This window comes from Flavobacterium album, assembly GCF_003096035.1.
In the GTDB taxonomy this organism is placed as follows: domain Bacteria; phylum Bacteroidota; class Bacteroidia; order Flavobacteriales; family Flavobacteriaceae; genus Flavobacterium; species Flavobacterium album.
Window position 1 is genome coordinate 1,479,555 of record NZ_CP029186.1, and the last position, 57,671, is coordinate 1,537,225.

The window sequence follows — 57,671 nt, forward strand, 5'->3', positions numbered from 1 at the left end:
CATACAGGAGGTCATCAACCAGGGGATGCCTGTGGTGATGTTCGACCGTGTGACCAACGATGTGCTGTGCGACAAGGTGATCATCGACGACCAGATGGCGGCCTATGATGCTGTAGATTTTCTTATAAAAAAGGGCTTTAAAAAGGTGGCGCTGGTCACTACGGTAGACTATGTGAGTGTTGGCAAGCTGCGTACCGACGGCTACCTCCACGCGCTAAGTGACCACGACCTCCCGGTGGAAGAAGACATGATTGTAAAAATCGAAGACATTGCCAACTGTGCTTCCAAAATAGAAAAAATGCTAAAGGAGAATAAGCCCGAAGCTATTTTTGCGGTAAACGAGCTGTTTGCTGTAACAAGCATCAAGCTCGCTACCAAGATGGGCATTCGGGTGCCGGAAGACCTTTCAGTAATAGGATTTACCGATGGCATTATTTCGCAATTCTCTACCCCGAGCATTACCACCGTGAGCCAGAACGGAATAAAAATGGGCGGCAGGGCTGCAAAGCTGCTCATAGAAAGGCTCGAAATGGAGGAAGAAGAGGAAGAGAATGAACAATACCGCACCGAACTGATAGATACGCACCTTGTGGAAAGAGAATCTACGTCAACGTTGTAGTTGTATGTAAAATATTTAATACCAGTGTATTGAAAAATCAATTCCGCCTTGTTTGGTGGAATTTTTTTGACCTTAAATGTTTTTCGGATTAAAAAACATATATCTTTGCTATAATTATCAACGCTTATAGTCCACTTCAACCTATAAGATTTGATAAGCCATAAAACGCTTATCGTATTAGTAATCATTTAATTACGATAATGGAAAAGCGTAAATTAGGTTTCTGGGAAATTTGGAACATGAGTTTCGGCTTCCTGGGAATACAAATGGGTTTTGGCCTGCAAAATGCCAATGCCAGCAGGATACTCCAAAATTTTGGCGCCGATGTACATGAGCTTTCGTGGTTCTGGATCATAGCCCCATTGATGGGACTTATTGTCCAGCCTATAATAGGTCATTACAGCGACAACACCTGGACCCGTTTTGGGCGAAGGAAACCTTTTTTCCTTGTTGGTGCATTGCTTGCTTCTGTCGGCCTCATACTCATGCCGCAGGCTGATATTTTTGTGTCGCTCCTTCCGGCCCTTTGGGTAGGCGCGGGTATGCTCATGATTATGGATGCGTCATTCAACATTGCTATGGAGCCGTTCCGTGCTCTTGTGGCCGATAACCTCCGCAGCGACCAGCGTACCCTTGGCTTTAGCGTACAGACAGCGCTTATCGGGTTCGGGGCCGTGATCGGTTCGGTACTGCCGTATGTGGTGACCAACTGGTTTGGCGTATCCAACGAGAAGGTTGGCGACAGCGTTCCGCTGAACCTTACGCTTTCTTTTATTATCGGGGCAGCCGTCCTGGTAGCAACCATTATCATTACTGTAGTAACCACGAAGGAATATACACCTGAAGAACTGGCAAAATTTGACAAAGCAGAAGGTGTTCCTGACGAAAAGCCGCAGGAAGCAAAGCTTTCCGATATCTTTACGGATTTTGCAAAAATGCCCGCTACAATGCGGCAGCTTAGCTGGGTGCAGTTCTTTTCGTGGTTTGGCCTGTTTGGGATGTGGGTATTCACCACTCCTGCCATTGCGCACCACATTTACCACTTATCCATTGACGATTCTTCAAGCAAATCGTATCAGGATGCAGGCGACTGGGTGGGCATACTTTTCGGGGTCTACAATGCTGTTTCGGCTGTTTTTGCATTCTGCCTGCCTGCTATCGCCGCGAAGATCGGCAGGAAACTCACACATTCTATCTCGCTTGTCATTGGCGGATTAGGCCTCATTTCTATTTACTTTATGCCCAACGAAAACTGGGTAATGGTATCCATGGTGGGCGTAGGCATCGCCTGGGCAAGTATCTTATCGATGCCGTATGCTATTCTCGCGGGCTCTATTGCACCAAGGAAAATGGGCGTTTACATGGGCATTTTCAATTTCTTTATCGTAATACCGCAAATCATCAATGCGCTGATAGGCAGCCCGATTGTAAAATATGTTTATAACGGAAATGCCATCTATGCGATAATTACCAGTGGCGTAAGCTTTCTTATTGCGGCGCTGCTCGTTTCAAAAGTTAAGGATGTCGATGATACCGTGGCATCCGATCCAAAAACATCATTCAAAAAATAATGAACCAAAAAGCATTTATTTTCGACCTCGACGGGGTTATTGTCGATACGGCCAAATACCATTTCCTGGCTTGGCAAAGGATAGCGAACCGTTTAGGGATCGATTTTACACATGAACACAATGAACAATTAAAAGGGGTGAGCCGCGTGCGCTCCCTCGACATCATCCTCGGCCTTGGCAATGTAGAAGCCTCGCAGGAGGATAAGGACAAATGGCTGGCAGAAAAGAACGAGGCCTACCTGCAGTACATCGACCGTATGGAAGCCGATGAGATTTTGGAAGGCGTGGTGCCGGTGCTACAGTATTTAAAAGACAACAACCAAAAAGTCGCATTGGGTTCGGCAAGCAAGAACGCCCGCCCAATACTGGAGAAGGTGGGGATACTCCACTACTTCGATGCAATTGTGGATGGCAACGATGTAACCAACGCTAAACCCGACCCCGAGGTTTTTATCAGGGCGGCACAGCTGCTTGGTATGCCATCCGAAGGAGCGATAGTGTTTGAGGACTCGGTAGCAGGGATACAGGCCGCTAACTTGGCGAAGATGGTAAGCATAGGCATTGGCGACAAATCTGTGCTGCACGAGGCGCAATACAACTTTAACGACTTTACAGAAATAGATACGAAATTTTTAGCAACTTTAGTTACTACATAAAAATGAACCAGGATTATATACTACCTGACAATTGGTCGATCATAGAGGAGGGATTTGATGCGGAAAGGGTTGAATCTTCCGAAAGTTTATTCAGCATAGGCAATGGCGCCATGGGACAGCGCGCCAACTTTGAGGAAAGCTACTCCGGGCATACCTTTCAGGGCAGCTATATCGCTGGCGTTTACTATCCTGACAAAACTAAAGTAGGATGGTGGAAAAACGGTTATCCCGAATATTTTGCCAAAGTGCTCAACGCGCCCAACTGGATAGGCATCGATATTATCATCAATGATGAAATCCTTGACCTTAGCAAATGCGAAGTTAAGAATTTCAGGCGTGAGCTCAATATGCAGGAAGGCTGGTACAACCGCTCATTTGAAGCAATCTTGCAAAACGGCACTGAAGTATCAGTAAATGTAACGCGTTTCCTTTCATTGGTTTCTGATGAGCTGGGTGTTATCAATTACGAAGTAAAGCCACTCAACCGTGCGGCACAGATCACCTTCAAACCGTATGTAGATGCCGGCGTGAAGAACGTGGATGCCAACTGGGAAGAGAAATTCTGGGAACCGCTTGATGTACAGCATTCGGGCAATGAAGCCTTTGTTACGGCACGTACATACAAGACGCATTTCAACGCCTGTACGTTCATGCACAACAGCATCTTCCTTAACGGCAAAGACTTAGAAATACTTCCGGCGAATGCCGAAGCTTCCGAAGATAAAGTGCAGTTCAGCTATACTATTGAAGCCAACCCGAACGATACAGCAGCGATTATAAAATTTGGAGGATACACGGTTTCGATGAACCATGATAAAGACAAGCTGGCCGATGCCGCTAAAAATGTAATAGACGATGCTAAGGCAAAAGGCTATGAGGCATTGCTTGGCGAGCAGAAAGCGGCCTGGGCTTCTATCTGGGAAATGGCCGACATTACCATAGAAGGTGATGTAAAGGCACAGCAGGGCATCCGATTCAATATTTTCCAGCTAAACCAGACCTACCTTGGCAAAGACCCAAGGCTCAATATTGGCCCGAAAGGTTTTACCGGCGAAAAATACGGCGGAAGCACCTACTGGGACACCGAAGCCTACTGCATACCGTTCTACATGGCGACCAAAGACCAGCAGGTGGCGCGAAACCTTTTGACGTACCGTTACAACCAGTTGGACAAGGCCATAGAGAATGCCGCTAAGCTTGGCTTTACCAATGGTGCGGCACTCTACCCAATGGTTACCATGAACGGCGAGGAGTGCCACAACGAGTGGGAGATTACTTTTGAAGAGATACACCGCAATGGCGCTATTGCTTTTGCCATATATAACTATTACCGCTTTACAGGCGATTACAGCTACATTCCTGAAAAAGGGCTGGAAGTGCTGATAGGCATTGCGCGTTTCTGGCACCAGAGAGCAACGTATTCTACTAACAGGGATCAGTATGTGATACTGGGTGTAACGGGTCCGAATGAATATGAAAACAACGTAAACAACAACTTTTATACCAACTATATCGCCAAATGGTGCATTGATTATGCCCTTGAGCAGATAGAAAAAGTACAGGAAAACTACCCGGCAGATCACGCCCGTGTCATGGCAGCCGTGCAGCTGGATGCTGCCGAGATGCTGCAATGGAAGAACGTTGCAGACAACATGTATTTCCCCTATTCGGAAAAACACGGGGTTTATTTACAGCAGGACAACTTCCTGGACAAGGAACTGGTTAAGGTGGCCGACCTTGACCCATCACAGCGCCCCATCAACCAGAAATGGAGTTGGGACAGGATACTGCGTTCGCCCTACATCAAGCAGGCTGATGTATTGCAGGGCTTTTACTTCTTTGAAGACCATTTCTCGAAAGAAGATTTGGAAAAACATTTCGATTTCTATGAGCCGTTTACGGTACATGAGTCGTCACTCTCGCCGTGCGTTCATTCTATTCAGGCCGCCGTGCTTGGCAGGATGGAGCAGGCGTATACTTTCTATCTGAGGACATCGCGCCTTGACCTTGACGATTATAACAAAGAGGTAAAAGAAGGGCTGCACATAACCAGTATGGCCGGTACATGGATGAGCATCGTGGAAGGCTTTGGCGGCATGCGGGTGAAGAACGACACGCTGCATTTTGAGCCCAGGATACCACAGCAATGGAAAGGCTACTCCTTCAAGATCAACTTCCGCAACCAGGTACTGAAAGTATCGGTACACGCGGGAGAAACGAATTTTACATTAGAAGGCGAAAGGGAACTTGCAGTCGTGGTAAACGGCAAGGAAGTAACTGTAGAGCCGAATACATTAGTGACGGTGTAAACACTGTCGCTCTCTAATTGATAAAGAGATTCTTCCTTCGTCAGAATGACAAAGTTCGCGAAAGCTAAAGGAAAATATTGCAAATAAAATAATTATATCTCACTTCACTTTTGAAGGTATTATATGCCGGCAGGAGTGCAGCTGCCCCCTCTCCTTGGGAGAGGGGGTTGGGGGTGAGGACTAAAGAGCTAACTATGAAAAAACTATTACTCTTATTACTTTTTTCAGCTACGGCCTTCGCCCAAATCGACCGTATGGAGCCCCCCTTCTGGTATGCCGGGATGCACAACCCGGAGCTTCAGGTGATGTTCTATGGGAAGAATATAGCGCAGTACACCCCATCGGTTTCGAATAACATCGTGATCAAAAATGTGGTGCGCACGGAAAACCCGAATTACATTTTCGTCACCATCGACACCAAAAATGTTGCGGCTTCCGATCTTGTTTTTTCATTTAAAGATGGTAAAAACAAAGTTGCTTTCACTAAAAATTATTCCCTGAAAAAACGCAGGGAAGGTTCGGCGCAAAGGAAAAGCTACGATTCATCGGATATGATCTACCTTATCATGCCCGACCGTTTTGCGAACGGCAACCCCAATAATGACAACGATAAGTCAATGGCCGAAAAAGCCAACCGCAGCAACGATGGCGGCAGGCATGGCGGCGATATCGAAGGTATCATCAAAAACCTTGATTACCTCCAGGAGCTTGGCGTTACGGCGGTCTGGAATACGCCTGTGTGCGAAGACAATCATTCCCGTGGCTCCTACCACGGCTATGCGCAGACAGATGTATACAAAATAGACCCGCGCTATGGCACCAACGAAGATTATCTGCGCCTTTCGGCAGAACTGAAGAAAAGAGGCATGAAGCTCATCCTTGACTACGTGACCAACCACTGGGGCAGCGAGCATTGGATGTATAAAGACCTGCCGACCTACGAATGGGTACACCAGTTCCCGGGCTATTCGCAATCCAACTACCGCATGACGACGCAATTCGACCCGAATGCTTCAAAGATTGATGCTGTGCAATGTGAGGAAGGCTGGTTCGTAGAATCGATGCCCGACCTGAACCAAAGCAACCCGTTGGTGCTGAATTACCTTACGCAAAATGCTATATGGTGGATAGAATATGCCGACCTGGATGGCTTCCGTGTGGATACCTATTCGTACAACGACAAGGCCGGCATTGCAAAATGGACGAAAGCCATTACCGATGAATATCCGTATTTCAATATAGCAGGCGAAGTGTGGATGCACGACCAGGCGCAGATGGCCTATTGGCAGAAAGACAGTAAAGTAGCGGCAATTCAAAGCTATAACTCCTACCTGCCAACGGTAATGGATTTTACGCTGCATGATGCTATTAGCAGCGTATTTAATGAAGACAAGGCCGGGTGGGATAGTGGCATGCAGAAGGTATACGACAATTTCGCGAACGACTTTTTGTATCCAAATATCAACAATATACTGGTTTTTGCAGAGAACCATGATACGGGCCGCTTCAACGAAATATATAAAGGCGATTTCAATAAATACAAAATGGCGATGGCGCTTGTAGCTACTGTGCGCGGAATACCGCAATTGTATTACGGCAGCGAGATAGGTATGGCAGGCGATAAAGGCAAAGGCGATGGTGACATCCGCAGGGATTTCCCGGGCGGATGGGCAGGCGACAGCAACAATGCTTTTACCAAAGCAGGCCGCACAGCAGACCAGCAGAAATTCTTTGACTATACGTCGAAGCTTTTTACATGGAGAAAAAATAAAGAGGTCATTCATACCGGGAAAACAACACATTATGTCCCGCAGGATAATGTTTATGTGTATTTCAGGTACAATGATAAAGATATTGTGATGGTGGTTTTCAATGATAGCGCCGAGGCAAGGACTTTTAAAACGGCTCGTTTTGGCGAAAGCCTGAAAGGAAGGGTTTCAGGTAAAGACATCATGACGGGCAAAACTGTAAATGTAGCGGAAGAGATGACCGTTGCTCCTAAATCGGCGCTTATTTTGGAACTGAATTAGATTGAATATGTTCAGGCGAAAGCAAAAATTATGGAAATGTCACATTGAGCGCAGTCGAAATGCGGTATTTCCATAATTTTTGCTTCTCGACTGCGCTCGAAGTGACAAACGATACCTGTTATAACATGATGAAAAAATACCTCATACCTGCCTTCGCGGCCCTCACGCTTACCGGATGCTCATCCACGAAAGTGGCGTCGGCAAAAACGCCCTTTGTGTGGGAAGGCGCCAACATGTATTTCCTGATGACCGACCGTTTTGCTAATGGCGACAAAAGCAACGATGTGACATTAGGACGTACAAAAGAAACCGGAAAGCTGCGTGGTTTTGAAGGGGGGGATATAAAAGGTATTACGCAAAAAATAGAAGAAGGCTATTTCGATAAGCTCGGCATCAACGCCATCTGGCTTACGCCGATAGTGGAGCAGATACACGATGCTACCAACGAAGGGCAGGGTAACACCTATGGCTTTCACGGCTATTGGGCAAAAGACTGGACGGTACTTGATCCGAATTTCGGAACCGAAAAAGACCTCGCCGAACTTGTAGAAAAAGCCCACAAACATGGTATCCGCATTGTACTTGATGGTGTAATTAACCATACAGGGCCGGTTACCGCAATGGATGCCGTCTGGCCATCGGACTGGGTACGCACCGAACCGCAGTGCAAATATGATAATTATGAAAACACTACTGCCTGCACTTTGGTGAAAAACCTTCCGGATGTGATTACGGAAAGCGATAAGGAGGTAGAACTCCCGCCTTTTTTAATCGAAAAATGGAAAAAGGAAGGCCGGTATGAGCAAGAGGTAAAAGAGCTTGATGCTTTCTTCAAGCGCACCGGCTACCCTCGGGCACCAAAATATTACATCATCAAATGGCTTACGGATTATGTGCGCGACTATGGCATAGACGGTTACCGTGCCGATACCGTGAAGCATTTGGGCGAGGATGTCTGGGCAGAATTCAGTAAGCAGTGTGATTATGCTTTTGAAGAATGGAAGAGAAACAATCCCGGCAAAGTAGTGGATGATACTCCGTTTTTTACCGTAGGTGAAGTGTATGGCTATGGTATTTCGGGACAGAGGCTCTATGATTTTGGTGATAAGAAAGTAGATTATTTTGCGAACGGATTTACGGCGCTCATCAATTTTGAGATGAAGTACAGCGCTACAAAGCCTTACGAAGAAATGTTCAGCTATTACTCAGGCATCCTTAATGGGAACCTTGAAGGAAAGTCGGTGCTGAATTACCTCGCTTCGCATGACGATGGCGGGCCATTCGATAAAAAACGCGAAAGAGCGATTGAGGCAGGGACAAAGCTGCTGCTGGCTCCCGGCATTTCGCAGGTGTATTATGGGGATGAGTCGGCACGCCCGTTGGAAGTTCCCGGAGCTGAAGGCGATGCCAACCTGCGCTCGTTCATGAACTGGGACGATATTGCCAATAATTCCGAAACCCAAAAAGTACTGGCGCATTACCAAAAGCTGGGGCAGTTCCGCAAAAACCATCCTGCTGTAGGTGCAGGCGCGCATGCTATGATAACCGCTTCGCCTTACGTATTCGAAAGGACGTATGGCAAAGGGATAGATGACAGCGTGGTCATTGGCCTCGATCTCCCAAAAGGCAAAAAGACGATCATTATTGCCGATGTTTTTCGGGAAGGCGCAAAAGTGCGTGATGCCTATTCAGGCAAAACGGCAACAGTGAAAGGCGGTAATGTAGAACTGGACACAGAATTTGATATAGTATTACTTGAAAAGATATAAGCGGAAATATCAAGAAAATTATATGGAACAGGTAGATGATTTCATTCACAAACTTTCACTGGTTTCAAAATCAGGCGATTGTACGAATCTTTACTTTGGAAATGATATTAAAAGTGAAATCAGGCGAAATAATTTAAGAATGTATTTGTCCAAAATGAAAAATGAAAATCCATATCACTTACTCTTAGGAGAGGCTCCGGGATATAAAGGTTGTAGGCTTTCAGGTATAGCTTTTACAAGTGAGGGAATTTTATCGAAAAATGATTTTTTTGCTGGTGAAGAAGTTCAATTTATAAATGATGCGAAGCGCGAAAATGAAATTTCTGCGACAATTGTTTGGAATGAAATTTCCAAATTAAATAAGATGCCTCTGATTTGGAATATTTACCCTTTTCATCCTCATCTCAATGATAATGTAAATACAAACAGGACACCTACTCAGTCAGAACTAAATGAAGGTAAAGAGATTTTGAAAAGTTTACTGTATATTTTCTCAATTAAAAAAATTATTGCTTTAGGGAAAAAACCTCACCAGCAATTGCACGATATAGGTATTCCTTTTTGCTATGTCCGGCATCCGGCAAATGGGGGAAAAGATAAATTTGTTCAAGGAATTAATAAAGAAATTATATGAAAAAAACAGTACTAACCCTTATGGCGCTGGCTATTATCGCCACAAGCTGTAAGGAGGAGAAAAAAGAGGAATTAAAGGAAACCGCTCAAACCGAAACCGCACTGCCGCCTGTAAGCGATGCCATGATGGAGAACAGCGTGATCTATGAGGCGAACATCCGTAACTATTCGAAAGAGGGGACGTTTAATGCTTTTACTAAAGATATTCCGGAACTGAAAAAGCTGGGCGTAAAAGTAATTTGGCTTATGCCGGTATACCCGATTTCGATGAAGCGCAGGAAGGCTACCGGCGATAAGTCGATCGAAGATATCACCGACCCGAATGAAAGGAAAAAATACCTGGGCAGCTATTATGCCATTACCGACTATACCGCCATCAACCCCGACCTGGGTACGCTGGAGGACTTTCAAAAGCTGGTAAAAGCGGCACATGACAACGGCATGTATGTGATACTCGACTGGGTGGCTAACCATACCGGCTGGGATCACAAATGGATCACCGAGCACCCTGAATACTACGAAAAGAACAAAAAAGGCGAGGTAACCGACCCGCTAAACCCCGAGACCGGCGAGCCATGGGGCTGGACTGATGTAGCCCACCTGGATTATAAGAGCAAAAAACTCTACGAGCCCATGACGAATGAAATGCTATACTGGGTAAAGGAGCAGAATATAGATGGCTTCCGTTGTGATGTTGCGGATAATGTACCGACCGATTTCTGGAACTACGCGATACCGAAGCTAAAAGCCGTGAAGCCGGTGTTCATGCTGATGGAAAGCGACAAGGAGTACCTTTTCAAAGGCCAGTTCGATATGGGTTATGGCTGGGTAGCACACCACCTGATGAACGATGTGGCACAGGGCAAAAAGCCGGTAGCCGACCTGAAGAAATTCCTCGCAGAGATGCCCGGCAAATATGAAGCGGACGACATTTTTATGAATTTTACCTCCAACCACGACGAGAATGCCTGGAACGGCACTGAGTATGAAAGGCTGGGCGATGGTGCTGAGGCTTTCGCTGCAATGGCGTATGCGATGCCGGGCATGCCGCTCATTTATACCGGTCAGGAATACGATGTGAACAAACGCATCAAGTTCTTTGAGCAAGACGCTATCGAAAAAAACAAAGGGAAGATGTTTGCCGTATATGAAAATCTGGGCAGGCTGAAAAATGAAGATCCGGCGCTGAACGGCGGCAAAAAACCTGCAGCGTTCAAAATGCTGGAAACATCAGGAAGTGATAAAGCCCTGGCTTTCGAAAGGGAAAAGGACGGCAAAAAAGTAATTTATATTGCCAATCTTTCTAACGGCGCTGCAAGCTTTACCGTACCTGCAGAGGGCAGTTACACCAACTACATGACCGGCGAAAAGGTAACGTTTGCCAAAGGTCAAAAGTTGGACGCAAAGCCGTGGCAGTACTGGATATTGACAAATTAACCGTATAAGCTGCGGAGCCCAATCCGCGGCTTTGTTTTCTATAATTCTATTAACTAAAAACTTTTTACATGATGAAAAAATTACTGTTGCTATCGGCAGTATTCCTTATGGGGACTGCCTCAATGTTTGCCGATTTTGCCAATATCGGCATAGTGGGCGGATCTACTTCGGTGGGGTGGACACCGGCAAACGCATTTGCCATGACAACCACCGATGGTGTAACGTATTCCTATCAGGGTTTGGTGATTACTGTTCCCGGATCTGATCCCGGGGTAAAATTTGTTCAGGATAATGCCTGGACGATAAACTGGGGCGGCGGAAGCTTTCCTTCCGGTACCGGCACGCAGAATGGCGCTAACATCCCGGCGACCAATGGCACATGGGACGTAACCCTTAACATTGCTACCGGTGCTTACAGTTTTGTACCTGCGGGAGTTATCTACGATGACGTATATCTTGTTAGCGGCGCGATTGACTTTTCCCTCATGACAGATAACGGGGTGAATTATCGCAAGGAGTATGTAACTTTTGATAACGCGGCAAACGTTGCCTTTACAGTGAATGACAGCCCAACAGGATGGGGAAGCAGCAGCTTTCCTACAGGCACAGCTGTAACGGGTCAGGAAATTCCGGTTCCGGCCAACAGCTATAATATCGAATTTAATCTTGACACAAAGGAATACAGCTTTGACTTTTTAAAGATAAGCCTTGTAGGTACGGGTGTATTTGCAGATGACCCTAACTGGGGGACAGATCTTGACTTTACGTCTGATAATGGCGTAGACTATACAGTCGATAGTTTTGTTTTCCCGGGCGGTGAAGCAAAATTCAGGGTAAACCACCAGTGGAATACTGCATGGGGCGGCACTGATTTTCCTGCCGGTACAGCTTCTTCAGCCGGCGATGCGCCAAACCTTAACATTACAGCCGGAACGTATTCAGTTACTTTCAACAGGGTAACAGGTGCATATTCATTCAATACACTTGCAGGTACAAAGGATTTCAATGCCAATACTATTTCGGTGTACCCTAACCCATCGCAAAACGCATGGAACTTCAACGCAGGCAGCAACACTATCGCTGCTGTGCAGATCGTGGATGTAAGCGGTAAAATTGTTTACAATGCAACAGTAAATGCTGCTGAAACTACAGTAAACGCATCTGCCTTTGCATCAGGAATGTACTTCGCAAGGCTTACTTCGGGCAATGCGGTACAAACAGTGAGGGTAGTTAAAAACTAATTTTCAATGTTTATTTAGATAAGGCCCCGGAGTTCGCTTCGGGGCTTTTTTTATTTGGGCGTGTCCCTCCCCCGGCAAGAGGCCGGCGCACGGGTCGGGCTATCGGCTTTATCTGCTTCGTGCCCTGCATTTGCCGGCAGGCAGGCTCCGCAGGATATCGCCTCCATCCCTCACGCACCCGTTCAAAATCATAATATCGTTGTTACTATAATTGAATCCATTGTAAACAAATAAAATTTTATTTCACGCAAAGGCGCTGAGACGCAAAGCTGGGCACCCTAAACATTGCTACGCAATGCTTTGCGGCTTTTACGTCCAAAATCGGGCATGAGTCTTTGTGTCTTTGTGCCTTTGCGTGAAAATAAATCGACATATTGCAGAATGACATTTTATACATTTGACTATATTTAATCTGTGCCGATTTGCTTTATCCGTGTCATCTCTGTTGCATAATTTTAGCAGTATCTTTGTCAAAATCTTTTTCTATGTCATTCCTGAAAATAGGCCACCGCGGCGCAAAAGCCCACGCACCCGAAAACACCCTGGCATCGTTCCAGAAAGCGCTCGATCTGGGTGTGGACGGTATTGAGTTCGACGTACATGTTTGTGCCACGGGCGAATTGGTCGTGATCCATGATTTTACGATAGACCGTACCACCAGCGGCAGTGGCGAAGTGCACAAGATGGCGCTGGCAGAACTCAAAGCCCTAAAAGTTGAAGCTGAACATACAATAGCCACACTTGATGAGGTTATGGAATTGGTGGATAAAAAATGCATGGTAAACATTGAGATGAAGGGCAGGCATACCGCAAAGCCTGTGAGCGATTTCCTGAAAAACCTGATTCGTAAAGGCTATTCTTATGACGATTTTATAGTATCGAGTTTCCAAAGGGAGGAATTGGAGGAGATAAGTAAATTAAACCCGGATGTGCAGTTGGGGGTACTCACCCAGGCCAGCATGAAAGAAGCATGGGACTGGGCAGAGCAATTCAATGCCAAAGCCATCCATCCGCATTTTTCACTGCTTACGGAAAGCAACGTCCGTAAAGCACAGGAGGCAGGCTACAAAATATACACATGGACCGTAAATAATCCTGAAGACATTGCCCGCATGAAAAGCTATGGCGTTGATGGTATCATTTCCGATTATCCCGAACGCTTATGAGAAGCTTTGATGTAATTATCGCAGGCGGTGGTGCGGCGGGTTTTTTTACAGCCATAAACATTGCTGAAGCCAATCCGAAACTGAAAGTTGCCATACTGGAACGCGGCAAAGAAGTATTGTCTAAAGTCCGCATATCAGGTGGCGGCCGCTGCAATGTGACGCATGCCTGCTTTGTGCCGAACGACCTTGTGAAGTTTTACCCGCGTGGCGAAAAAGAACTTCGGGGACCATTTAACCGTTTTTGCTCCGGCGATACAATAGAGTGGTTTGAACGCCATGGTGTGGAATTAAAAATAGAAGAAGACGGACGCATGTTCCCTGTAACCGACAGCTCCCAAACCATCATCGACTGTTTTATGGAGGCGGTGAAAAAAATAAATATCCCGGTATTAACTGGCGAAAGCATCCAGTCGCTTTATAAGTCGGAAACCCATTGGAAGGTAGAAACGAATAAGGAAACCTTCCTGGCTGAAAAGCTGGTCATGGCCACTGGCAGCAACCCTAAAATGTGGGAAATGCTTGAAGAACTCGGCCATACGGTCGTGCCGCCGGTACCGTCACTGTTCACCTTCAACATTAAAGACCAGCGCATCAAAGACCTGATGGGGGTTTCGGCAATGGCTTCGGTAAAGGTAAAAGGAACCAAGCTTGAAGCTTCCGGTCCGCTGCTAATAACGCACTGGGGCATGAGCGGGCCGGGGATACTGCGCCTTTCGGCATGGGGAGCGCGCGACCTTTTTAATAAAAACTACCAGTTCACATTGCAGGTCAACTGGCTGAACGATGTGGATACTAATGACTGTCTTGAAACACTTAAAGGGCTAAAGCAGGAACAGGCAAAAAAGACCGTAGGCAAACACTCGCCTTTCGATTTCCCGAAACGCTTGTGGGAGAGCCTCGTTGCAGCATCAGGAATTACCCCTGAAACACGCTGGGCCGACCTTTCCAAAAACCAGTTACAGGCGCTTGCCATGCAACTGACCGATGGGCATTTTAATGTAAATGGCAAAAGTACCTTCAAAGAAGAATTTGTTACGGCAGGAGGCATCGACCTGAAAGAAGTTAATTTCAAAACGATGGAAAGCAAGTTGCTGGAAAACCTTTATTTTGCCGGGGAAATACTGAATATTGATGCCATAACCGGTGGTTTCAACTTCCAGAATGCTTGGACAGATGGATTTATAGCGGCGGAAAGTATTGTTTCGAATAATTAATTTCTAAAGATTATTATGAGTAAAAGAGTGTCGAAAAACTCAGGATTATTTTGGGATAGTCTGCCGGCTGAAGAACAAAATGAGATACTTCTTTCAGATGAAGAAAGCAAATTAGAAGAAAATCTCATCTCACATGAAGAAATGAAGAAAAAATACAGTAAGTGGCTATAGCTTTATATTGTAAGAAAAATATAATACTTTAACGCAACCGTTTTCATATCGCCGCATCTAAAAGTAAAAACCATGCACATTATGAAAAAGACAATTTTACTTTTTGGATTAGGCGTATTCTTTATGGCCTGTTCGGATGACAATGCATCAACGGTTGATAACCCGATCAACACTGAGAACAGGGTGCTTCTGTTGAAAGTCGACCTTCTCACCAACACCTTTGAAGGCGGTAAAGAGCTTATCTTTCCCAATGCCGATGGCTTTACTATCGGGCATGACTATGTGCCGCCCGGGGACTTTGGCAGTATTAAGCTGAAATATACCGAAACCGGCGGGACTATTTTCGATGGTACGATCGTGTGGAGCGGCCTTGGCGCAATGACTTACCCGGAGGCGCTGGATGCACCCGGTACCTTTTCTGTAATGGATAATTCAGGGGAAATGCCTGCACTTTCACAATTTGAAACGGTGAATTATATAAATGAGGGCGAAGGCGTGATCCCACCATCGGAAATTGATTACCAGTCGATATGGAATGCCATTAGCGACCTCCAGCAGGTAGCAGCTTACAGGGCAAGCAACCCAAATGCTAAAATACACCTGTTCCTTTATACTCCAAGCGTAGGCATTGGCAACCCGCAGGAGTGGGATTGGTTCGTGATCCTTAAAAATTAAATGCAATATCAAAAAACGGATAGTGGCCTCCTGGATAAGGGGGCTTTTTCTTTGAGGGTTATTGGAACGCGGATGACGCGGATCGGGCGGATTTACAGGGATTTCCTTAGGCAGGCTCTCAATAAAATGCAGCGTTAACAAATCGACTATGAGTAAAAATCTGCGATAATCAGCCCGATCCGCGTCATCCGCGTTCCATTTATTCATCTATCTTTGTGTAAACCATACACTATGCTGCAAAATATCAGGATCGCCGTAGATGCCGTTGTTTTCGGTTACCAAAATAGCCAGCTTTACGTACTCCTCATCCGGCAAAAGTTTGGGCAGGAAGAGGCTTACTGGGCGCTTCCCGGCGGACTTGTGCATGACGATGAGCCGCTTATAGATGCCGTAAAACGCGAGTTGCAGGAGGAGACCAACGTGGCCGTGAATTATCTGGAACAGCTCTATACTTTTGGTGATGATACCGGCCGCGACTCCCGTAACAGGGTGATATCGGTGGCTTATTTTGCGCTTATTGATTCCTCCAAAACGGTTATTAAGGCAGCTACCGATGCCGAGAACGTGCAGTGGTGTGCCATTGATGAGGTGCCTGCGCTTGCCTTCGACCACAACCTGATAATCACCACTGCCTTTGCCCGCCTTAAAGCAAAACTCACCTACCAGCCTGTTGGTTTCGACCTGCTTCCGGCTGAATTCCTCTTTTCGGAACTTGAAAACCTGTATTGCATAATTTTACAGAAGGAGATCGATCGTAGGAATTTCCGGAAAAAGATAATGAGCTTCGGGATTGTTGAGGATACAGGTCAGCTATCCGACAAAAAAGAAGGCCGCCCGGCAAAGCTTTTCCGCTTCAATAAAGCCAAATACCAGGCTATGGAAAAGGAAGGATTCCACTTCGAAATAAAGTTTGCGTAAAAAATACACTAAATAATTTGTGAGATAATTTTATTCGTTTAACTTTGTGTAAAAATAACGCAAAATATATTTGATATGTTAGTTTTAAATCTTGACCCCGCTTTCATGCCAATAGAAGGAACCGAAATTGCATTCAAAAGCTTTTCGTTTTCCGGTGGCGAACCGCATATAAAGATCGAGCCCGGTTTTGATGTATCGCAAACCGTAACCATTACACACCGCCTGAACAGCTTTAACCGGCTTGGGGAATTGTGCGTAACCGTCGATGCCCTGAAGCGTATGGGCGTACAGAAGATAAATCTTTTTATACCGTATTTTCCGGGAGCGCGCCAGGACAGGATTATGATTCCCGGTGAGCCATTGACGGTAAAAGTGTACGCCAATATTATCAATGCAATGGGCTTTGCGAAAGTAACGGTATTTGACCCGCACTCTGAAGTCGCTCCTGCATTGCTAAACAATTGTGAGATCGTTCCCAATTATGTTTTTATAGACGAAGTATTAAAAAGGATAGGAAGCAATGTAAAGCTGATTTCCCCTGATGGCGGTGCCTTAAAAAAGATATACAAACTGTCCGAATATCTTGGCGGTGCAGATGTCGTGGAATGCAGCAAAAGCAGGGATGTAAAAACCGGGAAGCTTTCAGGCTTTAAAGTATATGAGGATGACCTGGCCGGTGCCGACTGCCTTATCGTAGATGATATATGCGATGGTGGCGGGACATTTGTTGGCCTTGCCGAAGAGCTGAAAAAGAAGCATGCCGGTAAGCTGTACCTTACGGTGAGCCACGGGATATTCAATAAAGGGTTTGATATGTTTGAAGGCTTCGAAAGGCTGTACACCACAAATTCATTCACCGATTTTAACAACAATAAGATCGAACAGATAAAAATACAGCTATGAGATATTCAAAAGAAAAATTGATAGCCGATAAAGGCCCTAAAGAATACCTGTTCTTTTGGGGACACCAGCCTTCGAAAGACGGCAGCATCACCAAATCCTGCTTCAGCCAGTGGTGGGAAAGTGCATTTACAGTTGATGGTACTGAATACAAGTCAGCCGAACACTGGATGATGGCAAAGAAAGCAGCCTTGTTTGGCGATAGCGAAATGGAAGCAAGGATATTGGAATGCATTACACCTGTCGAAGCCAAAAAATTGGGCCGTGAAGTGCGCGGTTATGACGATGCTCTTTGGACAGCAAACCGCTACAACATCGTGATGCAGGGCAATTACCATAAGTTCAGCCAAAATGAGGCATTGAAGAATTTTTTGCTCAGCACTGGCGACCACATTTTGGTGGAAGCCAGTCCGGTCGACCCGATATGGGGAATTGGACTTGAGGAGAACAGCGCCGATGCCTTTCAACCGGAAAACTGGCGTGGGCTGAACCTGTTGGGCTTTGCCATTATGGAAGCAAGAGAACATATAACCAACAACGAAACACTATAAAACCATGAACCCATTATTATTAACAGACGGCTATAAAGTAGACCACCGCAGGCAATACCCTCAAGGTACTACCCTGGTATATTCTAACTGGACACCAAGGAAATCGAGGATTGAAGGCGTAGAGGAAGTAGTGTTCTTCGGGTTGCAGTACTTCATCAAGAAATATATTATTGAGGATTTTGAGCGCTACTTTTTTGCGCGCCCAAAATACGAGGTGCTGAAAGAATACTCCCGCCGCATCAACAATTACCTTGGCGAGAACCAGGTGGGCGCCGATCATATTGCTGCCCTGCACGACCTTGGCTATATCCCGATGGTATTCAAGGCGCTGCCGGAAGGTGCAGGAGTTCCCGTGCGTGTACCGATGTTCACGATGTATAACACCCTGCCGGAATTTTTTTGGCTGACCAATTATTTCGAAACGCTGCTCTCTAATATCGTGTGGCTGCCCTGCAATTCGGCTACTATTGCTAAAGAATACCGCAGGATACTGGACAAATATGCTGCCGAAACATCGTCTGTGCCGGAGTTCGTTAACTGGCAGGGGCACGATTTCTCCATGCGCGGTATGGGCGGCATCGATGCGTCCCTCGCTTCATCGGCGGCGCACCTGCTGAGCTTTACAGGTACCGATACTATTCCCGCCATAGAGTTCCTGGAGCAGTATTATAATGCCGATTCGGATAAAGAACTCGTGGGCGGGTCGGTGCCTGCAACCGAGCATTCCGTTATGTGCATGGGAACAACGGAAGGTGAATTGGAGACTTTTAAGCGCCTGATAACAGAGGTCTATCCCAAGGGCATCGTTTCCATCGTTTCAGACACCTGGGATCTTTGGAAAGTGCTTACCGAATACCTGCCTGCGCTTAAAGATGAGATCACAGGCCGTGATGGCAAAGTGGTTATTCGCCCCGACAGCGGCAACCCGGTAGACATTTTGTGCGGCAACCCTGATGGGAAAACTGAAAAGGAGCGCAAAGGTGTTGTGGAACTGCTATGGGATGTTTTTGGCGGCATGATCAATAGCAAAGGCTACAAAGAGCTCATCCCACAGATAGGGGCTATTTATGGCGACAGTATTACACTGGAACGTGCCACGAAAATATGCGAGCGCCTGAAACAAAAAGGGTTTGCGTCTACCAATGTCGTGCTGGGCATCGGGTCATTCACCTACCAGTACAACACGCGCGACACCTTTGGCTTTGCCATGAAAGCAACCTACGGCGAAGTGAATGGCGAGGGCCGGGAAATATTCAAGGATCCTGTTACGGATGACGGTACTAAGAAGTCGGCCAAAGGACTGATGAAGATCATCCTCGAAGACGGTACCTATAAACTGATCGATCAGGTAATTTGGGAAGAAGAGCAGCAGGGAGAGCTGAAGGAAGTTTTCAGGGATGGAAAATTACTGGTTGACCAATCATTGAAAGACATACGGGAGAGAATCCGAAGCAATAAGAGCCTGGATAAAAGATAATAGACGCTTAGGGGTCTTCGCAAGGCAATAGAAAATAATCAATAAAAAATAATCAATTACTTATTCAGCCACCATATTGACCCGTTAAGCACCAGTGCAAACGATACCCAAAGCAGGTAGGGGATGAACAGGAATCCAGCAGGCTTACTTACCTTGTTGAATTGCACGAACGTTTCATAGATCATTAGCCAAAGTATTATAATCTCAGCAAAAGCGAGCAAGGGATTGTGCAGGCCGAAGAAAAGATAGGACCACAGCGCATTGAGCCCTAATTGTACCGCAAAGAATGTCAGCCCTTTTTTTACGGTTTCTTTTTGGATGTCGATCCTGTCCCATACCAAACCGGCAGCAACGCCCATTAGGATATACAGTACGGTCCACACCGGCGCAAAAACTGAATTCGGTGGGTTGAATACCGGTTTCACCAATGTTGGGTACCATGTTTGGACGCCCTCCCGGGTCACCTGGCCTGAAATAAAGCCGATCCCCACACAGGTGGCGACCATAATGATAATCTTAAAGGTAACGGATAGCGGTTTCTTTTCCATATTGTAAAGTTACAATGAAATTTGTATTCCTGTGTGAAAATTATTATAAATGGTTTGAGTAAATTTGGAATACTGGATAGACAAATAAGTACGCTATGAAAATGAATAAAGAATTATCACCCGAACAGCGCGAAAGCCTGCTGAATGTACTAAAAGCACGCTTTGATAAAAATATGGACCGCCACAAAGGTATTAAATGGTCAGATGTAGCCACAAGGCTGGAAACCAACACGGAAAAATTATGGTCGCTCGATGCCATGGAAGAAACGGGCGGCGAACCCGATGTGGTTGGCTTCGACAAAAGTACCGGTGAATATATTTTCTATGACTGTGCTACTGAAAGCCCTAAAGGCCGCAGGAGCATTTGTTATGACCACCATGCGTTAGAGTCGCGCAAGGAGCACAAGCCGGGGCACAGCGCTGTAGGTATGGCTGCCGAAATGGGTATCGATATTTTGACCGAAGCACAATACCGCGAATTGCAGCAGCTTGGTAAATTCGACCTGAAAACCTCCAGTTGGGTGGCAACCCCAGCCGCTATACGGAAGTTGGGCGGGGCTGTATTTTGCGACAGGCGCTATGATACCGTTTTCCGGTACCATAACGGCGCGGAGTCCTATTATGCCGCAAGGGGATTCAGGGGCTTATTGAGGGTTTAAGTTCATATAAAAGCTTATATTTGGATTGGAAATTGCTAAATCCAAAAAGGAATGATAACTATAGAACGCACTACTTCGGAGAATATTGACTTTCGAGGCCTTGTCCGCGAACTGGACAAAGATCTCGCTATCAGGGATGGCGATGAGCATGATTTCTTCCACCAGTTCAATAAGATCGACATGCTGAAACAGGTTGTCGTGGCTTATAAAGACGGTGTTCCTGCAGGCTGCGGTGCTGTCAAACCGTATGACGATAAAACAATGGAAGTTAAGCGGATGTTCGTACCGCAGGAATACCGTGGGCAGGGCATAGCAGCACTCGTTTTGCAGGATTTGGAGCAATGGAGCAGTGAACTGGGCTTTGATAAATGCATCCTCGAGACAGGTATAAAAATGCCCGAAGCGATACGCCTTTACCAAAAGAGTGGCTACCGTCAGATTCCGAATTACGGCCAATATGCCGGTGTGGAAAGCAGTGTTTGTTTTGAAAAATTATTGTAGGCTTATTTCACAAAGATTCCCAAAGAAAGGAATTATGCCTAAAATAACTTTGCGGGCCTTTGCGACTTCTTTGCGTATCTTTGCGGCACAGCTTTTAATGCCAAAATTCCCAACCCAATGACAGAAAAGGATTTTATCCCTTCCGAATATACTGAAACAGCCTACCGCGGCAGCTTCGAATGGAGCGCACCGAGCAATATCGCACTTGTAAAATACTGGGGCAAAAAAGCGAACCAGATCCCTGCAAATCCTTCCATCAGTTTTACGCTGAACGAATGCAAGACCATTACAAAACTCGCTTACGAACATAAGGAAAATACTGATGGGATATCATTCGACTTCCTTTTTGAAGGGCAGCCTAAGGATAGCTTCCGCCCGAAAATTGAAAAATTCTTTGAGAGGGTGCAAGGCTATCTTCCTTTTCTGAAAGACTATCATTTTACTATTGATACCCGCAATACATTCCCTCATAGTTCGGGCATTGCATCATCAGCATCAGGGATGGCGGCACTGGCCATGAACCTCATGAGTCTGGAGCGCCTGCTGAACCCGGATATGACCGACGCATACTTTTACAGCAAAGCATCGTTCCTGGCACGATTGGGTTCAGGAAGCGCGTGCCGCAGTGTAAAAGGCAGTGTGGTAGTATGGGGCGAACATGCCGAAATTGAAGGCAGTTCCGACTTGTTTGGTGTGCCGTTTGAGAATGTTCATGATGTTTTCCGAAGCTATAAAGACACCATACTCCTTGTAGATAAAGGGGAAAAGCAGGTGAGCAGCACGGTAGGGCACGACCTGATGCACGGCCACCCTTTTGCCGAAAGGCGGTTTGCGCAGGCACACGAAAATCTTTCGATTACAAAAAAAGCGCTTACTGATGGCGATGTAGACACGTTTATAAAGATCGTGGAAAGTGAGGCTCTCACGCTGCATGCCATGATGATGACCAGCATGCCGTATTTTATCCTGATGAAGCCCAACACGCTGGAGATCATCAATAGGATTTGGAAATTGAGAGCAGAGACGCAGATACCGGTTTGCTTTACACTCGATGCCGGGGCCAATGTGCATGTGCTTTATCCCGAAAACGTTGCAGTAAAAGTTTTGGATTTTATTAAGGCTGAATTGCTTGGCTATTGCCAAAACAACCAGTACATTTGTGACGAAATTGGTACGGGTGCGGTAAATTTGCAATACTAATTTAACAAAGCTGCCGTTTTTATCGTATCTTTATTTCATAAATAGATAACTACAAAATGAAAGGACCTTTATTTTACTCGAAAATATTGCTCTTCGGAGAATATGGCATCATTAAAGATTCTAAAGGGCTGTCTATTCCCTATAATTTTTATAACGGGGCACTTAAGCTGGAAGGCAAAGATGCTCCCGAAGCAAAAAAGTCTAACGGCAACCTGAAGCGTTTTGTTGCTTTTCTTGAAACATTGCAGCAGGAACAGCCGGACCTGGTTACCTTCGACCTGGATACGCTGAGAAGCCATGTGGAAGAAGGCATGTATTTCGATTCTACTATCCCGCAGGGTTATGGCGTAGGCAGCAGTGGCGCATTGGTAGCCGCTATCTATGATCGTTATGCCAATAATAAAATAACCGTTCTCGAAAACCTGACCCGCGAAAAGCTGCTGCAGCTTAAAAAGATATTCGGGCAGATGGAATCGTTCTTTCATGGCAAAAGCTCAGGGCTTGATCCGCTTAACAGTTATTTGAGCATCCCGATCCTTATCAATTCGCAGGACAATATAGAAACTACAGGCATACCAAGCCAGAGCGCTACGGGCAAGGGTGCCGTATTCCTTTTGGATTCCGGTATTGTAGGCGAAACGGCACCGATGGTTTCTATTTTTATGGAAAGCCTTAAAGAGCAGGGCTTCCGCGATATGTTCAAGAAAGAATTCGCACAGTATACCGATGCCTGTGTAGACAACTTCCTGCACGGCGACTTCAAATCATTATTTTCCAATACCAAAAAACTATCCAAAGTAGTATTGAGCCACTTTAAGCCGATGATCCCGGAGCAATTCCACTCGATTTGGCAAAAAGGCATCGATACCAACGATTATTACCTGAAGCTTTGCGGTTCCGGTGGTGGTGGCTATATCCTCGGCTTTACCGAAGATATTGATAAAGCCAAGGAATCGCTGCAAGGGCACAAGCTCGAGGTAGTTTACCAGTTTTAAATATGCACAGCATTAGTGACATCCTGAATATTATACTGGAATCTATATTTATGGGTTTTGGTATAGTTATCCCCATTTTCGTATTAGCAATGAGGTCTTCCAACCTCAAGGCAATAGCCTTTAAAGAATTGTTCATCCTTACAGCCGTGCAAACGGTGCGCATAGCCGGGATATTGTATTTCGTGCTGTGGCTCGTGCATTCGTGGGAACAATATAATGACCCCGTAGTTACAGGCGGCATGCCGTTCAAAGACAAATTATTTGGCCCGTATTGGCCGGTATACCTGTTCTCGCCACTGATGAAGTTCGTGCTGTCGCAGCTGTTTTGGATCAAAAAGATATATATCAAAAAAGCAGCGCTTATCACTTTTGCACTGCTGCTTGCTATATTGCCTGCACAGCGTGTAGTAGTATTTATTGCTTCTTTGGCAACTAAAGATTACCTGCCGTCAGCATGGACACTGAGCACGCGCGATACTATCGTTGAAATAGCCCTCAATATCGTTGTCTTTATCTTTATCATTATACCTATATTATTAGGAAGCGGAAAGCTTAAGAAGGTATTGGAGAAATAATTACAACAGAATCGCCTTACCCAAAGCGCAATAACTTTAAGTATTCACAGTTGTTGTAAAACCAAAACTATTATAATGGCATCAAGGAAAACACGTCTCACCCGTATGAAAATACTCAGTATGTTCTCGGTGGTGCGTGGTTATAATATTCCGATTATTGCACTGGCACAATACCTCTCGGCCATATTCATCCTGGCACCCGAAGAACGGGCATTGGATGTCATCCTGGACCTGAACCTTTTCTTTATCGTGCTGGCATCTTCGCTCACCATTGCTTCAGGCTATATCATCAATAATTTTTACGATGCCCAAAAAGACCTTATCAACCGCCCTAAAAAGTCGATGCTCGACAGGCTGGTGAGCCAGGGTACAAAGCTCCGGGTCTATTTCATGCTCAATTTTACAGTGTTTCTGCTGGCTTTGCTGGTTTCCTGGCGTGCCGCCGTATTTTTTTCGGCTTACATTTTCCTGATTTGGTTCTATTCGCATAAGCTGAAGAAATACCCATTGATAGGCAACCTCACGGCGGCATTGCTTGCTATACTCCCTTTCTTCGGGATACTGATGTATTTCAAGAATTTTTACGAGGTTATTTTTGCCCATGCGACTTTCCTTTTCCTGCTGATACTGACCCGTGAACTGATAAAAGACCTGGAAAACATCAAAGGCGACATTGTAGCCGATTACCGCACCATACCGGTAATGTTTGGTGAAAAGATAGCGAAAACTATTATTACCGCTCTTACGTTCCTTACTGTCATCCCTGTGTTCCTTTTGATAGCGGTGTATGATGTAGGCTATATGGATATTTATTTCTACAGCGGGATGATGGTCATTATTTATTTCCTTAGCCGCCTTTGGAAAGCAGAGACCCAGAAAGAGTACCTGCACCTTCATAACATCCTTAAATTCCTTATCGTGACAGGGGTATTCAGTATTGTACTTATCAAACCCCAGGTCATCGTGCATGGGCGGGAACTGCTGTCAATGCTTTAAAGTATTCTGTCACAACCTTTGTTTATACAGAAAGAAAATCTGCGATGATCCGCCCAATCCGCGTCATCCTCGTTCTATTATCCATGTTCCAAATAATTTAAACTATCTTTGCCAAAATATTTCTACAAATGAACAATGGCAGTAACAGGGGCGGCGGCTCCGGAAGGGGAAACAGCGGCGGCGCAAGGAAAAAAAGCGCAGGCCCGTCAAAACCGATGAACAAGGCACGCAAGCCGAAACCGGCAACAAAACCCGAAGCAGCAGATGCTGATAAGGCAGCGCCTAAAAAAGCAGGCTTTATAAAAGGCAAAGGCCCTGTGGACAGGAAGCCTGCTGCGCCGAAACCTGCAGCCAAAAAAACCAACCCTGACGAGATACGCCTGAACAAATACATATCCAACTCGGGCATGTGCTCACGCCGTGATGCCGATATCTATATCCAGTCGGGTAACGTGAAAGTGAACGGCAAAGTCGTGACCGAAATGGGTCATATCGTAAAACTGACCGATGAGGTTGATTTTGACGGCACCCGCATTACACCGGAAAAGAAAGAATACATCCTGCTGAACAAGCCGAAGAACTTTACTACGTCCGGCGACGAAGAGCGCGACCTGCGCAATGTAATGGAGCTTGTGCGTGCCGCTACAAAGGCGAAGATACAGCCTATTGGCCGCATGGATAAGAATACTACCGGCCTGCTTATTTTTACCAATGATACCGATATGGTGCGTAAATTTTCGCAGCCGAACCAAAAGTCGTTCAAGATTTACCACGTTTCGCTTGACAGAAACCTGAAATTTGAAGACCTTGAAAAAATGTCGGAAGGCGTAACGCTCGACGGGCACAGGCTTTTCATAGATGAGATAAGCTATATAGAAGGCGAGCCGAAAACTGAAATCGGGCTGAAACTGCGCACCCAGAATGTAAAGGTAGTACGCGCTATATTCGAAAGCTTTAAGTACGATGTGCTTAGGGTAGACCGGGTATCGTTTGCAGGGCTTACCAAGAAAAACCTGCCGCGCGGCAACTGGAGGTTCCTGACCGACCAGGAAGTCATCAACCTGAAAAACGTATAAGCAGTGCAGCCACGCGATATCGAACACATAGCCATGAAATGGTTTGAGGCTTTCAATACCAAACAGCTCGACCGCCTGCTGGATCTATATACCGAAGATGCTGAACACTTCAGCCCAAAGCTAAAAATACGCCAGCCGGAAACCGGAGGGTTTGTAAGGGGACGAAAAGCCATGCATGCCTGGTGGCAGGATGCTTTCGACAGGCTCCCTACATTATATTATAAAGTCACTTCGCTTACCGCCAATGACCACCGTGTTTTCATGGAATACACCCGCACCGTTCAGGGCGAAGACGATATGCTTGTCGCCGAAGTCCTCGAAATAAGGGATGGCAAGATCGTGGCATCCCGTGTTTATCATGGGTAAGATGTAATAGAGACGCATTGATGGAATACGTCTAAAAATCAAAATATTCTGTTTACTATAGTAGAGCCGTTGCATTGCAACGGCTCTTTGCTTTTAGCCACAACGTTTTTCCATTTCGAACGCAGCTTGCGGAGAGGGAAATCTCAATAAACGTTATAAAGAGATTTCTCCCTTTGGTCGAAATGGAAAAGCACTCCGGCTAACTAAAACTTTGCAACCCTGCTACTTTGCTACTTTGGAACTCTTCTCCAACCCCCTTTTCCGCAACAGCGGCTCTATTGACGGCTCCGCTCCCCGGAATGCCCTGTACATCGCATCGGCATCGCCGGTACCACCCCTTTCAAGAATATTGGTACGAAACGATTTGGCAGTTGCCGCATCAAACAGCGACTTTTGCTTAAAGGCATCAAACGCATCGGTATCCAGAACGCCCGACCAGATATAGCTGTAATAGCCGGCTGAGTACCCGCCATTGAAAATATGGTTATAATAGGTGCTGCGATAGCGTGGTATTATAGAAGGTATCAGCCCGATCTTCTTCATGGCTTCTTCTTCAAAGGGGATTACATTTTGCGTAAGCGGTTCGGTAAGTGTGTGGTAATTAAGGTCGAGATACGATGCCGCGAGGTATTCCACTGTGGCAAATCCCTGGTCAAAAGTAGCCGACTCCTGTAATTTCTGTATCAGCGCATCCGGGATTACTTCGCCGGTCTTATAGTGTTTGGCATACATCTTCAGCACTTCCGGCTCGGCAGCCCAGTTCTCCATGATCTGAGATGGCAGTTCCACGAAGTCGGTCGGTACGCTGGTTCCCGAAAGGCTTTCATACGTTACGTTACTCAACAGCCCGTGCAACGCGTGCCCGAACTCATGAAAGAACGTTGAGGTTTCGTCAAATGTAAGCAGTGCCGGATTGCCTGCTGTCGGTTTCGAAAAGTTGCATACAATAGATATAATGGGAGCAATGCGCTTGCCCTCGGTTATTTTTTCCTTGCTGTAAGAAGTCATCCACGCGCCGCCTTTTTTAGAAGCCCTCGGAAAGAAATCCATATAAAGCAGCCCCACAAACTTCCCATCCTGTTCAGTAACTTCCCAAACCGTCACATCTTCATGGTATTTCGGTACGTCCTTCAGTTCACGAAATTGCAGTCCGTACAGGTTCTTCGCTACCATGAAAATCCCGTTACGCACATTATCCAGGCCGAAATAAGGCTTGAGTTCCTGCTCGTCAAGATCATAGCGCTCCCTGCGTATCTTTTCGGTATAATAGCGCCAGTCATAAGGCTGTACATCATCTGTAATGCCATCGGCTGCCATCAATTTTTTGATATCGGCCTCCTCGGCTTTTGCCTTTTCCAGTGCCGGTTTCCAGAGCTTGTCCAAAAGCGCATACACATTGGCAGCGTTTTTCGCCATGCGTTCTTCCAGCACATAATCCGCGTGCGAAGCATAGCCCAGCAACCGTGCTTTCTCACTGCGCAGGTTAGCCAGGTGGACAACGTTGGTACGGTTATCAAGGCTGTTGCCGTTGTTGCCCCTATTTTGGTAAGCAGTCCAGATCTTCTTGCGAAGCTCACGGTTGCTGGCATATTGCAGGAACGGCATTACGCTCGCGTTCTGTAGCGTGAAAACCCATTTGCCATCCTTCCCTGCTGCTTTGGCATCGTGCGCTGCGGACTCAACAATTTCTTCAGGCAGTCCTGCAAGGTCTTTTTTATCGTCAATCACGAGTTGGTAGGCATTGTTCTCAGCCAGCACATTATCGCCAAATTTCAGGGATAGCACCGATAGCTCGCTGTTTATAGTCCGCAGCCTTTCTTTTTGTTTTGCATTGAGGTTAGCGCCGCTGCGCACGAATGCCTTGTATTTCTTCTCCAGTAATTTGGCCTGCTCCGCACTAAGTTTTAACGCTGTCTGCGTATCCCATATCTTTTTTACACGGGCAAACAGCTTTTCATTCAGGTAAATATTATCGTTATGCTTAGAAAGTTCGGGTGCCATTTCCTGTGCTATAGCTTGAAGTGTATCGTTTGTATTGGCCGAATTCAGGTTCCCGAATATCGTGGTAATACGGTTCAGCACCGTACCCGAATTTTCAAGCGCTACAATAGTATTTTCAAAAGTCGGCGCTTCCTTGCTTGTGGTTATTGCTTCAATTTCGGCATCGTGTTCGCGGATAGCTTCAGTGATAGCCGGCTTGTAGTGCTCATTCTTTATTTGTTCAAAGGGCGGTGCCCCATATGGGGTTTCAAAATCAGCGAGCAGTGGGTTATTTTCTCCTAAAGTAGCAGATGTATTCATTCGGTTACAAGATAATATTATGCCAGTAAGGATAAGGGCTATTGATAGTTTTTTCATTGTCGTTCATGGAAAAAGTAAAGTTATCCTAAAGAACACAATTATCCAAAGCAGAATGGTATTGTTATGATTTTTTTGGGCGTGCCGCTTCCGCAGGCTACAGCGTCGGGCCATCAGCTATATCCCTTCGCAAGCTACGGGGATGCCGCCTCTGTCCCTCACGCAGCTTCACTCGGGCGGCTGTGTTCCCCGACCTGCAAGGTTTCAGAACCTTGTAGGCCTAAAATTTACCTACTATTATACCTGCAAGGTTTTCAAAACCTTGCAGGAGTTGAACCCACAACTATACTAACATCAAGTTAAATACCAACCTTAATTAACAGGAAAAATCTAATTTTATTAGAAGATTAAATTAGTATGCGATGAAAACATCCGCAAAAAAAATTGCGCTCAAAATAGGGAAGTGGCTTGGCATTTTTATCGCTTCGGTATTACTGCTCATGTTCCTTATACCGCTGCTGTTCCCCGGCACGGTCTCGGAACAGGTAAAAAAGCTGGCCAACAAAAGCCTTGCCGGCGAACTCAATTTCTCCGAATCCAGGCTGTCCTTTTTTACGCATTTCCCATCACTCACCGTATCGCTGGACGACCTTTCGCTAAAAGGTTCGGCACCCTACCAAAACGATACGTTATTGAAAGCCGACCAGGTAGCTTTTGGTATTAACCTGAAGCGGCTGATATTCGACAATGAGGTAAAGATAGACGAGCTATATGTGTCGGATGCCTTTATCAATGTCAAGGTAAACGAGAAAGGGGAGGCCAACTATAATGTATATGTCTCCGAAAAAGACCAGCCGAAAGACACGCTTTCCGAAGGTACCGCCATCCGGCTCGACCGCATCGACCTCGACAATTGCCACATCAAATATAGCGACCGTTCGGCCAAAATACTGGTAGATGCCCACGGCTTCAATTATGTAGGCAAAGGCGACCTTAGCGAAGATGTATTCGACCTGCGCACCGATGCCCGTATCGATTCCGTCGACTTTTACTACGACCGTGTTCCCTATCTTGAAAAGAAAAGGGTGCGCGCCGACCTGATAACCCGTATCAATACCAACTCGTTGTCGTTCATCCTTCAAAAGAACGAGTTGAAGATTAACAAGCTGCCGGTAGAGTTTACAGGCATATTTACAATACTAAAAGACGGCTATAACATTAATATTGATGCAGCATCGGAAAACACTACGGTAAAAGACTTGCTGTCGGTACTTCCGCCTCAATACCTCACTTGGCTGGATGATACGAATATAAAAGGCCGCAGCGATTTGCTGTTTACCTTTAAGGGTCGCTATAATGCCGCAACAAAACAGCAGCCCGACCTTGGTTTTAACCTGAAGATTAATGATGGGTCGGTGGAGTATAGCGGTGCCCCGGTGCCCCTGACAGATTTTAACCTCGACCTGAATGCCATGCTGCCTTCACTCGATGTCGAAAAATTGAATATCAACCTCCGCAAGCTTGACTTCAAGGTAGGTGAGAAGGATTATTTTCATGCCTTTCTGCAAACAAAAGGCCTTAGCGAAATGGATGTGAAGGCCAACATTAAAGGCGCACTCGACCTGAAAACCCTCGATGCCGCGATTGGGCTGCAGAATATGGACCTGCGCGGGATATTGCGCACCGATATTGAAGCCGACGGGCAATACAGCGCCACGAAGAAATTGTTCCCTAAAGCCAAAGGCGGTATCAACCTGCAGAACGGCTGGCTGAAAACCGATTATTACCCCAACCCGATCACCGATATTAAGTTCGTAGCTAACCTGCAAAATGGTAATGGTACGTTCGAAGACCTGAAAGTGGCGGTTACCCCGGCATCTTTTGTTTTCGAAGGCAATCCGGTTTATGTTAATACTACGGTATCCGACTTCGCCGACCTGTTTTACGATGCACGTATTAAAGGAGAGCTGAATGTAGGACGTATCTATAAGGTTTTCAAACAGCAGGGGCTGGATGTCACCGGTTACGCGAAGGCCGACCTTGCATTAAAAGGCAGGCAGAGCTATGCCACCACCGGGCAGTATGACAAGCTGAATAATAAAGGGACCCTTGTATTGAAGAACATAAAAACTACTTCCGAGCTTTTCCCGAAAGCATTTTTTATCAACGAAGGGTATTTTACCTTCCAGAACGAAAAGATGTGGTTTGATAAATTTAAAGCGAAGTATGGCAAGTCGGATTTCTCGATAAACGGATACCTGCTCAATACAATTAATTATTTCCTCGAATCGCACGGTACATTGAGCGGCAATTTCAACCTGAAATCGAAACTCATAAAGGTAGATGAATTCATGGCGCTAAAGGAAGGCGAGAACAAAGACCGCAAAGCCGAAGTAGAATATGCCAAAGAAGACCACCCCAAAATGAGTGGGGTAGTGGTACTGCCAACCAACCTGAATGTGTCGCTTGTCGCCAATGCCGATAAGGTAGAATATACCGGGCTTGTGCTTAATAACCTCATAGGTAAGGTAGGCATATCCAAAGGCAGGCTATACCTGGAAAATACCAATTTCAATATCATCGGCTGCACCGTGGGGATTGATGCCAATTATAAAAACGAATCGCCAATGGCTGCCAATTTTGATGTACATTTCCGTGCCAAGGATTTCAGCGTGAAGCGTGCCTACAATGAGATACCACTCTTCCACGACCTGGTTACCGCCGCCGCAAAAGCAGAGGGTATCATTGGAGTCGACTATAAAATAAAAGGCGATCTCGACGGGAACATGAGCCCAATCATGCCTTCACTCGAGGGCGGGGGCACAATTTCAGTAAGAGATGTAAAAGTTGCCGGGCTGAAATTGTTTGGCGGTATCAGTGAGAAAACCGGTTCCAAAGAGATGGATAACCCCAACATGAAAGACATCACGGTAAAGACAACTATAAACAACAACCTGATCCATATAGATGACTTTACCTTTAAGGTAGCGGTGTTCCGTCCTACCATAACCGGCACAACCAGCCTTGACGGCCTCCTGGACCTGCGCATGCGCCTTGGCCTGCCGCCTGCCGGGCTTATTGGCATCCCTATTGTTATCACGGGGACACATGAAGACCCGAAGATAAAAGTTTTCAGTAAGACCGGTAAAAAGATAGATGAAGCTATTTATAACGAAAAAACGAATACCTTAATAAGGAAAGAAAAAGTGAAGAAAGATAAAAAGCCTTAGTTGTCATACGAAAAGACCCCAAAGGTTTTTAAAACCTTTGGGGTCTGGACATATAGAATTATAAGATGTTTTTTAGGCGTTAAGGGCTTCCACCTTAATGTCTTCATCGTTGAGCATGTCTTTCAGCATGTTCTCAATACCGCTTTTCAGTGTAAACGTAGAGGAAGGGCATCCGCTGCACGCGCCCTGCAATATCACTTTCACACGCTTTTCCTTTTCGTCGTAGGAATCGAACGCAATGTTGCCGCCATCGCCTTGTACCGCCGGCTTCACATATTCTTCCAGTATATTGATGATGCGCTGCGAGGTGCTGTCAAGGTTGTCGAAATATTCTTCCTTATGCTTTTCTGCCTGCGGCAATGCCTGTACGAGTGATTCATCGATAACAGTTTTGCCATCTTCAATAAATTCACGGATAAAGCTGCGCACTTCGCCGGTAAACTCATCCCATTCGGCAACGGCATATTTAGTAATGGAGATATAGTTCTCGTCGATAAATACCTCTTTTACAAAAGGGAATTTAAATAGCTCGCGGGCAAGCGGTGAAGCAGCCGTATCGTCAATGCTCTTGAATTCTGCCGTCGTCTTTGTCAGCAGTTTATTCGATACGAATTTCATTACCGCCGGGTTTGGGGTCGTTTCTACATATACTGTAGAAGGCTGTTTTTTCTTAGCTTCTTCTTCAATAACGATCTGCCCGCCGCCATTTACAAAATTGGCTATCTGCTCTGCTACATCCTCCTGCACGTCTTCCCATTCTACAATCGAATATTTCTCAATTCCGATAAAATTGCCGGAGATGTACACTGTTTTTACGAACGGAAGGTAGAAAAGCTGCTTCGCAAGGGGCGAATTGGCTGTATCGTCAATATTCTTATATTCAAAATTCCCGTTTTTGGCAATGAAGTCGCTGAATTCAAACTTCACTATGGCAGGATTTTGGGTGGGTTTTATAGTTATCGTTTCCATGATTTAAATTTTAGGCAAAATTAGTGTAAAAAAACTTCATAAAGCAGGTAGGGTAAATTTCGCTTAAAATGTTATTCCTAACATTTGCCCTTTACGGCGCTTTTTTTTGTAATAAATTCAAAGAAATTTGTGATTATTTTATATTTTAAAGCGAAACTATTATTGAATATTTATATTTGGTTCGTTATAGATTTAATTATTTATTCAGGATAATTTAAAGCCTGTAGCGCTGCACTGACAAATAAACTGCTATATGAGAAAACTACTACTAATTTTATTTTTGGCTTTAGGAACGCTTACTGCAACCGCGCAGTCCAACATAAGCGTGTTCAGCACCAATCCAACCAATGCCTATGTTCAGGGAGATGTGCTTACCTACACGGTTATGGTGACCAATACAGGCCCACAGCCGGCCCTGAATGTCCTTGTCTTTATGGCTATCCCACCGGATATCCCTATGCCTCCCGGGATCATGAAATTCTGGTGGACTACCAGCCTTGAGAGTCCGACGATTGTGCATAGCAATGTGAACCTGAGCCATACGATCCCGACTTTAGCGGTGAACCAAACGGTTACTTATACTATAAATATAAGGATACCGAGCGATTATGAGCAGGAGTTGCAGGATGTGAGGGTTACCTATGCCACACGTTCTGACTTGGAGGTTATAAACACCAACAACCAGGATAATTACGTGCCGGGATCAACGTCGGTATACACAGTTACGGTTACCAACCACGGCCCGGAAGATGCTACACTTGTAAGGGTGTTAGAGTCTATCCCTGCCGGTATAACCAATTTTTCATGGACAGGGAGCAATGGCTCTTCGGGAACTAACGCGCCTTTGAATAACCTGATCAACACCCTGCCTGCCGGCGAGACGGTTACCTATACAGTTACGTTACAGGTTCCTCCCACGTTTACAGGGAATTTAACCACACAGGCAAGCCTTAACGTTTCGGTTACCGACCCTACGCCGGGCTGTACGCAGTGTACCGATACGGATGCGCCGAATTCAGCCAACCTTGTAGTGCAGAATACAAACAATCAAAATAATTACCTTCCGGGCCACGACTCGGTTTACACGCTTACAGTAACCAACACCGGCCCTTATGCGGCATACAATGTCAACGTAGCCAATGCTATCCCTGCAGGTATAACGCAGTTTTCATGGAGCGGCAGCAACGGCTCATCCGGCACGAATACTAATTTGCAGGATACCATAGCCTCCCTTGCTATGGGTGAAACAGTTACTTATACTATAACATTGTCTGTCCCGGCAAATTATACAGCGCCTTCCATCATCAGCGAAGCAGTTGTAAGCAGCTCTTCGGATTCTGATTTTGCGTGTACCGCCTGTATTGATACGGATACAGCACCGAATGGTCCAAATGTTACGATAAACCTTAATGATGGGCAGGAATTTTATACGCCTGGCCCGGGCAACTCTTTAGTATATACTCTGGTAGTTGCGAATGACGGCCCGGGGGACGCAACAAATATAGAGGTCGATTTTGGTTTTGACCCAGCCTCTACAGGTGCCCCGATAAGCTGGACCTCTACACAGGGTGGCTCCGGGTCGGAAACCGGCACAGGCCAGCTTCCGATTGAGACCATACCGCTTTTAGCCGAAGGGCAAAGCATAACCTATACTATCACCGCAGGCCCATGGCCGGATGCTTATACCGATCCTATAACTGCCGGGGTAAGCATCAATGTAGGCACTGTGCCTGCTACGGTACATTGCATCCGCTGTTCGGATACCGATGTTGCCGAATATGCGGATTTTACAGTAACCAATACCAATAACCGGGATTATTACCTTCAGGGCGGCACATCAACATATACCGTTACCGTAACCAATAACGGCCCTGCTGCGGCAGAAAATGTTCATGTATCCAATGCTGTACCGGCAGGGATAACCGCATTTTCGTGGACCGGCACCAATGGTTCTTCAGGTACGAATACCGCGCTGGATGATACCATTGCATCGCTTGCGTCAGGCGAAACAGTAACGTATACTATTACGCTTACGGTGCCTGCTGCTTATACGGGCAACCTTGTGAGCCAAACAGCGGTAACATCAGACACACCGGACCCAACTCCGGGATGTACCGCATGTACCGATACCGACCTTCAGGCGGCATCGGCAGATATAGTAACGACAAAAACACTGGCAGGCGGTACAACCTACACTGCGGGTACCGATGCTGTTTATACCATAACGGTACACAACAACGGCCCTTCGCCGGCGCTCAATGTGTCGGTGCAGGATATGGTGCCTGCAGGCCTTACAGCGGCTAATGCATCATGGACCGGCAGCAACGGAACAAGCGGTACCGGTAACCTTACCGATGTTATAGCGCTGCTTGCGGTAAACCAAACGGTAACCTACAACTTTACGATACCGGTACCGAGCAATTTCAGCACCACAACCAATATTGTGAACACGGTGAGCGTAACCAGCCCAACTCCGGATCCTGTTCCGGGATGTACAGCCTGTACGGTTACGGCAACCCCTGCTCCAAAAGCCAACCTGGTAACACTGAAAACAGACGGGAAGGATAAATATATTGCCGGTGAACAAAATACTTATACAATAACTGTATCCAACCCGGGGCCAAGTGATGCTTATAATGTACATGTTACCGACCCGAAACCTATTAACATAGCAGTCATGTCATGGTCCGGAAATAATGCCGGCGGTACAGGGCTGATGGAAAATTATATTAATGTCCTGCCGGCAGGGGAGAGCGTAACCTACACCGTTACGATAACCATACCGGACAATTATGTAGCTACGACGTACTTACTGACAAATACCGTAACAGTAACGTCTGACACTCCCGACCCTGTGCCCGCATGCTTTGGCTGTACCGACAGCGATACGCCCCGCGGTAATTTTGTAACAGTATCGCAGGACCAGTATTCTGTAGAGGAGCTGGTGAGGGACGTACTCATCGATATTCAGTGTGTTGAAATTTCAAATATTACATCGAGCACCGGCCCCAACAATGCGGGTATCGGCTACTTCGAAAGGAACAACTCTACGTTCCCCGTAAAAAGCGGTATCATCCTGCAAACAGGAAACTGTATGCAGGCAGGGGGGCCAAATACCAATGCACCGCTGAGCACAGGTAACTGGGGCGGCGATGCGCAGCTTCTCAGCTACATACAAAGTATAGGGTTTGACCCCGGAATCAGTAGTTATAACGATGTTTCAAAAATAGAATTTGATTTCGTGCCGCTGTCGACAACAATGAGTTTCGACTTTGTTTTCGCATCAGAAGAATATGGTGATTTTCAATGTAGTTATTCAGATGCTTTTGCATTCTTCCTGACCAATACGAGCACAGGTGTTACGACAAACCTTGCCCTGGTGCCGTCTACAACCACGCCTATTGCGGTTACGACAATCCGGAATGCTGCTTACAATAGCGGATGTAACTCCCAGAACCAGGCCTACTTTGGGGCTTTCTATGGTGAGACCGCTACGGCGCCGGCAGCTGTAAATGCACCTATAAATTTTGACGGGCGGACGGTACTTATGACGGCATCCTCTACTGTGGTATCTGGCCAGAACTATCACATTAAGCTTGTAATTGGCGACAGGAACGATAATGCCTGGGACTCGGCTGTATTCCTTGCGGCAGGTAGTTTTGATATAGGGCAGCCGGAGCTTCCGGACGACCTTACCGTTGCGACAAGCACTGCGCTTTGCGATGGTGAAAGCTTTGTACTTTCGCCTGTAGTAACGGGTAGTGTGCCATACAGCTATAAATGGGAAAAGGACGGGGAGCTTATCCTGGATGGTAGCGGCAACCCGGTAACCACTTCAACATATACGGTTACAGAGCCGGGCGTATATACCCTGCTTGCCAGTACTCCTGCATCGCCCGACTGTAATATCAGGGAAAACATCCTGATAGAGTTTTATGCCTCTGATGATGCGAACGACCCTAACGACCTTAGCGTATGTGGAGACGGCGACAATACGGCTATCTTTAACCTTGAAGATAATACAGATGTGATGCTGTCTGGCTTTGCCGACCCTATTTTTTACGAGGTTTATTATTACCATAGCATGGAGGAGATCGAAAATGACGATCCGAATATCCTGTTTCCTGCCAATTATGAAGGTACCGATGGCGAACAGATATATGCTATGATACAGCGTTATGATAACGATTGCAAATTTTTCAGGACTTTCAACCTGCATATTTTAGACTGTAACGTGCCGCTTAATGCGCCGCAGACAGTTCATATATGTGAGGACGCGCCTTATGATAATCTTGAGATATTCGACCTTACCAGCCAAAATGACCAGATGATGGCACAGTTGGATGACCCTTCAATTTATACGGTAACCTACCATCACAGCCAGGCGGATGCGACAACAGGGGAAAATGATATTTCGGACCCACAGGCCTATCCGGGAACTACCGAGACAATCTACGTAAGGGTGCAGCAAACCGATAACGCATTGGCTTACGGTACAACGTATTTCGACCTTATCGTTACGCCACAGCCTTTCTTTGAAGACCTTGAAGATGTGGAGATCTGCGATAGCTATGTATTGCCTGTTTTCGAAGAAGGTGATTACTATACAGAAGCCGACGGACAGGGCACGATACTTGCCGATGGCACAGTGATAACCACATCGCAAACCATATACAGGTACCAAAATAATGGTACAGACCCGTACACGTGTACTTATGAGAACAGCTTTGATGTAATCATAAATCAGACACCGGTTGTAGATACCCCTGCAAATGTTGAGGTTTGTAGCAGTTATGTGCTTCCGGCACTTACTACAGGCGAGTATCACGATGCGGCGAACAACGTTATCCCGGCAGGTACAGAGATCACATCAACACAGGATATAACCATCAGCGCCCAGACGGGTACCAATGTTATATGCTCGGATTCGCACACATTTACAGTAAAAATAAACAATGCACCGGTACTGGCTGCAGCCACTCCGCTCGAAGTTTGTAATGATGATTTTGACGGTATGGCGGTATTCAACCTGCTCCCGGCAGGTGCTGAAGTAGTGAATGGAGCAAATAACCTTACGATAACCTACCACTTTACGTTGGAAGATGCGCAAAATAATACCGGTATTATCGACACGCCGTCTGCATATAACAGTGCGCCGGGAAGTGCATTTATAAGAGCTGTAGAAACGGGCACTACCACCAATTGTTATGCTGTGGAAGAAGTACAGCTTATCATCCACCCAAGGCCTGCAGTACCTGAGGTGAGCAACTACGTGGTTTGTGATGATAACAATTCACCGGACGGTGTTGAATTCTTTGACCTGACTACAAAAAATACCGAAGCCACGAACGATCCTCAAGCTACTGTATCTTACTATACATCGCAGGCAAATGCAGAGGATGGCGTGGAACCGATTGCTGATGATACCAACTACCAAAGTGGTAATGCGCAAATTTGGGTAAGGGTAGAAAGCGACTTTGGCTGCTACAGTGTGTCATCTTTTGAACTGGTGGTAAACCCGCTTCCGCTGGTAGCTACCAACCTGGAGCCACGTTATGCCTGCGAAGAAGAGCCGGGCCAGGGGTTATTTGACCTTTCCGAAATAGATGAGCTTATCACCATGGGCGCATCGGGCGTAACAGTTGCCTACTATGCAAGCCTTGAAGGGGCACAGCAGGGAGGCGATGAATACCTGTCTTCGCCATTGCTTTCGGGCACAACGACAATTTATGCCAGGATAGTGGACGTTATCACAGGATGTAAGGTAATAGGTACGGTACAGCTGGAAGTGCTTCCTGCACCGATAGCCCCAGCTATTGCGCCAATTGAAGAGTGCGACCCGAACAATGACAATGTAACCGTTTTCAACCTTAACCCTGTGCTGGAGCAGATCGAGGCACAGCTTGGAGGAACCGTTACGGCTATACCATTTGAGACCTATAATGATGCATTTTACGATGCATTGAATAATATTATAGTAAATACGGGAGCTTATACGAATGTTGAGGCCTATACTACAAATGGCGTTCAGACATTATATATAAGGGTAGAATCATCGCAGACCTCATGTTTCGACATAGCAGAGGTGCAGCTGATCGTTCGTCCGGTACCTGCAGTTACCGAGCCGGAGCCTTATGCGCTTTGCGATAATGGTGAGAATGATACTGATGGTAAGGCAATCTTTGACCTGACAACGTTGGAAGAGACGCTATTGAGCGGGCAGGATCCGGCACAGTTTACCGTGACATTCTATAAAGAAACAGTAGGGGATATCCCTACACCTGCAAGCTATAACAGCGCAACTGATACGATTCATGGAAGAGTGACCAACAATGCTACCGGCTGCTTTAAAGAAGTGGATGTAGAGCTTATAGTGAACCCGCTTCCTGTAGCTAATAACCCTGCTCCTTATACGCTTTGCGACCTGAATGCGCCGGGCGATGAGATCGAGGTGTTCGACCTTACTACGAAAATACCTGAGATTATAGATTTGCAGGACGGGATCAATGTAACATTCTTTAAAAACTATGATGATGCGGTGGCAGGAACAGGGGCAAGCCAGATTCTTAACCCGGAAACATACACCAATGCAGCAGCAGTTGAGACAATATTTGTAAGGGTGGAGCTGGAAGAAACCGGCTGCTACAGGATCGTGCTGCTGGATGTAAGGGTAGAGCCTGTACCGGTACTGGTAATGCCGACAGATGATGAACTTACGGTTTGCGACACTACCGGCCTTGGCTTTGGCGAATTCGACCTTGAAGCCCTTGTAGAAGACATGGTAAGCAACGGCCCGAACCTAGTGGTGACATTCCATACTACCTTCCAGGATGCGGTAGACGGCAACAACCCGATAACGGAGGACCTTGCGAATTACCATAATGTAAATGCCGGTATGCAGTATTTATATGTGAGGGTACAAAATACCGTAACAGGATGTGTAAGGCAGGAACCGTATATGATAACCCTGGTTGTGGAACCTGCACCACAGGCGCCGGAAGACCTGGAAGACCTTGTGCAGTGTGATGACCAGGATAACAACGGGCAGGATGGCAAAGCGTATTTCGACCTAACGGTTCAGGATGCGATTATCCATGCAGCCCTTAATACTACGCCGGACACGCTTACAATACATTATTTTGTTAGCGAGGCTAACGCAAATAATGGCGTACCAAGGATAACCAATCCGTCGCATTATTACGGTACCGATGGACAAACGATATGGGTAAGGGTAGAAACACCGGATACCGAATGCTTTAGCGTGACCAGCTTCCAACTGGAACTGAACAAGCCATTGCTGCTTACCACCCCAACAATCCTGGCAGTTTGTAACGAGAGCCTGACTGCTCCTGATGGTACTTATATAGGAAATGACGGCATAGCGCAGTTTGACCTTACAACTAAAGATGATGAAATTCTTGGCCAATTTGGAATAGGCCAGGGGATGACGGTAACGTATTTTGAGATCGACCCTCGTGTTGACCCAACAGCACTGCCTATTGACAACCCTGAAGCGTATACCAACCCCGTGCCACCGGCAGGTAATCCTAAAACATTGTATGTAATGGTTACCACACCGGAAGGCTGTAAGAGCTATACCACGCTTACCATTAAAGTGCTTCCGCTTCCGGTGCCGGACGAAAATCCGGATCCGCTAATACTATGCGATGTAAACGGTTCACCGGACGGACAGGAGATATTTGACCTTACCGAAGCTGCTGCAGACATAAGGAATAACGATGCTACGATGGTGCTGACCTATTATACTACAGAAGAAGATGCTAATAACAGGCAGAACCAGATAACGAACATTACGGCCTATAACAGCGGCAATGCTACGATATGGGTGAGGGCAGAGGCCAATACCGGCAATGCTTCCGACCCTGTATGTTACCAGGTAGTATCATTTGAGTTGATCGTTAACCCGCTTCCTGCGCTTGGCGTGGCAGGCGTGATACCGCCGTATGCGATATGCGAGCAGAATACAGACGGTATAGCGACCTTCGATTTCAATACCCATATGGATGAGATACTTGGAGCGGATGCTAACCCTGATGATTATACGGTTACCTTCTTTAGCAGTATGGCAAACATGGGCAATAACATAGCTATGCCTTACGTTTATACCAATACAAGCTCACCTAACCAGCAAAACATATTTGTACAGGTGGTGCGTAACGATACCGAATGTGAGACCTGGGCGCCGCTTACCCTATTGGTAGAAGAAGCTGCGACAGCCAATCCGGTAACTGAAACGTTCTTTGAATGTGATTATGACGGAACTAACGATGGCGTGTTCACGTTCGACCTTACCCGTGCCGATGACGATGCGCTTGGTACACAAAACCCTGCCAGTTATAGCGTAACATACTATACTACGCAGGAAGATGCCGAAGCAGGTACTAATGCTATAGCCAACCCAACGGCTTACCAAAACGTTGGCTCGCCGGATTACCAGATGATCTGGGTAAGGGTGACCAACGAATCTACTGTAAGTGGCTGCCACGAGGTAACTTCGCTCGAATTGTTTGTAGAGCGCATACCGGAGCCGGAGCTAACTACCGACCACACGACGGTTTGTATTGATTTTGTGACTAACGAACCGGTACGCCTTGCTACCATAGATTCAGGCCTTGATGCTACTCATACTTTTGTATGGTACCACGATGGCGCTATAATGGCAGATGAGGCCGGCCCAACCATTACTGTAGGGCAGCCGGGAAGCTATACTGTGGTTGCTACCAGCCCTACAGGCTGTGTATCTGATCCTATAGACGCGATGGTGATAGAGAAGAGCGGTCCTGCAAGCTCAATAAATGCTGATGGCTATGTTACCGGCAACCCGTTTGGCGATGACCAGGTGATCACGGTGCTGGTTCAGGGTTACGGCGAATACCAGTACAAGCTGGACAACGGCCCATGGCAGAATTCGAATGTGTTCGAGAACGTATCGGCTTACGTGAAGCATAATGTATATGTGAGGGATATAGCGACTGCCGATCCTTGTGACGACTTGGAGCTGGTGCTCGACCTTGAGGATGTGGCCGTGATCGATTATCCGAACTTCTTCACGCCGAATGGGGACGGCTACCATGATACCTGGAACATCTTCGGCCTTGATACCGATGAGAACAGGGATGCGAAGATTTATATCTTCGACCGCTTTGGCAAGCTGATGAAACAGATAAGCGCGGCAGGCGATGGATGGGACGGAACCTTCAATGGGCAAAACGTTCCGGCAACCGATTACTGGTTCACTGTAGAGTTTACGATAGGAGGCGAAAAGCGGGAATTTAAGGCCCACTTTGCGCTCAAGCGATAAGGAAAATTTGTAATTGTAGAGGTGCTGTCAGCAATGACAGCATTTTTACAATATTATTTTGATTAAATTACCAAACTAAGACAAAAATTTATATATTTGACCGCGAAGGAAAAATGCAGAAAAGGGAAAGATATGCAATGACAGGAATTTAGCTGTGTTGCAACAATCACCTGACAGTAACGTTCCGGAAATGGTTTGAAATGTCATCTCAATTAAACGATAAGGTTAACATGAATTTTAAAAAGATTTATCTAATTTTTGGATTGCTACTAGCGCAGGTATCTTTTTCACAGGAAGGTATTGCTGTTTATTCCGATTATCTGTCAGACAACTTGTACCTGCTGCACCCTTCAATGGCAGGAGCTGCAAACTGTGCCAAGATCAGGCTTACTGCCCGCCAGCAATGGTTTGGCCAAAGCGATGCACCACAATTGCAGACGCTTAGTTATAATGGTAGGATAGGCGACAGATCGGGTATTGGTATCATTGCCTTCAACGACAAGAACGGCTACCATTCGCAAACCGGTGCAAAACTTACTTATGCCCACCATATCCAGTTTTCAAGGAGCGATGACGATTTGAACCAGCTGTCATTCGGTATGAGCGCAGGCCTTATCCAGAGCCGCCTTGACGAAAGTGAGTTCGATCCTGAATTCGATCCTATCGTTGACGGTGGTATGAAACAAAAAGATTCGTATTTCAACATTGATATCGGTGCTTCGTATAACTACCTTGATTTCTTTGCACACTTTACCGTTAAGAACGTATTGGCCAGCAAAAGGGATATCTATACCGACATTGAGAGTGACAACCTTAAAAAATACTTGTTGAGCGTTGGTTATGTGTTCGGCCAGGAAGAAAGCCTTCAGTGGGAGCCATCAATCATGTTCCAGGCAGTTGACGAGACAAAAGAGAAAACCATCGACCTTAACCTTAAGGTGTATAAAGAAATGGATTTCGGAAGGCTCTGGGGCGGACTTTCATACAGGAGGAGCCTTGACGGCGCACAGTATGTTAGCGGTAACGGTACCAAAGACCAAAACCTTCAATATTTTACACCGATTTTAGGTATAAACTATAAAAACTTTATGTTTGCTTATACCTATTCTTACCTCACAGGAAACGTTAAGTTTGACAACAGCGGATTCCACCAGATAACACTGGGGATCAACCTGGCTTGTAAAAGGGAAAGATATCATTGTAACTGTCCTGCAGTTAACTAATTATAAAGTAGATATTATTAATTCCGTCCCGATAGTCACTTATCGGGACGATTTTTTTTACAGATATGGTTATAAAAGAAGTGAATGGGAAATATCCCCAGATACCCGAAGACTGCTTTGTAGCAGAGAATGCTACAATAGTAGGGGATGTGTCTCTTGGCTCACAATGCAGCGTTTGGTTCAATGCGGTGATAAGGGGCGACGTGAATTATATTAAAATAGGCAATAAGGTCAATATTCAGGACGGGGCAGTTATCCATTGCACCTACCAAAAGCACCCGACTGAGATTGGCAATAATGTTTCCATAGGGCATAATGCTATTGTGCACGGGTGTACGGTAAAAGATAATGTGCTTATAGGTATGGGGGTAATCGTGATGGATAACTGCGTTATAGAAAGCAACACCATTATTGCTGCAGGCGCGGTTGTTACCCAAAACACCGTAGTAGAATCAGGGACGATATATGCGGGCATACCTGCCAAAAAAGTGAAGGACATCAATGCTTCCGAGTTTGCAGGCGAGATAGGGCGTATTTCGAATAACTACGTGATGTATTCGTCGTGGTTTAAAGAAGAATAGCGCTAAAAGTCTTTTTGCTCAACGTTATATTTAGTGCCAAGGATCTCCTTCAGTACGGCCGGGTCGGCGTTAGTGTAAAATAAGGGTGTGCCCTTGTGCCCGGAAGTATTAAGCATATTATTGGCTTCGAGTATTTTTCTGGTATGCCTTGCCACAGCTTCGCCGGAGTCGATGATCTTTACGTGCGGGGGAAGTAGCTCCTTTATCTGCGGTACAAGGTACGGGTAATGGCTGCAGCCAAGCACCAGGTAGTCGATATTGGCTTCAATCATTGGGGCGAGGTACTCTTTCAGTAATTCTTTTATCTCATCCGATCCCAGCTTCCCATTCTCTATTAAAGCGACAAGGTTGTACCCCACCTGCTCCACGACATTAACGCCTGTAAAGCCCGAAACAGTTTTGTTGAACAGCTCGCTCGACAGCGTGCCTTTTGTTGCCAGTATGCCTATTGCATTGGTTTTGGTATGTATGGCTGCCGGCTTTATGGCAGGCTCAATGCCTATAAATGGCACATCATATTTTTCCCTCAGCTCTCTTATTGCATTTGTGGTTGCGGTGTTGCAGGCCACCACGATCAGTTTGCAGTTTTTCTCCAGCAGGTATTCGGTATTCTTGCAGCTCAGGGCAATGATCTCTTCCTTTGTTTTTTGGCCGTATGGGGCATTTTTGCTGTCGGCAAGGTAAATGGTGTCTTCTCCCGGAAGCAGGCTGTGGATCTCTTTCCAGATGGAAGTGCCGCCAATTCCCGAGTCAAACAATCCGATAGGGTCTGTGCTTTTATCCATAGTACAAAGATAAAAAAAACGGCCCAAAAAGAGCCGTTCCGGTAATATAAGGTTTCTAATGGGTATTAGAATCCAAGTTCTTTCTTAACGTCAGCAGTAAGGTCCGGGCCGTCAGCTACAAGAACGCCGCCGCCGTTTGATGAATCAAGTACATACTGGTAGCCTTTTGCTTTAGCAACTTTCTGGATAGCCGCTTTCGCTTTATCGATTATTGGCTTGTAGGTATCCTCCTGTTTTTGCTGAAGCTCTTTAGAAGCGCTCTGTTGATACTCCTGTATCCTTTTCTGCATGTCCTGAACTTCTTTGCTGCGGGTCTCGTTCACTGCCTCAGTCACAGTTGCAGCCTCTTTTTCATACTGCGCTACTTTCGTCCTGAATTCAGTAACCATCGCATTATAATCGGTATCATACGTTTTTGTAAGTTTCTCAAGCTGTGCATTCGCTGCTTTCATATCCGGCATAGCCGCCATAAGGTCGTTTACATTGATATGCGCTACTTTTGCCTGTGCAGAAACTGCCTGGCTCATTCCAACAAAAAGTATTGCAGCGATTAATAAAGATTTCATTTGTTTCATCGTCTAAGGTATTTAATTAATTTTTGTTTTTTGATGTTTCTTTTTTATTCCGGGTCATTCGTTTCTGATGGAGCTGCCGGCGTAGTTGTTGCCGGTTTCGTTTCCGCAGGCTTGTTCTTTTTATCTTCCCTTGCCTGTTTTGCGGCCTCCCTCTCTGCTTTTATTTGAGCTTTTCTCTCTTCTATTGCTTTTTTCTTATCAGCGATCTTTTGCTCACGCTCTGCTTTTGCAGCGGCGGCAGCACTTTGCTTATCGGTAGCAGCCGTGCCTTCTTCCGGCGTTTCATTGGCAGTAGTCTTCGCTTCCCTTTTGTTGCTTTCCGGTGCCGCATCGTCATCGCCCTCAGCAGGCTTGGAAGATGTTGCCGGAGTATCGGTTTTAGGCGTAGTGGCCTTCCCTGCCGGTTCTTTTTTTGCTACCGGTGCAGGAGGCGTAGTACCGTTCTTCTTTGCTTCCCTTTCCTGTTTCAGCTGCTCGCGCTTTGCTTCATATTCGGCTTTTTTGGCTTCCTGTGCTGCTTTTTTATCATCGATCAGCTTTTGGCGTGCCGCTTTCTTCTCATCCAGCTTGGCCTGCCTTTCAATTACATCAGAGTTGCTGTTGCGCTCTTCTTCATTTTCCTCCTGCTGCAGTTTTTTAAGCTGTCCTTTACTCATGGTTTCCTGTTTCGAGGCGCGCTCCATCCTTCTCAATACAAGGTCGCTTATATCGTGTTTGTTTGCTGCGAACAGCATGGTAAGGTCAGACGACTTGTCAAAAACAAAATCATATTTCCTTATCTCGGCAAGGTCCTGCACAATGGTGAATATCTGGTCCTGTATCGGCTTTACCAGCACCGATTTTTGGGTGATAAGGTCGCCGGTAGGGCCAAATTTCTTTTCCTGGAAATCCAGCAGCTCTTTTTCAAGATAGGCTATTTCTTCTTCCCTTTCCTCTATAAGCTCTTTGGTCAAAAGCGCCCTTTCTGCTTTCAGCCCATCAATAAGCTTGTTTATCTCGCCTCTTTTTACGTCAATTTCCTGTTTCCACTTTTGGGCTTTCTGCTCCAGTTGATTCTTTGCCTCGGCATAATCAGGCGCCTTGTCAAGGATGTAGTTCATATCGATATAAGCGATCTTTACACCCTTTGCACCCTGTGCGCCTGCTATAAGGCAGCTAAGGACAGTAACCAGTGTTAATAAGTATTTCTTCATAGCTATTTTACGTATTAGAAAATATCATGCCAATTTTTTAAAACTGCTGGCCAATGATGAAATGCGTTTCCCATCCGTTCTTTTGTGTCTGTCCGGGAAGCGGGTCGAATCCGTGGCCGAAATCTATTCCGAGTAAGCCAAATGCCGGCATAAAGACCCTTAAACCGAAACCTGCCGAGCGTTTAAGCGCGAATGGATTATAGCCTTTAAAGTCCGCATACGATGCACCTGCTTCAAGGAAGGTAAGCGCGTATATCGAAGCCTGCGATTTCAATGTGATTGGATAGCGCAGCTCCAGTGTAAACTTATTATATATCGTGGCGCCTATCTGTATTCCCGTTTTAGGGTCTATCGGCGATAACGACTGGTTCGGGTATCCCCTAAGCTGGATCACCTCACGGCCATCGAGCGCATAGTTGGCCATACCGTCACCACCCAGGTAAAACCTTTCAAACGGCACTAAGCCTCTGGCCGAGTTATACGAGCCCATATAACCGAACTCTCCCAAAGCACGCAGCACCAATTCATGCGATGGCGCACCTGCCAGCTTCGTATAGGCATCTGCCTTGAATTTAAATTTCCAGTACTCCAGCCAGTTGAACCTTTTCTGGTCATATTTTGATGCATTAACATCGGCTTCCTGATAAGTACCAACCGCTGTAGCGAGGCCTGTCACAGGATCTATCTTGTAATACTCATTTGCGCCTACATCGGTGCCCGGGATCTGTTGTCCTGTTTCGTTTTTCAGCTTATAGGCTTCCTGGTTCTTCAATCCTGCATAATCAATGCCGTTCACCAACGAATACGGGAACGTAGTCCTGAAGCTTGCGCTGAACAACGAACCATAGCTTGGATAGATAGGGTTGCGGCCCCTGTTATCCCTTGTAAGCTCAATTGTGTACGCAAGGTTTTTGGATGATCCGTTTCCAAAGGTAAACAATCCTGTGTTATAATTACTTAGTTCGTACAACTGGAACGTAAGCGAGTGCGACAACCTCATGTAATAATCCGGCTGGCTTAGCCTTTTCGACATACCCAAAGATATCGATTTAATTGTAAAGCTCTTCGACCTGTCTACGTCGCGGGAAGTGTAATTGTATAGGAATTGCTTACTGTGTGATAGCGACCCGAATACCTGTATCGGTTTTTTTCCTCCGAACCAGGGCTCTGTAAACGAAAGGCTGTAGGTTTGGAAATAGGTGCTTCCCTGTGCCCTTAGCGATAGTTTTTGCCCGTCACCCATAGGAAGTGGGTTATATGCATCTTTGTTGAATATATTTCGTATGGAGAAGTTATTGAACGATAACCCCAGCGTACCGATGAAGCCGCCACCGCCATAACCTCCCTGAAGTTCTATCTGGCTCGATCCTTTCTCTGTAACGTTCCATTCTATGTCTACGGTTCCCGTTGCAGGGTCAGGGTTTTGAACGTCAGGCTTAATGGTTTCCGGGTCAAAGAACCCAAGCGCACCAAGTTCGCGGATGGTGCCGATAACGTCTTCCTTATTCCATTTTTGCCCCGGCCTTGTGCGAAGCTCGCGGTAAATTACTTTATCATTGGTCTTATCATTCCCTACCACGCTTACTTTGTTGAAGTAGGCTATAGGTCCCTCTACAATGCGTATTTCGAAGTCGATAGTATCATTTGCGGTCTTAACCTCTACTGCGTTGATGTTCGAGAAAAGATAGCCGTTGTTCTGGTACAGGTTGGTAAGGTCGTCTCCGTCCGGTTTGGTAGGGTCGGCAATCCTTTTTTGCAGCATTACGCCATTATATACCTCACCTTTCTTGATACCTAATATCTGGTTAAGCTGTCCGTTGTTGTAAACAGTATTGCCCAGGTACTTGATCTCCCCAAAATAGTATTTTCTTCCCTCTTCTATATTTATCGCAATAGAAACCGTGTTCTTTTTCGGGTTGTATATTACGGTATCCGAGGTTACACGGGCATCGCGATAGCCTTTTTCTTTGTATTTGTCAACAATGCTGCCAAGGTCTTGCTTGTACTTGTCGGCAATGAATTTTGAAGGCTTAAAAATACGCAGCGGGTTGAGCGGGCTTTTGCGCTTGGTATTTTTCATGGCGCCGCGCAGCTGTCCGTCAGTAAGTTTTGTGTTGCCTTCAAAGTCAATGGCACTCACCCTCACTTTACTGCCACGGTCTATATTCACCACCATTTTTACGGTGTTGGTGCTGTCCGGTATTACATTAATGGCGACTTTGGTATTGTAATACCCGTCTTTCCTGTATTTGTTCTCAATGTAGTTTTTGGTGTTGGTAAGAAGGTTTTCGTTCACGATTTTGCCCTTATTAAGGTCGGTATCCTTTATAAGCCCTTCTATCTTGCCCTTCTTAACCCCTTTGATTTTTACATCGCTCAGTTTTGGCAGCTCATTCAGGTAAAGCTCAAGGTAAATGCTGTCCCCTACAACTTTATTCTGGTAAAAGTTAACATCGCTGAAAAGCCCGAGCCTCCACAGCTTTTTGATGGCGGCGCTTATTTCCTCGCCGGGAACGTGTATTGTCTGGCCTTTTTCAAGCCCGGTAAACGTTACAACAGTCTGTTCATTATAGCTTATCTTTCCCGATACAGTAATGTCGGCAAGTATATATTCCTTTGCCGATTCCAGGTTGCTCTCCTGGGCATTAGCCATATTGCCTGCCAATAATAAAATGCCGAAAAGTAATGTAATGCCCGTTCGGAGCATATTTGCCCTACTTAACTTGTTCGCTTGTTTTTCCAAATCTACGTTCTCTTTTTTGGTAACTGATAATTGCTTCATGAAGGTTTTTTTCCCTGAAATCGGGCCATAGCACCTCTGTAAAATAAAACTCCGCATAGGCAACCTGCCAAAGCAGGAAGTTGCTTATGCGCTGCTCCCCGCTGGTCCTTATTACAAGGTCTACATCCGGGAGGTCATGCGTATAGAGGTGTTGGCTAATAACAGCTTCACTGATATCAGCTATGTTTAATTGGTTATTTAGTGCTTTTTCGCTTATTTTCTTAACTGCCGAAACAATTTCTTCCCTTGAGCCGTAGCTAAGGGCAAGTGTAAGCGTCATGCGGGTATTGTTTTTTGTCTGCTCAGTTACATCAAGCAATTCCCTGCGGGCTCCATCCGGAAGCATATCCGTGTTGCCTATGGTATTGAGCTTTATGTTGTTCTTTTGGAGTGTAGGAAGCTCTTTTTTCAGGGAGCTCACCAACAGGTTCATCAGCATGTCTACTTCCAGTTTGGGCCTGTTCCAGTTCTCTGTCGAAAAAGCATACAGCGTAAGGTAACCTATGCCCAGCTTTGCGCAGCACTCTACTGTTTCGCGTACTGCCTTGGTGCCGTTCTCGTGGCCAAACATCCGGAGCATCCCTTTTTTCTTTGCCCAGCGGCCATTGCCGTCCATGATAATGGCAAGGTGCTTTGGGAGGTTCTCGGTATTTAAGGTAGTAGCTTTATCCATAGTTAATTTGAGCAATAGCAAGGCTTCTCGCCAAAAGTATAGGTTAGTGTGAAGCCGGTAAAAACATACCAGTCGTTGCTTTGCAGGTTTCCAAAGCGGTATTCCTGGTGGTCGCTGTTATTGCTCCCGTCCAGGTTATCGGTAAAGGTATATCGTGCGCCCACTTCAAATCCTAATATTAAGGTCTCTGTTATATTCGCTTTAATGCCCACGGTCATAGGTATGGCCAGGCCTCCCTTTGTATCTCCGTCATGTGTTTTGCCATTCAGGGTATTGATGTAAATATCGTCATACCAAAAATAGCTTAGCCCCCCATATACATAAGGAGTCATCTTGAAGCCGGATTCATGCAGGTTAAAGTCGAAAAAATTAAATTCAAGCCCTAAAGATAATTCTTTTACGCTATTTTCAAACTTATACCCACGTTCCTTCCTGCCGCTCACATCAGAATCCTTATCATCCGAAGTCAGCTTTCCGTAGGTGAACGAAGCCCTCCAGGAATGCCTTGGGCTGCGGTTCCATTTATATACTATCCCGAGTGCAAGGTCCTGGGGCGCAATATACTTTGTAGGGCCTACATCGCCTATATAATTAGCGCCTCCTGCAAAAATACCCAGCTCATTGATCTGGGCTTCACTGCGGAAAGATATAATGATTATTATTATAAAAAATACAGTCCTCTTCATTCTATAAAATTGGGTGCAAATATAGCAATATAGATTTCTAATCAGCCTTACATTAGATAATTTACACTCTTAAAATTGCATTAAATTAGCAACGCACAGACTTGAAAACGGAAGAAGTGCCCGTGTAGTATGCGTGCAGGATAAAATTATGGGTTTTAATTTCGCTTGTCTTCACCCCACAATAATTTTTTCCGCAGGGTGTCGGTGAATTTTTCTTCAGGAAATTCAACAAGGTTGATCTTAAAGCCGGTCTTTTTGATGCGGAGCGGGGTTTCCACATCCATAGAGATAATGCGCGAATCGAGCGATACCAGGTGTTGTTCCTCGCGGCTGCTTACTTTAAGCTCTATCTCTGTGTTGTCAGGTATTACCAGCGGGCGCGCATTCAGGTTGTGGGGCGCTATTGGTGTTATTACAAAACCGCCTACCTCAGGCATTAGCACCGGGCCGCCACAGCTCAGGGAGTAACCGGTAGAGCCGGTAGGGGTAGAGATGATAAGGCCGTCTGCCCAGTAAGAGTTCAGGTATTCACCGTTCAGCTTGGTCTCTATGGTAATCATCGAGGTCGTGTCCTTACGGCTGACGGTCACCTCGTTAAGCGCAAAATTAAGCCCATCCGACAGTGAGTCGGTTTTGCTGTCATAGTCGAGCGAAAGCAGTGTGCGTGAGGATAGCGTGTATTTGTTTTCAAAAATAAGCGGCAGGAGGTGCTCAATATTTTCCTGCTGTACTGTAGCCAGGAAGCCAAGCCGCCCCGCATTGATGCCCACCAGCGGAATGTTTTTGTCGCGCACATAGGTAGCGGCGCGCAGCATCGTGCCGTCGCCCCCTATGCAGATCAGCATATCGAATCCGTTCAGCTCGTCATGATCTGTAAATACAGGATAGGACCTGCCGTCAAGCAGTTCCTTTTCGGTCAGTACATTATAGAAGTTGGATTCAATGGCAACTTCCGGATTATAATTGTCGAAAACCGCCAGCACCTTGTCGATGATCTCTTCGGTATTGTCTTTATAATATTGCCCGTAAACTGCTATTTTCATGATAAAGCTTAAATATTCAGGTACTTGTCCAGGTAGTCCGACCGGTCTTTCAGGGTGTTAAGGTAAGCGTCTTCCTGGTGCTCCGAAATGATTTCGTAATTGTAGCGCCTGAATGTCTGGATAATCTCGCTAAGGCCTCCAAGGCTTATCTTCAGGGTGATCTGTACTTTTTCGGTGTTGGCTTCAGAGATAAAGAATCCCAGCAGCCTGCCGTTGTTGCTTTCCACGATCTGTGCCACCTCGCTCATGCTGTAGTCCAGCGTGCCTTTTTCTACTACAAGTATGCCGCCCTCTTCTTTAAGGAACGGGGTCTGGTGGAACATGGTGATGATATCGGTAATCTCGTAATAACCAAGGTATTTGTTGTCGTTGTCAAGCACCGGCAGGAGGTTGGTCTCGTTCTTCGCAAAAACCTCAAGCACATCCAGCCATATCGTGGTATCGCGCACAAAAAACCGCTCAAAGTTATAGCGAAGGTCTGCCATTGTTTTTTCAATGTCCATAAGTTCCGTATCTTCAGATCCGGCACACCCAACATATACGCCTTCTTCCAAAACGGGGAAAAAAGAGAACGGGTATTCGGCAAACAGGTCCTGTGCAACGGCAACACTGTCAGAAATACGCAGGGGCTTTACTGTGTTGCTAATGAAATCGGTGATATCGGTCATGGGCTAATACTAAATATTATGCAAAATAATCAAAAATAAGGACATTCTGCCTTTTTAACTTTGTATTTTTGTATGAAAAAGCATACTTAACAAAGATATGGCAAAATTAAGCGTAAACATAAATAAAATAGCGACCCTGCGCAATTCAAGGGGTGGCAATGTGCCCGACCTGCTCAAGGTTGCTGCCGACGTACAAAAATTCGGCGCACAGGGCGTAACCATACACCCGAGGCCGGACGAAAGGCACATCCGCTACCAGGATGCCCGCGACCTCGTGCCTGTGGTATATACCGAATATAACATTGAAGGCAACCCGGTAAAGAAATTTATCGATCTCGTTTTGGAAACAAAACCAACTCAGGTTACCCTGGTGCCCGATGCCGACGATGCGATAACCTCTAATGCGGGATGGGACACCCTTAAGCACAAAAGCTTTTTGCAGGAAGTGATAGCCGAGTTCCAACGCAACGGCATCCGTACTTCTATATTTGTAGATCCGGTACTTAAAATGGTGGAAGGCGCAAAGGAAACCGGTGCCGACAGGATCGAACTGTACACCGAAGCATTTGCCCACGAATACGGCCTTGGTAATATGCAGGGCATAAAACCGTATACCGATGCCGCTTCGATGGCCAATGATCTTGGTCTCGGTGTTAATGCCGGACACGACCTAAGCCTTGATAATATAAAGTTCTTTAAAGAGAATGTGCCGGGCTTGCTTGAAGTTTCCATAGGGCATGCGCTCATAGCGGAATCCTTGTATCTGGGATTGGAGAACGTCATCAATATGTATTTGCAAAAACTAAAATAACATGCTGCACTCAAGAATAGAGGGCGAAGGGAAGCCTTTGCTCATCATACACGGGTTTTTAGGCACGTCGGATAACTGGAAAACCCTCAGCGGGCAATATGCGGCTAACGGTTTCCAGGTGCATGCGCTGGATATGCGCAACCACGGCAAAAGTTTCCATTCAAACGATTTTACGTATGCCGATATGGTGCAGGATGTAGTGGACTATTGCAATGGGCATCAATTGGCTAAAGTGGATATCATAGGGCATTCGATGGGAGGGAAGGCAGCCATGTTCTTTGCGGTGCAGTATCCGGAAAGGGTTGACAGGATCGTTATTGCCGATATAGGGCCAAAATACTACCGCCCCCACCACCAGGATATATTGGCAGGGCTTAATGCAGTTGATTTTACTGTAAAGCCAGAACGCAGCGATGTGGAGGCGATATTAAGCAAATATATCGATGATGCCGGTACGCGCCAGTTCCTTATGAAAAACCTGTACTGGAAAGAGCCGGGGCAGCTCGCTTACCGTTTTAATCTTCCTGTGTTCAATGAAAAGATAGACAACATCGGGCAGGCATTGCCCGAAGGCAGCCATTATGATGGGCCAACGCTTTTTCTCAGGGGAGACAAATCAGCCTATATCAGGGATCAGGATTTTGCACTGATAAAAAAGCATTTCCCTAATGCCGATATAAAAACCATCACCAATTCGGGACACTGGCTCCATGCCGAAAATCCTAAGCAATTTATGGAGGAGACGCTTAGTTTTTTAACTACTTAAGCTCATATCCCGCTAATAGATCGAAGTGAGCGATTTCATGATATTATTAAACGCCAAAGGTTTTCAAAACCTTTGGCGTTTTAAGTTAGTCAAGATATAGGATGACAGTGCGTATATAAATCCTCACCATTCACGTTCAGAATAATCTGTAATCCTGCCTGCCGGAGGACAGGTTCACAGCAAAAATCATTTCTTCTTCTTTTCATTCTTCTTCTCCATCTTCTTACTTGCAATTTTTGCTACGGGCTTGGGCAATACCGTCTGTGTGAGCCCTTCCTGCACAAACCGCCACAGGAAATTGAAAACAGATTTATCCTTGCCGCGGTCTACACCAATGTGAACTTCCTTCAGCTTGCCTTTGGTGTCGTCTTTTACCAGCAGGTTGCCAATGGCAGTAACCAGCTTTTTTTTCTTTTTAAGGTCATCTTTATCGTAGATGTCTACTTTCAGGTCGTCATATCTTATCGCAAAATCACCGGTACCCCTGTCCCGGTTGCCGTTGAAGGTAAAGTAAACCTCGTTAAGGTCGCCCGAAGTGGTGACGTTCATTAATGGCTTCGACACAGGATTCACCTCCTCGCTCCGGATGTCCTGCAGGTGGCCTTTTATGGTAAACGAATCGCTTACATCGAGTGTATTGAACGACCAGTTCACTTTCAGCGGTGTCGACTTCATGAACAGGCATTGCGCATCTATAGTGGTTACCGGTAGTTTTTTCTTGCGTACCGGGCTGTAAATATTCGATACCGTGGCATAGAATTTCGAGAACGAGACTTTTGCCGGCGGCCTTTTAAAGTCGATCTGCTCCTCGTAGGTGATCAACGAATTTTTCAGCAGCAGCTTATCCACCTTCAGGTCGAATTTCAGGCTGCGCAGCATTTCGCTGTATAGCTTCTTACGGGAAAGATCGTCTTTAGGCAGTTTGTTCCGGTAAATATTGGCATTCACTTTTTCGAGCGCTATTTCAGGCGAATGCACGTATAGCGTATCCCTGAAGAAACCCCAGTCGGCATTAGGTACATTTATCTTTTCGGCCACAATGGCAAACTGGTCTTTCTCCTTCGGCATCATTTTCGTGAATTGCACACGGTCCTGTTTGGGCACCAGCTTAAAATTATTTATAGCAATAGTGCTGTCGGTAGAGGCCAGTTTGCCGGCCGTGATGTTGTAAAAACCATCTACCCGGTAAAAAAGGCTGTCGCAGCTAAAGTTGTAATCCCGGTACCGCACGGGGATATTCTGGTCGAGCGTAACGCTGTCAATCTTTATGTTAATGAGGTTAAAGTCGATGTTGGAAGCTTTTAATATAAAGCCCTTCAGGGTGTCCAGCATTTTAAAGTTGCCGTGCCGTATCTCGAGGCTGCCCGTAGTTATGGCATTTTTAAAAGGCTTCAGGTCTTCGTTGGTGTCGTATTTCTTTTTTCGGGGATAAAGCGTTACTTCCGGTGTGTCTATAATTACTTTCTTTACCTTGATACGGTTGTCCTTCAGCAGGGCCAGTATATCGAAATGCTCTACTGATATCGACTTTATTTTCCCAAAAGCACCTTCCTGTAATTTTACCTCAAGACTGTCTTTCGGCGCTATGTAGGCGTTTTTCATTGTAAAGCTGCCGCTCAGCACATCGATATCCAGGTCTTCGTAGCTCACATTATAAGGGAAGTCTTTTTCATTGCGTATGATGGAGGGCAGTTTTTTGCTCACCCAGTAGCTAAGGCCGAAGTTAGCCACGATAAGGAGCAGCAAAAGTATGAGAATGCCAACCGCTATTTTTTTTAATGCCTTCATTATTCATTGATTATGATGTAATGTACTACAATTATGGTGCAGGCCGAAGCGATTTATGTTTTAATTAACCTCGCCTGCAAAAGGATGCTTATTTTCTAAAAATGACCAATCTCATATTTGCGTTACAGTTATACGTCTATTTTTGTCCGGATGGATGATATACTACATAACTTGGTTGTTGCAAATTTCCGGTGCGATCTACTGGGTTTTTAGGCTGATTGCCGATTAATGAGCGGATATATAAATTTTTTTATTATTTTAATGTCATATTTTTAAAAACAGTATCTGTTTATTGTTAAATAAATTATTATGAATGCATAATAATTTTACCTAAAATCTTGCGCAATACATAAATTATCCTAAATTTGATATAAGATTAATAATGACGAGAAACTAACACTTAATTTAACTATGAGAAAATTATTATCCTTAGCTATGATGGCCTGTGCGGCTACGTCTGCGTTTGCGGGTGGGTACCGCGTTAGCCTTCAGGGACAGAAGCAGCTGGGCATGGGGCATACAGGCGTAGCTGTGGTGAACAGTGCGGAAGTATTGTTCTTTAACCCGGCCGGTGCGGTATTCCTTAAAGACCGTTTCAATGTTTCAGTAGGCGCCAATGCACTTTTTGCCAGGACAAAATTCCAAAACGAAGAGTACAACTGGAAAGCTTCTACCTCAAATACAGGTACGCCTTTCAGCCTGTATGCTTCCTATAAGGTACTGGACTGTGTCGCGCTCGGTGTCGCAGTATATACCCCTTACGGCAGTGCCGTATCGTGGGATAAAGACTGGGTAGGATCGCATCTTGTAAACAATATCGACCTCGAGGCTATCTACATCCAGCCTATAGCTTCCATCAAAGTGAATGACAAATTCAGCGTTGGTGGTGGCCCTATATATGTAACGGGTGGTGTTGAGCTGAACAGGAACCTTACCCGCAGCCTTACCGACGAGCAGGGCAACAGGTCGGACATTACCATAAAAGCACAAAATGTTACCGCATGGGGATGGAGCGCCGGCTTTATGTTCAACCCAACCGAAAAAATAAGGCTTGGTGTTAACTACCGTTCAGAAATTACGATGAAGGCGCGCGGCGGCGACGCTACTTTCCACGACCTTCCTGCTTTTGCACAGGGAATTTATACCAATACTACATTTAATGCCAACCTTCCGCTTCCTGCAGAGCTTACTGCCGGTTTCTCGGTACAGCTTACCGACAAGTGGCTTGTGGCATTCGATTACAACAGGGCATTCTGGAATGTTTACAAATCCCTTAATGTAGATTTTGCAAGCGGCATACCATCATCGGTAAACCCGCGTAACTACCATGATGCGAGCACCTTCAGGGTAGGTACACAATTTAAGCCGAACGATAAGATCGCCCTTCGTGCCGGATGGTACTATGACGAAAGTCCGGTTCAGAAAGGCTATTTTGCCCCTGAAACCCCAAGGAACGATTCTATGGGCTTTACAGGAGGCTTCACTTACCAGTTCGCTCCTAAGTTTGGAGTGGATGTATCCTTCCTTTACCTACGCTTTGCAGAGACCAAAGCATCATACGACCACTACACCGAAGATGGCAACCCGAACGTGTCTTTTGGCGGTACTTACAAAAACGTGGTGTTCTCTCCGGGTGTTGGTTTAACTTATAGCTTCTAATTAAAATACTATGAAAAATAAAGTAATATACTTAGCAATACTGGCCGCCGGATTTGCATCGTGCGAGCCGGAATTTGATAATGAGGTAACGAATGCCAGCTACAGTGCCGGGGATGCCGATTTCAGCAGCTATGTGGCGATAGGCAACTCGCTTACGGCCGGATATATGGACAACACCGTTTCTAGGGTGAGCCAGTCGTATTCCTACCCTAGCATACTTGCCAGACAGTTTGCCCTTGTGGGTGGCGGTGAGTTCACGCAGCCGTCTTATGCAGAGGACGTAAATAACCTTGGCGGTATCGCAGGGCTTTCCCAGTTTCCTACCAGACTTATAATCGATGCGTCGGCAGGCGGCCCTGAGCCAAT

The 57,671-nt window shown here is 45.9% G+C and carries 45 protein-coding genes (2 of these 45 cut by a window edge); 33 read left to right on the forward strand and 12 right to left on the reverse strand.

Annotated features, from left to right (window positions below; genetic code table 11):
* From HYN59_RS06475 to HYN59_RS06550, 17 genes are all read left to right on the forward strand, one after another.
* On the forward strand, positions 1–619 hold the 3' portion of the coding sequence (locus tag HYN59_RS06475) for a LacI family DNA-binding transcriptional regulator (RefSeq protein WP_108777497.1). The gene continues 413 nt to the left of window position 1, outside the view; only the last 619 of its 1,032 coding nucleotides appear in the window; its start codon lies beyond the left edge, outside the window; it ends in the stop codon at positions 617–619.
* Positions 620–819: 200 nt separating this feature from the next.
* On the forward strand, positions 820–2,190 hold the full coding sequence (locus HYN59_RS06480; RefSeq protein WP_108777498.1) for an MFS transporter: 1,371 nt from the start codon (positions 820–822) through the stop codon (positions 2,188–2,190).
* Complete coding sequence (pgmB, locus tag HYN59_RS06485) at positions 2,190–2,846, forward strand: beta-phosphoglucomutase (RefSeq protein ID WP_108777499.1); 657 nt, start codon at positions 2,190–2,192, stop codon at positions 2,844–2,846. Before HYN59_RS06480 ends, pgmB begins: the two co-directional genes overlap by 1 nt.
* 2 nt (positions 2,847–2,848) lie before the next feature.
* Positions 2,849–5,155: a glycoside hydrolase family 65 protein gene (locus HYN59_RS06490; RefSeq protein ID WP_108777500.1), complete on the forward strand. Its 2,307-nt coding sequence runs from the start codon at positions 2,849–2,851 to the stop codon at positions 5,153–5,155.
* A gap of 194 nt (positions 5,156–5,349) precedes the next feature.
* On the forward strand, positions 5,350–7,185 hold the full coding sequence (locus HYN59_RS06495; RefSeq protein ID WP_108779657.1) for a glycoside hydrolase family 13 protein: 1,836 nt from the start codon (positions 5,350–5,352) through the stop codon (positions 7,183–7,185).
* A gap of 128 nt (positions 7,186–7,313) precedes the next feature.
* Positions 7,314–8,954, forward strand: a complete 1,641-nt coding sequence (locus tag HYN59_RS06500; RefSeq protein ID WP_108779658.1) for an alpha-amylase family glycosyl hydrolase — start codon at positions 7,314–7,316, stop codon at positions 8,952–8,954.
* A 22-nt stretch (positions 8,955–8,976) separates the two neighbouring features.
* Positions 8,977–9,588: a uracil-DNA glycosylase gene (locus HYN59_RS06505; RefSeq protein ID WP_146185879.1), complete on the forward strand. Its 612-nt coding sequence runs from the start codon at positions 8,977–8,979 to the stop codon at positions 9,586–9,588.
* A complete protein-coding gene (locus tag HYN59_RS06510; protein WP_108777502.1) occupies positions 9,585–11,024 on the forward strand; it encodes an alpha-amylase family glycosyl hydrolase in 1,440 nt (479 codons plus the stop codon). Before HYN59_RS06505 ends, HYN59_RS06510 begins: the two co-directional genes overlap by 4 nt.
* Positions 11,025–11,092: 68 nt before the next feature.
* Complete coding sequence (locus HYN59_RS06515) at positions 11,093–12,265, forward strand: T9SS type A sorting domain-containing protein (protein WP_108777503.1); 1,173 nt, start codon at positions 11,093–11,095, stop codon at positions 12,263–12,265.
* A gap of 485 nt (positions 12,266–12,750) precedes the next feature.
* Positions 12,751–13,431, forward strand: coding sequence for a glycerophosphodiester phosphodiesterase (locus HYN59_RS06520; protein ID WP_108777504.1), 681 nt, complete (start codon positions 12,751–12,753; stop codon positions 13,429–13,431).
* Positions 13,428–14,645 (forward strand): BaiN/RdsA family NAD(P)/FAD-dependent oxidoreductase, encoded by a 1,218-nt coding sequence (locus tag HYN59_RS06525; protein ID WP_108777505.1) that lies wholly within the window; start codon positions 13,428–13,430, stop codon positions 14,643–14,645. Before HYN59_RS06520 ends, HYN59_RS06525 begins: the two co-directional genes overlap by 4 nt.
* A gap of 15 nt (positions 14,646–14,660) precedes the next feature.
* Entirely contained in the window at positions 14,661–14,816 is a 156-nt protein-coding gene (locus HYN59_RS18025) for a hypothetical protein (protein ID WP_181369521.1), read from the forward strand.
* An 81-nt stretch (positions 14,817–14,897) separates the two neighbouring features.
* Positions 14,898–15,491, forward strand: a complete 594-nt coding sequence (locus HYN59_RS06530) for a hypothetical protein (RefSeq protein ID WP_146185880.1) — start codon at positions 14,898–14,900, stop codon at positions 15,489–15,491.
* Positions 15,492–15,722: 231 nt separating this feature from the next.
* Entirely contained in the window at positions 15,723–16,409 is a 687-nt protein-coding gene (locus HYN59_RS06535) for an NUDIX hydrolase (protein ID WP_108777507.1), read from the forward strand.
* Positions 16,410–16,484: 75 nt separating this feature from the next.
* Positions 16,485–17,312 carry a ribose-phosphate diphosphokinase gene (gene prs / locus HYN59_RS06540; RefSeq protein ID WP_108777508.1) on the forward strand — a complete coding sequence of 276 codons (828 nt, stop codon included), beginning with the start codon at positions 16,485–16,487 and terminating at the stop codon, positions 17,310–17,312.
* A complete protein-coding gene (locus HYN59_RS06545) occupies positions 17,309–17,860 on the forward strand; it encodes a riboflavin biosynthesis intermediates N-glycosidase (protein ID WP_108777509.1) in 552 nt (183 codons plus the stop codon). The genes prs and HYN59_RS06545 overlap by 4 nt, the downstream gene beginning before the upstream one ends.
* A 4-nt stretch (positions 17,861–17,864) precedes the next feature.
* On the forward strand, positions 17,865–19,337 hold the full coding sequence (locus HYN59_RS06550) for a nicotinate phosphoribosyltransferase (RefSeq protein WP_108777510.1): 1,473 nt from the start codon (positions 17,865–17,867) through the stop codon (positions 19,335–19,337).
* Positions 19,338–19,393: 56 nt separating this feature from the next.
* Here the strand turns inward: HYN59_RS06550 and HYN59_RS06555 are convergent, their stop codons facing one another.
* On the reverse strand, positions 19,394–19,885 hold the full coding sequence (locus tag HYN59_RS06555) for a TspO/MBR family protein (RefSeq protein WP_108777511.1): 492 nt from the start codon (positions 19,883–19,885) through the stop codon (positions 19,394–19,396).
* 95 nt (positions 19,886–19,980) lie between these two features.
* On the opposite strand from HYN59_RS06555, the gene HYN59_RS06560 reads away from it, so the two are divergent.
* From HYN59_RS06560 to HYN59_RS06595, 8 genes are all read left to right on the forward strand, one after another.
* Complete coding sequence (locus tag HYN59_RS06560) at positions 19,981–20,544, forward strand: DUF4256 domain-containing protein (protein WP_219928797.1); 564 nt, start codon at positions 19,981–19,983, stop codon at positions 20,542–20,544.
* Positions 20,545–20,595: 51 nt separating this feature from the next.
* On the forward strand, positions 20,596–21,045 hold the full coding sequence (locus HYN59_RS06565; RefSeq protein WP_108777512.1) for a GNAT family N-acetyltransferase: 450 nt from the start codon (positions 20,596–20,598) through the stop codon (positions 21,043–21,045).
* 117 nt (positions 21,046–21,162) lie between these two features.
* The gene (locus HYN59_RS06570) at positions 21,163–22,245 is read left to right on the forward strand and encodes a diphosphomevalonate decarboxylase (RefSeq protein ID WP_108777513.1); all 1,083 of its coding nucleotides are present in this window, start codon (positions 21,163–21,165) and stop codon (positions 22,243–22,245) included.
* Between the two features lie 56 nt (positions 22,246–22,301).
* The gene (locus HYN59_RS06575; protein WP_108777514.1) at positions 22,302–23,240 is read left to right on the forward strand and encodes a mevalonate kinase family protein; all 939 of its coding nucleotides are present in this window, start codon (positions 22,302–22,304) and stop codon (positions 23,238–23,240) included.
* A gap of 2 nt (positions 23,241–23,242) precedes the next feature.
* Positions 23,243–23,815: a hypothetical protein gene (locus tag HYN59_RS06580; RefSeq protein WP_108777515.1), complete on the forward strand. Its 573-nt coding sequence runs from the start codon at positions 23,243–23,245 to the stop codon at positions 23,813–23,815.
* A gap of 75 nt (positions 23,816–23,890) precedes the next feature.
* Positions 23,891–24,811, forward strand: a complete 921-nt coding sequence (locus HYN59_RS06585; RefSeq protein ID WP_108777516.1) for a geranylgeranylglycerol-phosphate geranylgeranyltransferase — start codon at positions 23,891–23,893, stop codon at positions 24,809–24,811.
* 128 nt (positions 24,812–24,939) lie between these two features.
* The gene (locus HYN59_RS06590) at positions 24,940–25,887 is read left to right on the forward strand and encodes a pseudouridine synthase (RefSeq protein ID WP_108777517.1); all 948 of its coding nucleotides are present in this window, start codon (positions 24,940–24,942) and stop codon (positions 25,885–25,887) included.
* 3 nt (positions 25,888–25,890) lie between these two features.
* Positions 25,891–26,253 carry a nuclear transport factor 2 family protein gene (locus tag HYN59_RS06595; RefSeq protein WP_108777518.1) on the forward strand — a complete coding sequence of 121 codons (363 nt, stop codon included), beginning with the start codon at positions 25,891–25,893 and terminating at the stop codon, positions 26,251–26,253.
* A gap of 222 nt (positions 26,254–26,475) precedes the next feature.
* On the opposite strand, the gene HYN59_RS06600 is transcribed toward HYN59_RS06595, so the two are convergent.
* Complete coding sequence (locus HYN59_RS06600) at positions 26,476–28,554, reverse strand: M3 family metallopeptidase (protein ID WP_245895675.1); 2,079 nt, start codon at positions 28,552–28,554, stop codon at positions 26,476–26,478.
* A 419-nt stretch (positions 28,555–28,973) separates the two neighbouring features.
* Here HYN59_RS06600 and HYN59_RS06605 point away from each other — a divergent pair, with 419 nt between their 5' ends.
* Positions 28,974–31,781 carry an AsmA family protein gene (locus HYN59_RS06605; RefSeq protein WP_108777520.1) on the forward strand — a complete coding sequence of 936 codons (2,808 nt, stop codon included), beginning with the start codon at positions 28,974–28,976 and terminating at the stop codon, positions 31,779–31,781.
* Between the two features lie 72 nt (positions 31,782–31,853).
* Here the strand turns inward: HYN59_RS06605 and HYN59_RS06610 are convergent, their stop codons facing one another.
* Positions 31,854–32,750 carry a NifU family protein gene (locus HYN59_RS06610; protein ID WP_108777521.1) on the reverse strand — a complete coding sequence of 299 codons (897 nt, stop codon included), beginning with the start codon at positions 32,748–32,750 and terminating at the stop codon, positions 31,854–31,856.
* A gap of 253 nt (positions 32,751–33,003) precedes the next feature.
* Between HYN59_RS06610 and HYN59_RS06615 the strand changes: the two genes are divergently transcribed.
* The 3 genes from HYN59_RS06615 to HYN59_RS06625 all read left to right on the forward strand — a co-directional run bounded on the left by HYN59_RS06615 (position 33,004) and on the right by HYN59_RS06625 (position 43,876).
* Positions 33,004–42,072: a choice-of-anchor L domain-containing protein gene (locus tag HYN59_RS06615; protein ID WP_108777522.1), complete on the forward strand. Its 9,069-nt coding sequence runs from the start codon at positions 33,004–33,006 to the stop codon at positions 42,070–42,072.
* A gap of 230 nt (positions 42,073–42,302) precedes the next feature.
* Positions 42,303–43,295 carry a PorP/SprF family type IX secretion system membrane protein gene (locus tag HYN59_RS06620; RefSeq protein WP_108777523.1) on the forward strand — a complete coding sequence of 331 codons (993 nt, stop codon included), beginning with the start codon at positions 42,303–42,305 and terminating at the stop codon, positions 43,293–43,295.
* A gap of 65 nt (positions 43,296–43,360) precedes the next feature.
* Positions 43,361–43,876, forward strand: a complete 516-nt coding sequence (locus HYN59_RS06625; protein ID WP_108777524.1) for a gamma carbonic anhydrase family protein — start codon at positions 43,361–43,363, stop codon at positions 43,874–43,876.
* A 2-nt stretch (positions 43,877–43,878) separates the two neighbouring features.
* Here the strand turns inward: HYN59_RS06625 and murI are convergent, their stop codons facing one another.
* The 8 genes from murI to HYN59_RS06665 all read right to left on the reverse strand — a co-directional run bounded on the left by murI (position 43,879) and on the right by HYN59_RS06665 (position 52,281).
* On the reverse strand, positions 43,879–44,661 hold the full coding sequence (murI, locus tag HYN59_RS06630) for a glutamate racemase (protein ID WP_108777525.1): 783 nt from the start codon (positions 44,659–44,661) through the stop codon (positions 43,879–43,881).
* A 65-nt stretch (positions 44,662–44,726) separates the two neighbouring features.
* The gene (locus tag HYN59_RS06635) at positions 44,727–45,236 is read right to left on the reverse strand and encodes an OmpH/Skp family outer membrane protein (protein WP_108777526.1); all 510 of its coding nucleotides are present in this window, start codon (positions 45,234–45,236) and stop codon (positions 44,727–44,729) included.
* Positions 45,237–45,280: 44 nt separating this feature from the next.
* Entirely contained in the window at positions 45,281–46,429 is a 1,149-nt protein-coding gene (locus HYN59_RS06640) for an OmpH/Skp family outer membrane protein (protein WP_108777527.1), read from the reverse strand.
* A 37-nt stretch (positions 46,430–46,466) separates the two neighbouring features.
* Positions 46,467–49,211, reverse strand: a complete 2,745-nt coding sequence (locus tag HYN59_RS06645; protein WP_181369522.1) for a BamA/OMP85 family outer membrane protein — start codon at positions 49,209–49,211, stop codon at positions 46,467–46,469.
* Positions 49,144–49,884: an undecaprenyl pyrophosphate synthase gene (locus tag HYN59_RS06650; protein ID WP_108777529.1), complete on the reverse strand. Its 741-nt coding sequence runs from the start codon at positions 49,882–49,884 to the stop codon at positions 49,144–49,146. Before HYN59_RS06650 ends, HYN59_RS06645 begins: the two co-directional genes overlap by 68 nt.
* 2 nt (positions 49,885–49,886) lie before the next feature.
* The gene (porG, locus tag HYN59_RS06655; RefSeq protein ID WP_108777530.1) at positions 49,887–50,570 is read right to left on the reverse strand and encodes a type IX secretion system protein PorG; all 684 of its coding nucleotides are present in this window, start codon (positions 50,568–50,570) and stop codon (positions 49,887–49,889) included.
* Positions 50,571–50,725: 155 nt separating this feature from the next.
* Positions 50,726–51,613 carry an NAD kinase gene (locus tag HYN59_RS06660; protein WP_108777531.1) on the reverse strand — a complete coding sequence of 296 codons (888 nt, stop codon included), beginning with the start codon at positions 51,611–51,613 and terminating at the stop codon, positions 50,726–50,728.
* Positions 51,614–51,621: 8 nt separating this feature from the next.
* Positions 51,622–52,281 (reverse strand): CBS domain-containing protein, encoded by a 660-nt coding sequence (locus HYN59_RS06665; RefSeq protein ID WP_108777532.1) that lies wholly within the window; start codon positions 52,279–52,281, stop codon positions 51,622–51,624.
* 97 nt (positions 52,282–52,378) lie between these two features.
* Between HYN59_RS06665 and HYN59_RS06670 the strand changes: the two genes are divergently transcribed.
* Together HYN59_RS06670 and HYN59_RS06675 are read left to right on the forward strand one after the other, a co-directional pair.
* Entirely contained in the window at positions 52,379–53,092 is a 714-nt protein-coding gene (locus HYN59_RS06670; protein WP_108777533.1) for a pyridoxine 5'-phosphate synthase, read from the forward strand.
* A gap of 1 nt (position 53,093) precedes the next feature.
* Positions 53,094–53,858 (forward strand): alpha/beta fold hydrolase, encoded by a 765-nt coding sequence (locus HYN59_RS06675; protein ID WP_108777534.1) that lies wholly within the window; start codon positions 53,094–53,096, stop codon positions 53,856–53,858.
* Positions 53,859–54,044: 186 nt separating this feature from the next.
* On the opposite strand, the gene HYN59_RS06680 is transcribed toward HYN59_RS06675, so the two are convergent.
* A complete protein-coding gene (locus HYN59_RS06680) occupies positions 54,045–55,646 on the reverse strand; it encodes a hypothetical protein (RefSeq protein WP_108777535.1) in 1,602 nt (533 codons plus the stop codon).
* Positions 55,647–56,057: 411 nt separating this feature from the next.
* Between HYN59_RS06680 and HYN59_RS06685 the strand changes: the two genes are divergently transcribed.
* Together HYN59_RS06685 and HYN59_RS06690 are read left to right on the forward strand one after the other, a co-directional pair.
* A complete protein-coding gene (locus tag HYN59_RS06685; protein WP_181369523.1) occupies positions 56,058–57,305 on the forward strand; it encodes an OmpP1/FadL family transporter in 1,248 nt (415 codons plus the stop codon).
* A gap of 10 nt (positions 57,306–57,315) precedes the next feature.
* Positions 57,316–57,671, forward strand: partial view of an SGNH/GDSL hydrolase family protein gene (locus tag HYN59_RS06690; RefSeq protein ID WP_108777537.1) — the 5' portion only. Its footprint extends 1,219 nt past the window's final position; the window shows 356 of its 1,575 coding nt (coding positions 1–356); it begins with the start codon at positions 57,316–57,318; its stop codon lies beyond the right edge, outside the window.

Bases quoted from the DNA above. Each gene is read 5' to 3' on its own strand.
- HYN59_RS06500 (WP_108779658.1), top strand. From the start codon at position 7,314: ATGAAAAAATACCTCATACCTGCCTTCGCGGCCCTCACGCTTACCGGA.
- HYN59_RS06510 (WP_108777502.1), top strand. From the start codon at position 9,585: ATGAAAAAAACAGTACTAACCCTTATGGCGCTGGCTATTATCGCCACA.
- HYN59_RS06530 (WP_146185880.1), top strand. From the start codon at position 14,898: ATGAAAAAGACAATTTTACTTTTTGGATTAGGCGTATTCTTTATGGCC.
- HYN59_RS06620 (WP_108777523.1), top strand. From the start codon at position 42,303: ATGAATTTTAAAAAGATTTATCTAATTTTTGGATTGCTACTAGCGCAG.
- murI (WP_108777525.1), bottom strand. From the start codon at position 44,661: ATGGATAAAAGCACAGACCCTATCGGATTGTTTGACTCGGGAATTGGC.
- porG (WP_108777530.1), bottom strand. From the start codon at position 50,570: ATGAAGAGGACTGTATTTTTTATAATAATAATCATTATATCTTTCCGC.
- pgmB (WP_108777499.1), top strand. From the start codon at position 2,190: ATGAACCAAAAAGCATTTATTTTCGACCTCGACGGGGTTATTGTCGAT.
- HYN59_RS06575 (WP_108777514.1), top strand. From the start codon at position 22,302: ATGAAAGGACCTTTATTTTACTCGAAAATATTGCTCTTCGGAGAATAT.
- HYN59_RS06520 (WP_108777504.1), top strand. From the start codon at position 12,751: ATGTCATTCCTGAAAATAGGCCACCGCGGCGCAAAAGCCCACGCACCC.
- HYN59_RS06645 (WP_181369522.1), bottom strand. From the start codon at position 49,211: ATGAAGCAATTATCAGTTACCAAAAAAGAGAACGTAGATTTGGAAAAA.
- HYN59_RS06665 (WP_108777532.1), bottom strand. From the start codon at position 52,281: ATGACCGATATCACCGATTTCATTAGCAACACAGTAAAGCCCCTGCGT.
- HYN59_RS06490 (WP_108777500.1), top strand. From the start codon at position 2,849: ATGAACCAGGATTATATACTACCTGACAATTGGTCGATCATAGAGGAG.
- HYN59_RS06670 (WP_108777533.1), top strand. From the start codon at position 52,379: ATGGCAAAATTAAGCGTAAACATAAATAAAATAGCGACCCTGCGCAAT.
- HYN59_RS06550 (WP_108777510.1), top strand. From the start codon at position 17,865: ATGAACCCATTATTATTAACAGACGGCTATAAAGTAGACCACCGCAGG.
- HYN59_RS06640 (WP_108777527.1), bottom strand. From the start codon at position 46,429: ATGAAGAAATACTTATTAACACTGGTTACTGTCCTTAGCTGCCTTATA.
- HYN59_RS06495 (WP_108779657.1), top strand. From the start codon at position 5,350: ATGAAAAAACTATTACTCTTATTACTTTTTTCAGCTACGGCCTTCGCC.
- HYN59_RS06580 (WP_108777515.1), top strand. From the start codon at position 23,243: ATGCACAGCATTAGTGACATCCTGAATATTATACTGGAATCTATATTT.
- HYN59_RS06625 (WP_108777524.1), top strand. From the start codon at position 43,361: ATGGTTATAAAAGAAGTGAATGGGAAATATCCCCAGATACCCGAAGAC.
- HYN59_RS06650 (WP_108777529.1), bottom strand. From the start codon at position 49,884: ATGGATAAAGCTACTACCTTAAATACCGAGAACCTCCCAAAGCACCTT.
- HYN59_RS06565 (WP_108777512.1), top strand. From the start codon at position 20,596: ATGATAACTATAGAACGCACTACTTCGGAGAATATTGACTTTCGAGGC.
- HYN59_RS06570 (WP_108777513.1), top strand. From the start codon at position 21,163: ATGACAGAAAAGGATTTTATCCCTTCCGAATATACTGAAACAGCCTAC.
- HYN59_RS06505 (WP_146185879.1), top strand. From the start codon at position 8,977: ATGGAACAGGTAGATGATTTCATTCACAAACTTTCACTGGTTTCAAAA.
- HYN59_RS06555 (WP_108777511.1), bottom strand. From the start codon at position 19,885: ATGGAAAAGAAACCGCTATCCGTTACCTTTAAGATTATCATTATGGTC.
- prs (WP_108777508.1), top strand. From the start codon at position 16,485: ATGTTAGTTTTAAATCTTGACCCCGCTTTCATGCCAATAGAAGGAACC.
- HYN59_RS06605 (WP_108777520.1), top strand. From the start codon at position 28,974: ATGAAAACATCCGCAAAAAAAATTGCGCTCAAAATAGGGAAGTGGCTT.
- HYN59_RS06535 (WP_108777507.1), top strand. From the start codon at position 15,723: ATGCTGCAAAATATCAGGATCGCCGTAGATGCCGTTGTTTTCGGTTAC.
- HYN59_RS06660 (WP_108777531.1), bottom strand. From the start codon at position 51,613: ATGAAAATAGCAGTTTACGGGCAATATTATAAAGACAATACCGAAGAG.
- HYN59_RS06680 (WP_108777535.1), bottom strand. From the start codon at position 55,646: ATGAAGGCATTAAAAAAAATAGCGGTTGGCATTCTCATACTTTTGCTG.
- HYN59_RS06585 (WP_108777516.1), top strand. From the start codon at position 23,891: ATGGCATCAAGGAAAACACGTCTCACCCGTATGAAAATACTCAGTATG.
- HYN59_RS06515 (WP_108777503.1), top strand. From the start codon at position 11,093: ATGATGAAAAAATTACTGTTGCTATCGGCAGTATTCCTTATGGGGACT.
- HYN59_RS06560 (WP_219928797.1), top strand. From the start codon at position 19,981: ATGAAAATGAATAAAGAATTATCACCCGAACAGCGCGAAAGCCTGCTG.
- HYN59_RS06590 (WP_108777517.1), top strand. From the start codon at position 24,940: ATGAACAATGGCAGTAACAGGGGCGGCGGCTCCGGAAGGGGAAACAGC.
- HYN59_RS06525 (WP_108777505.1), top strand. From the start codon at position 13,428: ATGAGAAGCTTTGATGTAATTATCGCAGGCGGTGGTGCGGCGGGTTTT.
- HYN59_RS06615 (WP_108777522.1), top strand. From the start codon at position 33,004: ATGAGAAAACTACTACTAATTTTATTTTTGGCTTTAGGAACGCTTACT.
- HYN59_RS06480 (WP_108777498.1), top strand. From the start codon at position 820: ATGGAAAAGCGTAAATTAGGTTTCTGGGAAATTTGGAACATGAGTTTC.
- HYN59_RS06610 (WP_108777521.1), bottom strand. From the start codon at position 32,750: ATGGAAACGATAACTATAAAACCCACCCAAAATCCTGCCATAGTGAAG.
- HYN59_RS18025 (WP_181369521.1), top strand. From the start codon at position 14,661: ATGAGTAAAAGAGTGTCGAAAAACTCAGGATTATTTTGGGATAGTCTG.
- HYN59_RS06545 (WP_108777509.1), top strand. From the start codon at position 17,309: ATGAGATATTCAAAAGAAAAATTGATAGCCGATAAAGGCCCTAAAGAA.
- HYN59_RS06685 (WP_181369523.1), top strand. From the start codon at position 56,058: ATGAGAAAATTATTATCCTTAGCTATGATGGCCTGTGCGGCTACGTCT.
- HYN59_RS06600 (WP_245895675.1), bottom strand. From the start codon at position 28,554: ATGAATACATCTGCTACTTTAGGAGAAAATAACCCACTGCTCGCTGAT.
- HYN59_RS06635 (WP_108777526.1), bottom strand. From the start codon at position 45,236: ATGAAACAAATGAAATCTTTATTAATCGCTGCAATACTTTTTGTTGGA.
- HYN59_RS06675 (WP_108777534.1), top strand. From the start codon at position 53,094: ATGCTGCACTCAAGAATAGAGGGCGAAGGGAAGCCTTTGCTCATCATA.